Genomic DNA, 56,764 nt, shown 5'->3' on the forward strand with positions numbered 1-56,764 from the left:
ATATGGCGCCGTGCCGCGACGGCTTGGATTCACCCTGACGTACGGGAACGGACTGAAGAATGGCTGACAATACCTACGACGTGATCGTGGTGGGCGGTGGACCGGGCGGTTACGTGACCGCGATCCGCTCGGCGCAACTGGGCTTCAAGACCTGTGTCGTGGAGGCGAACCATCTCGGCGGCATCTGCCTCAATTGGGGATGCATCCCGACCAAGGCGCTGCTGCGCACCGCCGAGGTCTATAACAATATGAAGCACGCCGCCGATTTCGGCTTGAAGGTGGAGGGGGTGTCGTTCGACCTGGAGAAGGTCGTGAAGCGCTCCCGTTCCGTCGCGGGCCAGTTGTCGAAGGGCGTCGCGCATCTTCTGAAGAAGAATAAGGTCGATGTGGTGGACGGGTTCGGCAAGCTCGCCGGCGGCAAGGAGGGCGCGCGCAAGGTCGCGGTGGAAAAGGACGGCAAGAAGGTCGTCGACCTGACCGCCAAGCACGTGATTCTGGCGACCGGCGCACGGGCGCGCCAGTTGCCCGGGCTTGAAGTCGACGGCAAGCTGGTCTGGTCCTATCGCGAGGCGATGGTGCCGGAGGATATGCCGAAATCGCTGATCGTCGTCGGCTCCGGCGCGATCGGGATCGAGTTCGCGAGCTTCTATCACACCATGGGCGCCGAGGTGACGGTGGTCGAGGTCATGGACCGCATCCTGCCGGTCGAGGACCCTGAAATTTCCGCCTTCGCCAAGAAGAGCTTCGAGAAGCAGGGCCTCAAGATCCTGACCAAGGCGCAGGTGAAGGAGTTGAAGAAGGGCGCGAAGGACGTCACCGCCGTCGTCGAGATGGACGGCAAGACGCAAGAAATCAAGGCGGACAAGCTGATCTCCGCCGTCGGCATCGTCGGCAATGTCGAGGATATCGGGCTGGAGGGCGCCGGCGTGAAGGTCGAGAAGACCCATGTCGTTGTCGATGAATATTCCCGCACCGGCGTGCCGGGCATCTATGCCATCGGCGATCTGACGGGGCCGCCCTGGCTGGCCCACAAGGCGGAGCATGAAGGCGTGATCTGCATCGAGAAGATCGCCGGCGTGGCGGATGTTCATCCGTTGGACACCGGTCGAATTCCCGGCTGCACCTATTGCCATCCGCAGGTCGCCTCGGTCGGGCTGACCGAGCAGCAGGCGAAGGACAAGGGGCACAAGATCAAGGTCGGCCGCTTCAGCTTTATCGGTAACGGCAAGGCGATCGCGCTGGGCGAGCCGGAAGGGCTGGTGAAGACCATCTTCGACGAGAAGACCGGGGAATTGCTGGGCGCGCATATGATCGGCGCGGAGGTGACGGAGTTGATCCAAGGCTATTCAATTGCCAAGACCCTCGAGACGACGGAGCAAGAATTGATGCACACCGTTTTCCCGCACCCGACCTTGAGCGAGATGATGCACGAGGCTGTCTTGGATGCCTATGGGAAGGTGATCCATATGTAGAGGGCGCCTTCCGGATATTCACGAGGCTGCCGAGGGGTGGGAAGCATCAATATAAAATAAAAAGAATATTTATTTAAAATTTGATACGTTTTTTGTACGCAGCCCGGATATTTCGTGTATGGTCAGGTCAATAGAGACCGGCTAGGGTTTCTTACGTGGGGGGCATGGTATTTTCACCGATATCTCCTGAACGTGGGACTCCCGAAATGCCGAGCGGCCGTTCCAATGCCGGCCCTCTTGGTTGGGAGCATTCCTATGGGTGAAGCGGCGGTACGGATTGACGAGACGATGAACGATCAAACGTCCGGAAAGAAAAAGCAGCCGGCGGCCGAAAAGGCTTCCGCCAAATCCACCGCTAAGACTTCAGCCAAGAAGAAGAGCGTGAAGGCTGCGAAGAAGCCGGCGGGACGCGCGGTCACGGACGCGCTGGATCAAGGCGCCATGGTGGTCGATCATCCGAACGCTGTTGCCGTTCGGCACGAGCTCGATTTCGACGCGGGGAAATGGCGTTATTGCTTGATCGTGGTCACGGACCTCCCACTCAACCCCAAGCACCCGGATCATAAGACCAGCGAGATCGATGGGCTGGTTCGCGCGGTGGTCGCCTCGGCGCAATCGGCCGGCATTGGCTACGACGTTCTCAGCATCCGCAATTCCTGATTCATTCAACCCCTTGGTGGGCCGCCCCTTGGCGCGCCGGTCCTCGCCGAGTCGGTCCTTGACGAGTCGGAAGGCGCGGCCGCACGGCGCCTGCGCTTGACCTCGCGCCGCCGACCGACCAAGTTGCCATCATCTCCAGAGAACATCTCCGGAGGGACGGCCGCGCGACAAGCCTCCCCACCAACCGAGGTCAGGATGAGCGACGAGAAAACCGACGAGCGCCCCGCTTCGGAAGCCGCTTCCTCCGGCGTGGTGAAGCGCGTGCGCGCCTTCCGCCATCCGGAAAAGCGGAACCGACCCGACAATCCGATCCAACGCAAGCCGGACTGGATTCGCGTCAAGGCGCCGGTCAGCCGCGAATATCAGGCGACGCGCAAGATCGTCGAGGATCACGGACTCGTCACCGTCTGTCAGGAGGCCGGCTGCCCCAATATCGGCGAATGCTGGACCAAGCGGCATGCCACCTTCATGATCATGGGGGAGGTTTGCACCCGCGCTTGCGCCTTCTGCAATGTCTCGACCGGGCGGCCCGACGCGCTTGATCGGGAGGAACCCGCGCGCGTCGCCGATGCGACCGCGAAGCTCGGTCTGGAGCATGTCGTCATCACGTCGGTCGATCGCGACGACCTCGCCGATGGCGGGGCCGGGCATTTCGTCGAGGTGATCGAGGAAATCCGTCGACGCTCTCCCGGCACGACGATCGAGATCCTGACGCCCGATTTCAAGGGCAAGCAGGAGGCGATCGAGAAGGTGGTCGCCGTGAAGCCCGACGTCTTCAATCACAATCTGGAGACGGTGCCGCGTCTCTACCCCTCGATTCGGCCGGGCGCGCGCTACTTCACATCGCTTGAGCTGCTGCATCGGGTGAAGCGTCTCGATCCGACCCTGTTCACCAAGACGGGGCTGATGGTCGGCCTTGGCGAGAGCGCGGAGGAGGTCGGCCAGGTGATGGACGACGCCCGAGCCGCGGGGATCGATTTCCTGACCATCGGTCAGTATTTGCAGCCGACCGTGAAGCATGCGGCGATCGACCGATTCGTCACGCCGGAGGAATTCGATACCTATGCCCGTCAGGCCAGGGCCAAGGGATTCCTGATGGTTTCCTCCTCGCCCCTGACGCGCTCCAGCTATCATGCGGGAGAGGACTTCCAGAAGCTTCGTGCGGCGCGGGAGGCGGCGGTCGCCGCCGGCTTGGATCACGGCGCGCGACATCGCGCGGAGGCGGACGCGCTCGGCGCCGGCTGATGAGCGTTCCACGATCGCACCGATAAGAAGCGTCGCCGCGAGGGGAAAAGCGACCCGTGCCGAAACATGCCGAGAAAAAATACCTGCCGTACGGGCCGGATCAGATGTTCGAGCTTGTCGCCGATGTTGGGCGTTATCCGGAGTTCCTGCCCTGGTGTCGCGGCGCGCGGGTGCGCGAGCGCACGGACACTCTGGTGGTCGCGGATCTGATTGTCGGTTTCAAGGGCATCACCGAACGATTCACCAGCCGCGTGTCCCTTGACAGGGCGAATCGGTCCATTGATGTGGAGTATCAGGATGGACCTTTCAAGTATTTGGAAAATCACTGGGAATTCCATGAAAGGGAAGGGGGCTGTTTGGTCGACTTCTATGTCGATTTCGAATTTCGCTCCCGCTTCCTGCAAACCATGATCGGCGCCGTCTTCACCGAGGCGGTCCGCCGGATGGTGAACGCCTTCGAGGCGCGGGCACGCCAGCTCTACGGTTAGACTCGCTGAACTTCATTCGCAGTTTCCATGAATAAACGTTTTGACATCGAAATGATGGCTTGTGGCTCCGAGATGACCGGCCACAAGCGGTTGAAGGGAGGTCGCGTGTTTCGGACTCCCATTCTGGCTGAATCGGATTATCGTAGGCACGATCCCTAATTCAGGGGCGAGCCGACGGCCCGCCGGGATCCGTCTTCACGAGACCAAGGCCGCGATTCGCCGCATGATTACTCCCGCTCAGATTCGCGCCGGCCGCGCGATGATCAACGCCAAGCAGAGCGAACTGGCCAGGGCCGCGGGCGTGTCGCTGGCGACGCTCAATAATATCGAGCGCGGCATCGGCGATCCGCGTGTCAGCACGCTGGAAGCGATCGAGCGCGCGCTGGCCGGCGGCGGGGTGGAGATAGACCAGGATGCCACCAGCCAGTCCGTTCGCCTTCTCAGCCTATCGCGCCCCAGCGCGTACGAAACCTATTTCGCCAGCCAACGTATCCTGGAACTGATCGGGCCGGAGAGTCTGTTGAAGGTCGATCGCCTGCTGTTTTTCGCGCGTTGGGATCATGCGGCGTCCGAGACGGGAGAGCGGCACCGCGTCTGCCTTCTGATCGAGGGGAAGACGCGCGCCGTCCTGTTCGATCAGGTGAAATTCACCCTCAATGGCGGTGCCCGCGCGGCGGAGGTGGCGGGTATATTGCTGGCCGCATATGGTTTGCATGGAGACAGTCTTTATTACCTGCCGGACGTGATGGAGGACACAACCATCGCACCGCTGGACGAGGCCGTGCGCCGTCTGCGCGGCATGACTTGGCGGCCGATGGCGCATCCGAAGCCCTTCGTCGATGTCTTCGATGATTGGAACAAGCGCGCGGCTGCCTTCGCCGGGCGGGAGGGGCATCCGTTCCATGCGCTGGTCCGCCGTCTCGACCGCGATCCTTCTGGAGAGGGGGAAATCGCCTGGGTCGACTCATCCCCGGAGGGGGATGAAGGGGCGGGCGCATGACCCGTGGTGGCGTCAGTCATCCGCCAACCGGGTGAGCGCGAGCGCGAGCGCCGCTTCCACCGATTGCTCGCGCACGCTGTCCCGATCGCCCTCGAAGGTGAAGCGGCGCACGGTCGTCTCCATCCCGGCCAGCGCGCAGCCGATATAGACGAGGCCCGCCGGCTTGCGCTCCGACCCACCCGGTCCGGCGATCCCGGTGACGGAGAGGGCGATTCCGACCGGCGCGGCATTCAAGGCGCCTTCCGCCATGGCGCGGGCGACCGCCTCGCTGACCGCGCCGACGCTGTCGAACAGGGGCAGCGGTACACCCAGTAGCTCATGTTTCGCGGCGTTGGTGTAGGTGACGAACCCGCGTTCCACCACGCGCGATGAGCCGGGGACCGCCGTCAGGGCCCCCGCGATCAGCCCGCCGGTGCAGGATTCCGCCGTGGCGAGCATCAGGCCGCGCGTGGCGCAGATCTCCAGCAGATTCTCCGCCTTGTTCCGTATAGCCTTGGAGAACATTGCCCTTATCCTCCCGTCGCCAGATCGCCAAGACCCGTCCACGTGGCGAGCGCCCAGAGGATGGCGCCGGCCGCGATCCCCGCCAGCACATCATCCAGCATGACGCCGAGCCCGCCCGCAAGCCGGCGGTCGGCCCAGCCGATCGGCCCCGGTTTCGCGATATCGAACAGGCGGAACAGCACGAAGGCGGCGGCCGCCCCCTCCACCGAGAGGCCGAGCCCCGCCAAGGGCAGGGCGCAGAGCGCGATCCACTGACCCGCCACCTCGTCCACCACGACTTCCGAGGCGTCATGCCGTCCGGTCGTGGCCTGATACCGTGCGGCCGCCCAGATACCGACACCCGTCGCCAGCACGGCGCCTCCGGCCAGGAACCAGGGGCCGAGGGTGAGCAGTCCCATCCCCATCACCGTCGCCGCCAGCGAGCCCCATGTCCCCGGCGCGGGCCGCAACAGGCCGGTCCCGAACCACAGCGCGATCGCCGTGGCGAGCCTATTCGGCCCCCCCCTATTCGGAGCGCTGGGGGGAGGGTCGGTAGGTGGGGGCGCTCCGCGCCCGCTGCCGCCATCGTCCCGGGGCTTTATCATGGGGTCAGTCATCGTCCGGTACCATCAGGGTCGCGACGGCTTGCGCCGCGATTCCCTCCTTCCGTCCGGTAAAGCCAAGTTTCTCCGTCGTGGTCGCCTTGATGGAAACGCGGCGTTCCGACAATCCGGCGATCTCCGCGACCCGCGCGCGCATCGCCGCGCGGTGCGGACCGATCTTCGGCGCCTCGCAGATAAGCGTGACGTCGAGATGGCGCAGCCGCGCGCCCCGTCGGGTGGCCAGCGCGATGGCGTGCCGCAGGAAGGCCGCCGAGTCCGCACCGCGCCATCGCGGGTCGCTGGGCGGGAAATGCAGGCCGATATCGCCCGCGCCGATGGCGCCCAGTATGGCGTCGGTCAGGGCGTGCAGGCCCACATCCGCGTCCGAATGTCCGGCCAGTCCGAGGTGATGCGCGATCCGCACGCCGCAGAGCGTGACATGGTCGCCCACCGCGAAGCGATGCACGTCGAAGCCCGTGCCCACGCGCGGCTCCATCCGGTCCTCTGTCATCCGGGTGAGTCGGGCCTCGGCCCGCGCGAAATCCGCGGATTCCGTCACCTTCATACCCTCCGGATCGCCCGCGACCAGGGTGACAGGCCGGCCGATCCATTCCATCAGGGCTGCGTCGTCGGTCGCTTCGATCCCCGCCTCGGCCGCCGCCCGGTGTGCCGCCAGGATATCGCCGAAGCGAAAGGCCTGCGGCGTTTGTGCCTGGAAAAGACCGTCACGCGGCACCGTCCCCGCGATCCTATCCGTGCCCGGCGCCGCGCGTTTCAAGGTATCCGTTACCGCCGTCGCCGGAATCGCGCCGCCGTCGGTCCCGGCGACGGCGATCACGCGCGCGATAAGCTCGGCCCCGACGAAGGGGCGCGCGGCATCATGGATCAGCACGATATCGGGTGGATCGTTTGCCGCCAATGTCTCCAATCCCGTGAAGACCGATATCTGACGTGTCGATCCCCCCGTGACCGGTTCGGGAAGGGCGAGGTCGCCCAGGCTTTCCGCATAGAGCCCCCCATCCTCGGAAGCGATGACCACGCGAACCGTCGTGACTTCCGGATGGCCGAGAAAGGCGGTCACCGAATGCCGGATGAGCGGCCGCCCCGCCAAGGGGCGGTATTGCTTCGGCATGCCACCGCCCGCGCGCACCCCCCGCCCGGCGGCGACGACGAGGACGGCGACGGTCGGCGCCATGCCCCGGATCGCACTTGAAGCCGGGGAAGAAGAACCGATGGGGGCATTCGGCGACGATATCGGCATTACTTGCGAAGCATTCTCATTTAGACCGTGAAAGCGTGGGCGCGCGATGCTATATAACGCGGCATGAACGTCCTGTCCCTCCCTGTCCATCTCGCCGCCGTCGCGAGTCTTCTGCCGGTCGCGGGCGCGCTGTACTGGCGGCCGCCCGATCGCGCGGCGGCGCAGGACGCGCTCTATTGGGCGCTGCTCGCGCTCGCGGTGGCGGGGCCGATCGCGCTGTGCCTGGGGTTGGTGGCGGGGGGCTGGCGCCCGGGGTTCGGGGTCAGCCTTTGGGTCACCGCCGCCGGCAGCATGGCGATCTTCGCGGTGCTCGCGGTGCTCGTCCCGACGGCCCGGCGTCTGGCGCTGTTGGTCGCGCCCTATCTCGCGATCCTGGGGGGCATCGCGACGATCTGGAATGGGACGGAGACGATCCCGCTTGCCGCTGGAGAGCGGGCCATCGGCCCCTGGCTGACGATCCATATCGTGTTGGCCGTCGCCGCCTATGCGGTGGTGACCCTGGCGGCGATCGCCTCGCTCGCGCTCACGCTCCAGGAGCGTGCCCTGAAACGCCGGCGGCCGAGTGGGTTGAGCCGCCGCTTGCCGGCCGCCGCCGAGGCGGAGGCGTTGGAGCACCGCCTGCTGATCGCTGCCGAGATCCTGCTGGGGCTCGGCGTGGCCAGCGGCATGGGCGCGCAGATGGTTGAGAACGGCGTGCTTTTCGTGCTGGAGCATAAGACGTTGCTGACGCTGGCGGCCTTCGTCGCGATCGGCGGCTTGCTCTGGGCGCGGGCCCGTTACGGGCTGCGCGGGCGGCGGGCGGCGCGGCTGGTTCTTGTCGCCTATCTCCTGATTACCCTGGGGTTCCCCGGCGTGAAATTCGTGACCGACGTCCTGGTTGGGTGATGGCCGCCACGGATGCGGCGCGACGGCTTCAACGATTTCCTTTTACAGAAATGGGCATTCAGGCGTAGAAAACGTCAAACATTGCCTAATTCTTGGGCGTAGGGATGGGGGTGCCCCAATGGATGCCTATCGAAAGGGCACGGCGCGTGATCCGCAAGCGCGCGGCGGCCGTGCGCTCGGCATCGGCGGCGCGGTGATCGATCCGCCGATCCTGCTGGCCCCGATGTCGGGGGTCACCGATGCGCCGTTCCGGCGGCTGGCCCGACGATTGGGCGCTCCCGCCGTCGTCTCCGAGATGATCGCCAGTCATGAGGCCGTGCGGGGTTCCCGCGTGACTCTCGCCCGGTTGGAGGCGGAGGCGGGGGAACGTCCGCGCATCATTCAACTCGCCGGGCACGACCCGGCCGCGATCGCGGAGGCCGCGCGTTTCTGCGCCGATCTGGGCGCGGATGTGATCGATCTCAATTTCGGTTGTCCCGCCAAGAAGGTGACGGACAAATATTGCGGCTCCGCCCTGATGCGGGCCCCGGACGAGGCGGCGCGAATCATGGAGGCCGCGGTCGAGGCGGTCGCCCCCCTCGGCCTGCCGGTGACGGCGAAGATGCGCACGGGCTGGCAGGCCGATGCGCGGAACGCCCCGGAAATCGCCCGCCGGGCGGAGCAGGCGGGCATCCGTGCCGTTACCATCCATGGACGCACCCGCGATCAGAAATATTCGGGCAGCGCCGATTGGGATTTCGTCGCCGAGGTGAAGCGCGCGGTCACCGTTCCGGTGATCGTGAATGGTGATATCGTCGATGCCGAAAGCCTGACGCGGGCGCTGACTGCTTCCGGCGCGGACGCGGCGATGATCGGTCGCGGCGCCTATGGCCGGCCCTGGGTCATCGGTCAGGCCGCGCGGTACCTCCAGGAGGGCCGGTGGCCCGCCGCCCCCCCGGCGCGCGAGAAGGCCGAGATATTCGCCGAGCATTACGAAGCGATGCTGAGCCACTACGGCCGGGAGCGTGGCCTTCGGCATGCGCGCAAGCATGTGGGATGGTATCTGACCGGCCTGCATGGGGCGGCGGCGCTGCGCGCGGAGATGATGCGGGAGGAAAATCCCGTGGCCGTGTTGCGCGCCGTGCGTCGTGCCTTGCTGACGCGCGCGCCGGAGGCGGCCGCCGCCTTGCGGGGCGGGGAGGCGGCCTGATGCTGCGCGTCGTGGATGGGGAGCGCCATGACGACGGCGGCGATGGAAGAGGCGCGGACGTCCCGCCGGCTAGGCCGAGCGCTGATGCGGTCCTCGATGCCCTGCCGGAACCGGTCCTGGTCGTCGACGGACAGGATAATGCCGTCTATCTGAACGGCGCGGCGGAAAGCTTCTTCGCCGGCAGCCGCGCGACCCTGCTGGGCACCAACCTGCAGATTCTGATTCCGCATGACAGCCCGCTTCTGGCGCTGGTCGCCAAGGTTCGGCGTACCGGCAGCAGCATGACCGAATATGGCGTCCAGCTTCAGACGCCGCGCATCGGCAAGCATGTCCTGTCGATCGACGCGGCCCCTATCGCGGATGTCGATCAGGGCGTGGTCATCACCCTGAAGGAACACACGATCGCGGGAAAGATCGACGATGTGTTGACGCAACGCGGCGCCGCGCGGTCGGTCTCCGCCTTGTCCGCCATGCTGGCGCATGAGGTGAAGAATCCGCTTTCCGGCATTCGGGGGGCCGCGCAATTGCTGGAGAGCATGGTGGCGGGGGAAGACCGTGCGCTGACCCAGCTGATCAAGGACGAAACCGATCGGATCGTGAAGCTGGTCGGCCGAATGGAGGTCTTCTCCGATCGCCCGCCGCTTGAGCGCGAGCCGGTCAATATCCACGAGGTGCTGGACCGCGTGCTGCAACTCGGCCGAACCGGCTTCGGGCGCGATCTTCGACTGGCGGCGGAGTACGATCCTTCCCTGCCACCAGTCTATGGCGACAAGGATCAACTGGTTCAAGTCTTCCTGAACTTGGTGAAGAACGCGGCGGAAGCCCTTCAGAACGCGGGCACCGGCGATGGTGAGATCGTTGTGAAGACCGCTTTCCGCCATGGTGTGCGTCTGGCGGTACCGGGCCTCGGCAGCCGCATGCATCTGCCGCTCGTCGTCACCGTGCGGGATAATGGTCCCGGGATTCCGGAAGATATCCGCCGTCATCTTTTCGACCCCTTCATCACGACGAAGCAGGGGGGGACGGGCCTGGGTCTAGCGCTCGCGGCGAAGCTGATCGGCGATCATGGCGGGGTGATCGACGTGGAAAGCCGGCCGCGCCGTACGGTCTTCAGCGTCATGCTGCCGATGTTGCGGGCCGGCACGATTCCGCCGGAGGGGGCGGCCGACGGCGATTTGGAGGAACGGGCGCGGCATGGCTGATGAAACCATCCTGGTGGCGGATGACGACAAGGCCATCCGCACGGTGGTCAGCCAGGCGCTCGGCAGGCTTGGCTATGACGTGCGGGCAACCGGCAATGCCGCGACCTTGTGGCATTGGGTGAGCGAGGGGGACGGCGATCTCGTCATAACCGATGTCATCATGCCGGATGGCAACGGCCTCGACCTGATCCCGCAGATCCGCAAGCACCGGCCGGAACTGCGCGTGATCGCGATGAGCGCGCAGAACACGCTTCTGACCGCCGTCAAGGCGACGGAGCGCGGCGCCTTCGAATATCTGCCCAAGCCCTTCGATCTGTCCGATCTGGTCGAGGCGGTGCGCCGCGCGCTTGCCGCGGGTCAGACGGGAGAGGCCGCGCAAGGCCCCGATCGCGACCGGGAGGAATTGCCGCTGATCGGCCGCAGTCAGGCGATGCAGGACGTCTATCGCGTCATCGCCCGGCTGACGGGAACGGACCTGACGGCGTTGATCACGGGCGAATCCGGAACGGGAAAGGAGTTGGTCGCGCGCGCGCTGCATGATTTCTCGCGCCGGCGCGGCGGCCCCTTCGTCGCGATCAACATGGCCGCGATTCCGCGCGAATTGATCGAAAGCGAGCTTTTCGGCCACGAGAAGGGGGCCTTCACCGGCGCGACGCAGCGCTATGCCGGCCGGTTCGAGCAATCTCAGGGTGGCTCACTTTTTCTCGACGAGATCGGCGACATGCCGTTCGAGGCCCAAACCCGCCTGCTGCGCGTCCTGCAGGAAGGGGAATACACGACCGTCGGCGGGCGTCAGCCGATCAAGACCGATGTGCGCATCATCGCGGCGACCCACCGCGACCTGCGCCAGTTGGTGGGGCAGGGGCGTTTCCGGGAAGATCTCTACTACCGCCTGAACGTCGTGCCGATCCGATTGCCGCCGTTGCGGGAGCGGCGCGAGGATGTGCCCGATCTGGTCAGCCATTTCCTCGGCCAGGCCCTGGATGAGGGGCTACGCGCCAAGAAACTGACGGCGGCCGCGATGGAGCGGCTGTCGCATCATCGTTGGCCCGGCAATGTGCGCGAGTTGGAGAATCTGGTGCGTCGTCTCGCCGCCCTTTATGCCGAGGATACGATCGATATCGACGTGATCGAGGCGGAGTTGTCCGAGGGGCCGGGCCTCGCCCTGCCCGGCGCGGGGGAGAGCGGGGCGGCCGGACGAGAGGAGGAGAGCCTGGGAGAGGCCGTGGAACGGACGTTGAAACGCTTCTTCGAAGCGCATGATCAAGGCCTCCCGCCCAACGGCCTGCATGAACGCGTCCTGGCGGAGGTCGAGCGGCCGTTAATCGAACTTTGTCTGGAGGCGACTCGCGGCAATCAGATCAAGGCGGCGGAATTGCTGGGCTTGAACCGGAACACCTTGCGCAAGAAAATCCGCGAGCTTGATATTCAGGTGGTTCGCGGTGGCCGAAACGGCTAAACCGAACGGGGGCCGGTCGATGGCGGGCCGCGCCGCGACCCCCCCCATCCCCAGGCCGAGCCGCGTCGAGGAATGAGCGCAGTCACCGACAATCGGACGAAGGACGGCGGCGAGGGCGCGCGGAACGGCCCGCTCGTCCGCCGGCTCGTGCGCTGGTTCGCCCGTCCGCGAGTCGCGCGCTGGATGGCCTTCCTGCTGTTGGGCCTCTCGCTCGCGGCCGGGGCGGGGACCTATGCCGCCTTCACCGGCGTGGCGCCGCTGGGCGACGACCCGGACGTCATGGTGGCGCTGATCAATCTCGATCTCGTGTTGCTGCTGCTGTTGGGTGTCGTCGTGACACGCCGGGTCGTGGGGGTCTGGGCGGTACGCCGACGGGGATCGGCCGGTTCGAAGCTTTATGTGAAGCTGGTGATGATGTTCGGCCTGCTGTCGGTCGCGCCGGCGATCGTGGTCGCGATCTTCTCCTGGTTGTTCTTCGATCTGGGCTTGGAAAGCTGGTTTAGCGACCGCGTACGCACCGCCGTCTCGGAAAGCCGGGAAGTGGCGCAGGCCTATCTGGACGAGCATCAGAAGAACATCCGCACGGATGCGCTGCGCATCGCCCGCGACCTGAACAACGATGCCCGCTTCTTGCAACCGAACCCGACATTGCTCAATCGCATGCTGGAGATACAGCTGCGTCTGCGCGACTTGAGTGAAGCGATCGTCTTCGAGGGATCGACCCGGCGCATCCTGGCGCGCGCGGGCCTGACCGTCGTGCTGGAATTCGAACCGATCAAGGAAAGTGCCGTCAACGAAGCCGCCCAGGGCGAGGTGGTGATCCTGACCAGCGATGCCGAGGATCGGGTCCGCGCCATCATCAAGCTGGATAATTATGTCGATCTCTATCTCTATATCGGCCGTCTCGTGGATCCGAAGGTCCTGCAGCGAATAGAGCAGACGAAAGGGGCCGTTCAACAGTTCGAGCGGCTGGAGGGACAGCGCTCCGACATCAAGGTTTCCTTCGCGCTGGCCTTCGTCGTGGTCTCCCTCTTGCTGCTGCTGACGGCGGTGTGGATCGGGCTCAATCTGGCGGGCCAGCTCTCGCAGCCGATATCGACCCTGATCGGGGCGACGGAGAAGGTGCGCGCCGGCGATCTGGAGGCCCGCGTTCCGGAACCGGAGTCCGGCGCCCGGGACGACGAGCTTGGGCTATTGAGCCGTGCCTTCAACAGGATGACGGCGCAACTTCACTCTCAGCGTGGCGAGCTGCTGGAAGCCAACAAGCAGATCGATGAACGGCGGCGTTTCACTGAGGCTGTGCTGGCCGGCGTCTCGGCCGGGGTCATCGGCTTGGACGGGGAAGGGAGGATCGACCTGCCGAACCGGTCCGCCTCCGATCTGCTGGGCTTGGAACTTGATGAACATCGTGGCGAGCCGCTGGCCGACATGGTTCCGGAGATGGCCGACCTGCTGCATGCCGCGCGGGCTCGACGGGCGGGGCGGTTCGTCGAGGCGCAGATTCGAATCAATCGCGACGGCTATGCCCGTACGTTGTTGGTGAGGGTCGGCGCCGAGCGCGAGGACGAGGAGGCCGCGAAGCCCGGCAGCGGCGGCGCGATCCAGGGCTTCGTCGTGACCTTCGACGATGTCTCCCTGCTGCTCGCCGCGCAGCGCAAGGCCGCCTGGGCCGATGTCGCGCGGCGCATCGCGCATGAAATCAAGAATCCGCTGACCCCGATCCAGCTTTCCGCTGAACGCTTGAAACGTAAATATCTCAAGGAGATCGAGAGCGATCCGGAGACGTTCGCCAATTGCACCGACACGATTGTCCGTCATGTCGGCGATATCGGGCGGATGGTTGATGAGTTCTCCAGCTTCGCCCGCATGCCGGCACCCACGATGAACAGGCACGATGTCTGCGATATCCTGCGTCAGGCGGTCTTCCTGCAACGCAACGCGAATCAGGACATCGAATATGGTGCCGAGCTTCCGGGCGAACCCGTGGAAATTCGGTGCGATGCCCGGCAGTTGAGCCAAGTCGTGACCAACCTGCTGCAAAATGCCTATGATGCGATAGAGGGGCGCGAGGAGTCCGATGCGCCGCCGGGCCGTATCATGGTGCGGTTGTCCGTGAGTGGCGCGGAAAGCCTCGAAGGGCATGACGACGCGGACAAGATGAACGGCGGAACGCGGGACGGTTGGGTCCTCGTCGAGGTGGAGGATAACGGCCGCGGTCTGCCCGCGGAGGATCGCGAGCGCTTGACCGAACCCTATGTGACCACCCGGGCGAAGGGCACCGGCCTCGGCCTCGCGATCGTCAAGAAGATCATGGAGGATCACGGCGGTACGATCGATCTGAGCGACGCGCCCTCCGGCCGGGGGGCGTTGGTGCGGCTCGCTCTGCCGTTCGGGGGGCCGACGGTCGCGGCTACACCGGACATGCCCATGCCGGATGGGGAGACGCCGGATGGGGGTATGCGGGATGGGAGCGAGATGAGACAAGCGGGGTCGGCCGATGGCGCATGATATCCTGATCGTCGATGACGAAGCCGATATCCGGATGCAGATCGCCGGTATCCTGGAGGATGAGGGATTCCAGCCGCGCGAGGCCGGCACCAGCGGCGAGGCGCTGGAGGCGGTGGCGCGACGGCAGCCTTCGCTTGTCATTCTCGATGTATGGCTGTCGGGCAGCGAACTCGACGGCTTGCAGATCCTGGAGCAGATAAAGCGCAATCATCCGGCCCTGCCGGTTATCATGATCAGCGGCCACGGCACTTTCGACATGGCGGTCAATGCCACGAAGACCGGTGCCTACGACTTCATCTCCAAGCCCTTCAAGACGGACGTCCTGCTGCATACGGTCAATCGCGCGATCGAGGAATCGCGTTTGCGGCGGGAGAACGAGTCGCTGAAGCGCCTGACCGGCGGCGCGATGATCGAGGAATTGGTCGGCACCTCGCCCGCCATGCAGGAAGTCCGCCGTACCATCGACAAGGTCGCGCAATCGGACAGCCGCATATTGATCACTGGACCGGCCGGGGCGGGAAAGGGGGCGGTCGCGCGCGTCATCCATGCCAAATCCCACCGGCGCGACGGTCCCTTCATCCAGCTCAATTGCGCGGGTTTGCAGGCGACCACGCTCGAGGAGGCTCTGTTTGGCGTCGAGGCCACGGCGGAAACGCCCCGGCAGGTGGGGGTGCTGGAGCAGGCCCATGGCGGCACCTTGCTGCTGGACGAGGTCGCGGACATGTCCGTGGAGACCCAGGGCAAGATCGTCCGTGTCCTCCATAGCCAGCAGTTTCAACGTCTTGGCGGCGCGCGCAATGTCGAGGTCAATGTCCGAGTCCTGGCGACGACGGCACGCGACCTGCGCGCGATGATGGAGGAGGGGCGATTCCGGGAGGATCTGTTCTACCGCCTGGCCGTGGTGCCGATGACCGTGCCGCCACTGACCGAGCGACGTCAGGATATCCCCGATCTCGCCCAGCATTTCATGCGTCAGTCGGCGACCGCCAAGGGCCGGGCGCCACGGCCCCTGGATGGCGGCGCGATCGCGGCGTTGCAGGGCCATGACTGGCCGGGCAATGTCTGGGAGGTGGTCAATGTGATCGAGCGGCTGCTCCTCGACGGCAAGCCGCTGGGCGAGGCTGGCGCGCCCGAACCGATCCATGCCGAGGCGGTCGTGAAGGCGATCGGGGAGACCGGGCGCGCGGCGATGGGCTGGGACAAGGCCCCGGAGGTCATGAACATGCCGCTGCGCGAGGCGCGGGAAGCGTTCGAGCGGGAATATCTTCTCTTCCACCTGACGCGCTTCGGCGGCAACATTTCCCGGACGGCGGAATTCGTCGGCATGGATCGGGCGGCCCTTCACCGCAAGCTCAAGGGGCTTGGCGTCAACGCACCGGGGCGGGTGGGGGAACGCAACGGCGCGGGCGATGAGCGCCTCGCCGCCGAACCGACCGAAATTCATCCCGCCCCGCGCGCCGGGCACGGCGTGGGGTAGGACGCGGGGGGAGAACGCCGATTGGGCGTCGCGCCGCGCATACCCGATACGAGAAGATGGGACATTAGGCGATGAAAGTCGTGATCTGCGGGGCCGGCCAGGTCGGTTTCCACATCGCCCGCTATCTGGCGGGCGAGAACAACGACGTCACGGTGGTCGATCAATCGCCGGAACTGATCGGGAAGATCAACGATCAGTTGGACGTTCAGGCCTTTGTCGGGCACGCATCGCATCCGGACGTGCTGGAGCGCGCGGGCGCGGGCGACGCGGATATGCTGATCGCGGTCACCTTCACCGACGAGGTGAACATGATCGCCTGTCAGGTGGCGCATTCATTGTTCAACGTGCCGACCAAGATCGCGCGCATCCGCCAGCAGAACTATCTCGATCCCACCTGGGCCAATCTTTTCGCGCGCGATCAACTGCCGATCGACGTCATCATCTCGCCCGAGATCGAGGTCGCGCGCGCCATCGCGCGGCGTATCCGCGTGCCCGGCGCCTTCGATATGATCCCGATGGCCGAGGACCGGGTCCGGGTGATCGGCGTGCGCTGCACGGAGGATTGTCCGGTCATTCACACGCCGCTGCGCCAGCTCACATCGCTGTTCCCGGACTTGAACATCACGGTTACCGCGATCCTGCGCGACGAAACGATGCAAATCCCGAGCGCCGACGACCAGATGCTGCCGGGCGACGAGGTTTATTTCGTCGCCGAGACCGGCCACGTCGCCCGCGCGATGGCGGTTTTCGGACACGAGGAAAAGGAAACCCGCCGTCTTATCATCGTCGGCGGCGGCAATATCGGCACCACGCTTGCCGATGATATCGCCAATTCCGAGGACGGCTATACCGCCAAGATCATCGAGCTCGACAAGCGCCGCGCGCGCAAGGTGGCGGAGATCCTGCCCACCACCACGATCATCCAGGGGAACGCGCTCGATCACGAGATCCTGGAGGAGGCGGGCATCCGCAATGCCGATGCGATCGTCGCCGTCACCGATCATGACGAGAGCAACGTACTGTGCTCCCTGCTCTCCAAGCGCTATGGCGTGGAGCGCGCGGTAACGCTGATCAACAAGACGAATTACGGGCCGCTGATCACCGCGCTCGGCGTGGATGTGGTGGTCAGCCCGCGGGAGATCACGGCCTCCACCATTCTCCAGCATGTGCGGCGCGGGCGTATCCGTTCCGTCCATTCGCTGCGCGACGGCTATGCGGAGATCATCGAGGCGGAGGCGCTGGAGACATCGAGTCTCGTCGGTCAGCCGCTGAAGGACGCGCGCCTGCCGAACGGCGTTATCGTCGGTGCCGTGGTGCGTGGCGACAAGGTAATCATCCCGCGCCCCGATACCGCGGTGGAGGCCAAGGATCGTGTCATCCTGCTGGCCGACGCCAAGACGGTTAAGAAGGTGGAGAAGATGTTCGCGGTCAGGCTGGAGTATTTTTGACGCCACCCCACATCCCTCTATATCACTATATCCGGGATAATAGAGCCTGTCGGCGCGCGATTCCCGGTTCAGCAAGCAACAGGAGAGACCCATGCCGCGCTATGCCTATGTGAACGGACGCTATGTCGATCACCGGGAAGCGGCCGTGCATATCGAGGATCGCGGCTATCAATTCTCCGACGGTGTCTACGAGGTGGTGACCGTCAAGGACGGCCGCCTCGTCGATGCCAAGGCGCATATGGATCGTCTGGGTCGTTCATTGGATGAACTGCAGATTGGCTGGCCCGTTTCGCGCCCCGTTCTGGAAATGATCATGGCCGAGATGATTCGCCGCAACAGGCTGCATGACGGGCTTGTCTACATGCAGATCACCCGGGGCGTCGCGCCGCGCAATCATGCCTTCCCGACGGGGGATGTGCGTCCGGCGCTGGTCATCACGACCAAGAAGATGAATTTCGCCAAGATGACCAAGTTCACCGAGGGCGTGAGCGTCATCACCCTGCCGGATCAGCGCTGGGCGCGGCGCGACATCAAGACGATCAGCCTGCTGCCGAACTGCCTGAATAAGCAGAAGGCGACGGAGGCTGGCTGCTATGAGGCGTTCCAGGTCGACCCCAAGGACGGGATGGTGACGGAGGGCACGGCCTCCAACGCCTGGATCATCACGGAGGCGGGCGAACTCGTCACCCGACCCGCGACGCACCGTATCCTGAACGGCATCACGCGCCTGACGATCCTGCGCATCGCGGAGGAGGAGGGCGTCCCCTTCGTCGAGCGGCCCTTTAGTGTCGAGGAGGCGAAACGGGCGCGGGAGGCTTTCGTCTCCTCCGCCACCTCCTTCGTGACACCGGTGGTGCGGATTGATGGTGAGCCGGTGGGCGATGGAACGGTCGGCCCGATTTGCCGCAAGCTTCTGGCCGGCTACGAGGAATATGCCGCCGGTCTGCGCGCGCGGGGCGCTGAATGGCCGGACGACATCCCCGCGGATGAGGGCGATGGAACGTCTCGCGCCGCCTGAGGCACCAACGCGCATGCGCTAGTAACTGGTAAGATGCGAGGGCGATGATCATGGGGTTGCTCGACTGGCTTTTCGTCGCGCGCGGCCAGGCCGGCAGCCGCCGGACGCGGGGTGCGGACGAGAAGGGGCAACCTGGTAGCCGGCGCGCGACGGGGGTCGGCGACCGCCGGCGCGTCGCGCGCTTCGCCGGCCTGGGGGCCCGGGTGATCATCGACGGCGCCGAATATGATGTCGGCGATTGGGCGGAGAATAGCTTCCGCGTGACCGGTTTCCACGGCGACTTGATCGCAAATCAGATTATTCATTTCCGCTTCCTGCTGGTCTATCGGGAGGAAACCTGGGAATGGCCCGGGGTGGGGCGGATCATTCGCATCGATTCCGAAGCCGGAGAGATGGCGGTCGTGTTCAAGCCGCCGGAGGAGCCCTTCCGGTCGCGCCTGCGCAATGTCACCGATGCGTTGACGGAGGGAACGCGTCTTTCCGAACTGACCGCCGCCCGGCGGAACGGAGATGACAGGACATGACGGAAGCACTCGGCCAAGACGGGCACGGTCACTTCTCCCCGCGCGCGGGGACGCCGATGATGCCGCCCCGCGCGATCCTGTTCGATTGGGACAACACGCTGGTCGATACGTGGCCCGTCATCCATGCCAGCCTGAATGAGACCTTCGCGGCGATGGGCCGGCCGGGCTGGACGCTGGACCAAGTGCGCGCGAATGTCCGAAAATCCTTGCGGGACAGCTTTCCGGGCCTGTTCGGGCAGCGCTGGGAAGAGGCCCGCGACGTGTTCTATGCCGCCTTCTCCCGCCAGCATCTGACGGCACTGACGGTACTGCCCGGCGCCGATGCCCTGGTGATGGGGCTGGCGGCTCGGGGCATTCCGCTTGGCATCGTCAGTAACAAGTCCGGGGATTTCCTGCGCAAGGAGGTCGCGCATCTCGGCTGGAACGGTTATTTCGGCGCGGTGGTGGGGGCGGGTGACGCCGCCAGGGATAAGCCCTCGCCGGAGGCCGGCGCGATGGCGCTGGAAACCATGGGCATCGCCACCGGTGACCGGGAGGGTCGCGCGGTCTGGTTCGTCGGCGATTCCAATGTCGATATGGAGATCGCCCATGCGATGGCTCTTCTGCCCGTGCTGATCCGGCCCGATTCCGGTCCCGACGGAGAGTTCGACACCCATCCACCGGCCCATCACCTGGCCGATTGCGGGGCTCTTCTACATTTCGTGCAGGGCAATTGAGACGCGAATCCATCGCCGGTGGCGAGGCTTCCCACGCGCGAGCGCGGTTGCTTCGTGCCCGAACTTCTTTTAGAAGAGGGGAAAGGCCCCGATGGGGATCGGAACGATCCGGTCCCAGGGGCACAGAAGCCTTAAAGGCGGGTGAGGAAAAGCGAGCGATACATGGGCGATCGACGTTAACCCGTTGCAAGCCGGGGCATGAAGAACCCCACACAGCAACCCCGACAATCACTATAAAAGGGGGCCGAAAGCGATGTCTTCCGACAAGACCCAGAACCTGCAGGACACTTTCCTCAACCATCTGCGCAAGAACAAGATGCCAGTCACCGTTTTCCTGGTGAACGGCGTCAAGTTGCAGGGCATCATCACGTGGTTCGATAATTTCTGCGTGCTGCTGCGACGCGACGCGCATTCGCAACTCGTCTATAAGCATGCGATCTCGACCGTCATGCCCTCCGCCCCGATCCAGCTTTTCGATGGAAACGGCGGCAAGGACGACGACGAGAGCTGACGGCGAAGCCGACGACCGCGAGAACTGAGGACCGATTGAGCGCACCGACGAACGACGACCAGCCGGGGTTCACCAACCAGCGCCGCTACCGCGCGAGCGACCAGGGCTGGGACGAGGCGGATAAGCGCCGCGCGCTCGTCATTCATCCCGATATCCGTCAAAACCGCCAACGCGAGGCCGCCGAGGCGGGGGGCGTCCGTGACCCCGCCCATCGGCTTGAGGAGGCCGTGGGCCTCGCGGAGGCGATCGCGCTAGACGTCGTCTCGGCGGAGACGGTGCCGCTCAATCGTCCGGTCCCCGCGACATTGCTGGGCGGCGGCGTGGTGGAGCGCATGGCGCGGACCGTCGAGGATGAGGCGATCGATCTCGTTATCGTCGACAACGCGCTGACCCCGGTGCAGCAACGCAACCTGGAACGCGCGCTCGAAACCAAGGTCATCGACCGCACAGGACTGATCCTGGAAATCTTCGGCGCCCGCGCCCGCACCCATGAGGGGCGGCTGCAGGTGGAACTCGCCGCGCTCACCTTCCAGCGCTCCCGTCTCGTGCGCAGTTGGACGCATCTGGAGCGCCAGCGCGGCGGCCTCGGCTTCATCGGTGGTCCGGGTGAAAGCCAGCTCGAAATCGACCGACGCCTGATCGACGAACGCATCGCCAAGCTGAAGCGGGAGCTGGAGCAGGTTCGCCGCACCCGTGGCCTGCACCGCAAGGCGCGGGAGAAGGTGCCCTATCCTGTGGTGGCGCTGGTCGGCTATACCAATGCCGGCAAGTCGACGCTCTTCAACCGGCTGACCCGCAGCGACGTGTTCGCCAAGGACCTGCTCTTCGCGACGCTGGACCCGACCATGCGCCGGGTCGACCTTCCCTCGGGGCGGGAGGTGATCCTGTCCGACACGGTGGGGTTCATCACCGACTTGCCGACCGATCTCGTCGCCGCCTTCCGCGCGACGCTGGAGGAGGTGACCGGCGCCGACGTGATCGTCCATGTCCGCGACGTGGCCGCCGACGAAAGCGCGGCGGAGAAGATGGATGTCGAGGCGGTCCTGCGGTCCCTCGATATCGATCCCGAGGTGCCGGTGGTGGAGGCGCTCAACAAGATCGATCTGCTCGGCCCCGACGAACGGGGGGCGGTCTCGGCGGAAGCCGACCGGCTGGAGCGCGCCGCGTGTCTTTCCGCCGTGACCGGGGAAGGGGTCGATCGCTTGCTCGATGTCGTGGACGCCGCGCTCTCGCGCCGTCGGTCCATCCGGCATTACGATGTTTCGCTCGCCGACGGGCGCGCGCTTTCCTGGCTTTACGAGAACGCGCAAGTCGTCGCGCGGGAGGATGAGGGCACGGTCGCGCATCTCGACGTATCGATCGACCCGGAGGATGCCGCCCGCTTCGAAAGCCGTCATCGCCACGCGGCGGAGTGATTGGCCGGTCGATCGGACGTATCACGGCGTATTCGTGCCTTTCTTCGCTAAATCCCCCGAATATCCGCTTTTTCCGGTCCCTTCGGGTTGACAGCCAAATCACGCACCCTTAGCTAATCAGCACTCGCTGCGGGGGAGTGCTAACATGCGCCCGATCGGGCGCCGACCGGCACCGTCGCGAGCACGGTTCCGGACCCGTCATATCCTGGGAATATCTCCCGTGGCGGCCCGAGACAGGCAAGCTTCAACCAACGGGCGGCGTTGCCGATAGGGCGCGTCGCAACGGAAAACGACCGGTAAGGGGAAACAGGTATGAAATTTCGGCCTCTTCACGACCGGATTCTCGTCGAGCGCGTCGAATCCGATACCAAGACCAAGGGCGGCATCATCATTCCCGAGACCGCGCAGGAAAAGCCGATGCAGGGCAAGGTCCTCGCCGTCGGCAAGGGCGTGACGCTCGAGGATGGTTCGGTCCGCGCGCTGGATGTCAAGAAGGGCGACACGATCCTCTTCGGCAAGTGGTCCGGCACCGAAGTCAAGATGGACGGCAAGGAGCTGCTCATCATGAAGGAAAGCGACGTCATGGGCGTGGTCGAGGGCTGAACGGCCTTCCCGCGCCTTTTCATTTCGGAAAAGACGTCACACCGACTAGAGGATAAGGAGAAACACCATGGCTGCGAAGGACGTGCGCTTTTCGCAGAACGCCCGCGACAAGATGTTGAAGGGCGTCGACATCCTGGCCGACTCGGTCAAGGTCACGCTGGGTCCCAAGGGCCGCAACGTCGTGATCGACAAGAGCTTCGGCGCGCCCCGCATCACCAAGGACGGCGTCACCGTCGCCAAGGAGATCGAGCTTTCCGACAAGTTCGAGAACATGGGCGCGCAGATGCTGCGCGAGGTCGCCAGCAAGACCAACGACTTGGCCGGTGACGGCACGACGACCGCCACGGTCCTGGCCCAGGCGATCGTGCGCGAGGGCGCGAAGGCCGTCGCCGCCGGCATGAACCCGATGGACCTGAAGCGTGGCATCGACACGGCCTGCGAGGCGGTGGTCGCGGACCTCGCCAAGCGCGCGAAGAAGCTGAAGACCTCCGCCGAGGTCGCCCAGGTCGGCACCATCTCCGCCAATGGCGACAAGGAAGTCGGCGAGATGATCGCCCAGGCCATGGAGAAGGTCGGTAACGAAGGCGTCATCACGGTCGAGGAGGCCAAGGGCCTGGAGACCGAACTCGACGTCGTCGAGGGCATGCAGTTCGACCGCGGTTATCTCTCCCCGTACTTCGTGACGGACAGCGAGAAGATGACCTGCGAGATGGAGAATGCCGCCATCCTGTTGTTCGACAAGAAGCTGTCGAACCTCCAGGCGCTGCTGCCGGTACTGGAGCAGGTGGTGCAGTCGAACCGTCCGCTGCTGATCATCGCCGAGGATGTCGAGGGCGAGGCGCTGGCCACCCTCGTGGTCAACAAGCTGCGCGGCGGCCTGAAGGTCGCGGCCGTCAAGGCCCCGGGCTTCGGCGATCGCCGCAAGGCGATGCTGGAGGATATCGCGGTCCTGACCGGCGGCACGGTCGTCTCCGAGGAGACCGGCATCAAGCTCGAGAACGTCGACATGTCGATGCTCGGCAAGGCGAAGAACGTCACCATCACCAAGGATGAGACGACGATCGTCGACGGCGCCGGCAAGAAGAAGGAGATCGAGGGCCGCTGCAATCAGATCCGCCAGCAGGTGGAGCAGACGACCTCCGACTACGACCGCGAGAAGCTGCAGGAGCGGCTGGCGAAGCTCGCCGGCGGCGTCGCGGTGATCCGCGTCGGCGGTGCCACCGAGATCGAGGTGAAGGAGAAGAAGGATCGCGTGGACGACGCCATGCACGCGACCCGCGCGGCGGTCGAGGAAGGTGTTGTCGCCGGTGGCGGTGCCTCGCTGCTGTACTCCATCAAGGCGCTCGCCAAGGTCACCGGCGCGAACCATGACCAGGACGTCGGTGTCGACATCGTGCGCCGCGCGCTCTCGACCCCGACCCGTCAGATCGCCAACAATGCGGGCGAGGACGGTGCCGTGATCGTCGGTAAGATGCTGGAATCGAACGATACCGCCTGGGGCTTCGACGCCCAGACCGGGCAGTATGTCGATCTGGTCAAGGCCGGCATCATCGATCCGGCGAAGGTCGTGCGCTGTGCCCTGCAGGATGCCGCTTCCGTCGCGGGCCTGCTGATCACCACCGAGGCCATGATCGCCGACAAGCCGGAGGAGAAGTCCGGCGGCGGCGCGCCCGACATGGGCGGCATGGGCGGTATGGGTGGCATGGGCATGGGGATGTAATCTCTCCCCACAGCCTGCTATACCGGCGGGGTCGCGTTCCCAAGGGGACGCGGCCCCGTTTCTTTTGGCCTCCTCTCTCCCGGGGGCAGCCACCACCGGACGAGGGACCATGCGCGCCGCCATTTATCACGGCTTCAAGCAGCCGATCGCCGTCGAGACCGTCGCGGATCCCGCGTGCCCGCCCGACGGCGTCGTTCTGCGCGTGTTGGCGAACGGTGTCTGCCGCAGCGATTGGCATGGCTGGATGGGGCATGATTCCGATGTCCGCCTGCCGCATGTACCGGGGCATGAACTGGCGGGCGAGGTCGTGGCGGTCGGTCCCGATTGCGCCAAATGGCGGCAGGGCGCGCGCGTGGTCGTGCCCTTCGTCCTGGGGTGCGGGCGGTGTCCGCGTTGCGCCGACGGTCACCCCCAGGTCTGCGACGACCAGCAGCAGCCGGGTTTCACCTATTGGGGTGGGTTCGCGGAATATGTCGCGGTGCCGCGCGCGGACCTCAACCTCGTAACCCTGCCGGAGACGCTGGGCCCGGTGGAGGCGGCGAGCCTCGGTTGCCGCTTCACGACGGCCTATCGCGCGGTGGCGGAGCAGGGCGCGATCCGGCCGGAACAGTGGCTGGCCGTCCATGGCTGCGGCGGGGTCGGCCTTTCCGCCGTGATGATCGGCGCGGCGCTTGGCGCGCGCGTCATCGCGGTCGATATCGATGCGTCCGCGCGCAAGCGGGCCGGAGAGGTCGGCGCGGAGAGTACCCTCGATGCCAGCGCGATCGACGACATTCCCGCCGCGATCCGGGAAGCGACGGGCGGCGGTGCGCATGTCTCGTTGGATGCGCTCGGCCACTGGGCGACCTGCCGCAATTCCATCCTGTGTCTGCGCACCCATGGCAGCCATGTTCAGGTCGGTCTTCTGGCGGGGGAGCATGCGGACCCCAGGCTTCCCATGTCCCGGGTCATCGGCCGTGAATTGCGAATTCTCGGCAGTCACGGCATGGCCGGACATCGTTTTCCCTCGCTGTTCGAATTGATCGAGGACGGGCGGATCGATCCGGGTCGCCTAATCGCCCGGCGGCTCGATCTTGAGGCGGGGGCTTCCGCCCTGATGGCGATGGATCAGGGCGCGGCGGGGCTGGATGGCGGCATCGCCGTCATCGACCGGTTCTGACTGACCCGCGGGATTGGAAACGGCGGACCGATACGAGCGCAGCATCATGCACGATCCCGACATGGACAAGGTGGCCGCCCTGATGCGCCACGTCGCCGAGGTGGCTATCCTGCCGCGCTTCCGCGCCCTGGCCGATCATGAGGTCATGGAGAAGGGGGCGGGCGATATCGTCACCGCCGCCGACATGGAATCGGAACGCCTGCTGACCCGGGAATTGCCCGCGCTGCTGTCTGGTTCCACCACCGTGGGGGAGGAGGCGCATCATGCCGATCCTTCCATACTCGACCGTTTCGCGGGCGACGCGCCGGTTTGGGTGGTCGATCCGCTCGACGGCACGCGGAATTTCAGCCGGGGGTCGTCGACCTTTTGCATGCTGGTCGCGCTGGTCCGGAACGACGAAACGCGCATGGCCTGGATTCTGGACCCGGTGGGGGAGCGTCTGGCCATGGCGGAGAAGGGGGCGGGCGCGACCCTGAACGGCGCCCCCCTTCGCATGAATAACGGTACGGAGCCCCCCGCCGGTCCCGGCGCGATGATCGGGCAAGTGAATTTCAACTGGTTCGCCGAGCCGGCCCGCCGCGCGGCCCGGGACACCTTGTCGGCGCAGGTCGGCTCGCTGCGGCCTCTCGCATGTGCCGGGCATGATTTTCTAGATCAAAGCCAGGGCCTTAGACATTTTTCCTTCTATCGCAGGTTATGGCCTTGGGACCATGCGGCGGGCGTTTTGGTCCGGCGCGAGGCGGGGGGCGTGGCGGACCGCATCGACAATCGCCCCTACCGCGCGGGCGAGCGGGTTCAGGGCCTGTTGTCCGCGCCGGACATGGCCGGTTGGATCAAGCTCAAGCGCCTTATCAAGGCTGCCGGCCCCGCTATCGAGGAAAGCTGACGGCATGCGGGACGCGATCGTGCCGCATGACCGTCCCGTAGCCGTGCCAGGAATTTGGCAGGCCCATAATTTGGTAAGACCACTTGCATTAACCGGGCGGGACCGTTTGACTTGGGGTCGGACGAATAATCGACAATCCATGAGACGTGACCACCGGTTAACCGGACGGCCCCGGCGTCTCGCCCAAGAAATGTGAGGGAGTAGCGAATATGGCGAAGGTAGCATTCATCGGTCTCGGCGTTATGGGATACCCGATGGCCGCGCACCTGAAGAACAAGGGCGGGCACGATGTCACCGTCTATAACCGCACCGCCGCGAAGGCCGAGAAGTGGGCGGCCGAGCATGGTGGTCAGTCCGCGCCCACGCCGAAGGAAGCCGCGAAGGGCTGTGATTTCGTCTTCATGTGCGTCGGCAACGATAAGGATCTGCACGACGTCGCGCTCGGCGATGACGGCGCGATTCACGGCATGGAGAAGGGCGCGACCCTGATCGACAACACGACCGCTTCCGCCGATGCGGCGCGCGCGATCTATGCGGCCTGCAAGGAAAAGGGCGTCGGCTTCATCGATGCGCCGGTATCCGGCGGCCAGGCCGGCGCGGAGAACGGCGCGCTGACCGTCATGTGTGGCGGCGACCAGGATGTGTATGGTCCGGCGGAGCCGGTCATCATGTGCTATGCCAAGTCGTGCAAGCTGATGGGTGAAAGCGGCGCCGGCCAGATCACCAAGATGGTGAACCAGATTTGCATCGCGGGCCTCGTGCAGGGGTTGTCGGAAGGGCTGAACTTCGGCCAGAAGGCCGGGCTCGACATGGAAAAGGTGCTGGACGTCATCTCCAAGGGCGCGGCCGGTTCCTGGCAGATGGAGAACCGCGGTTCCACCATGTGCAAGGGCGAGTTCGATTTCGGCTTCGCGGTCGATTGGATGCGCAAGGATTTGGGCATTTGCCTCAGTGAGGCGAAGAATAACGGCGCGCGTCTGCCGGTGACCGCGCTGGTCGATCAGTTCTATGCCCAGGTTCAGGACCGTGGCGGCAATCGCTGGGATACGTCGAGCCTGATCCACTTGCTTCAGAACGACTGAGGCACCGGGACGAGCGCGGGCTGCGGGAGGGGCGCCGATGTCGGATACCGACCGTGCCCGCGTCCCTCCCATGTCCCAACGGCCCCCGGATCGTCCGGTCGGCGATCGGCTGGCCGATTGGGTGGTGGAAAGCACGCTCCATGGCACGCGTCTGGATGCTCTGCTCGAAGGTCTGTGCGAAGGTCTAATCGCGGCCGGCATACCCCTGATGCGGGGTCATATGGCCTTCGGGTGGTTGCATCCGATGGTGGGATCGATCGCGATCACCTGGACCCGTGCCGCCGGCCTCACGCGGGAGCGGCACCTGCGTGGCGAGAGCACGGCCGAATGGATGGAAAGCGTCCCGAAGGCCTTGATAGACGAGGGCGGACACGAACGACGCTATCGCCTGGAACGGGGGGAAGGGCAGGATCGCTTCCCGCAACTTCGCGCCCTACGGGACCAAGGGGCGACGGACTATCATCTGACGCTGACGGCTTTCCGCGGCATGCGCGCCGCGATCGATAATCGTGACGGCCTGATCGTAAGCTGGACGAGCGACGCGCCCGGCGGTTTCACCGATAGGGACATAGCTGTCCTGCATCGCCTCGTGCCCCCGCTCGCGCTCGCCGTGAAGGCATCGGTGCGGGAGGAAGCCGCGCGTAATGTGCTTTCCGCTTATCTGGGCGCGGGGCCGGGCGCCAAGGTTCTGGATGGTCAGATTCGACTTGGTGACGGGGAGGAGATATCGGCCGTCCTCTGGTACTGCGATCTGCGGGGGTCGACGCCGACCGCCGAGGCACTCGGCCGGCACGCGTTCCTTGAACATCTCAACCACTATTTCTCCTGCACCGCCGGGGCCGTTCTGGATCACGGCGGGGAGGTTCTGCGCTTTATCGGCGACGCGGTCTTGGCGATATTTCCGACCGACGGTCCGGGCGGCGAAGAGCGGGCGGCACGGCTCGCGATCAGCGCCGCGCGGGATGCCCGATCGCGCGCCGACAAGGCCAATGCCGAAGCCGGGGCGGACGCGCCTCGGATCGAATTCGGCCTGGCGCTCCATGTCGGCACGGTCCTCTATGGCAATATCGGCGTACCGGAACGGGTGGAGTTCTCCGTCATCGGCGCGGCCGCCAACGAGGTCGCGCGGCTGGAGGATCTGACGAAGGATCTCGACCGGCCGATCCTAGCCTCCGACGCGTTTCATGTTCTGGCCCCGCCGTCCCTGGGGGCTTGGACAAATCTGGGACCCCGGCACTTTCGTGGGGTGAGGCGTCCACAGACGGTTTGGGCGCTTGAAAGCTAGAAAGGACATTTGAAGGGGAGGGGGAATATGTCGAATGGAACCCTGCAAGATGGGCTGGGGACGAGTGCGGATGACTGGCTTGCTCGGGAATATCTGGAATGCACGCGGATCGGCCGCTCTTCCTTCCAGAATGTCCTGACCCTCGCCAAATACTCGCTGGTCTTCAACGGCACCCTCGGCGCGGCTCTCGGCTTCCTGCACGAAAAAGCCGAAATCCTGGCGCCACCCGCTATTCAGGATGCACCGAATGGGATGGTCGCATTCTATGCCGGGCTGTCGATTTGCGTGGTCGCTGTCCTGTTCAATGTCGGGGCGTTGTTCGTGCACCGGCATTGTTGGCATTTTCTCGAAATCGTCTCGAAGCGTGCCAAGGAAATCGAGGATTCCATAAGACGATCCAATGTGGGCGCGACCCCGAAGATCGCCACGGGTATTTACGAAGGCGTGTTCAATAAGCGGAAATTCAAGGCGCGTTGGCTCAACATCGCCTTCTATTCCTTGTTGAGCGGGTTGTGGACCGCCGCCCTCATTTTCATTTGCAACACTATCTTCCGGGGATGAATTGGGGATGAATGAAGGGTTCAGCCCTTCCCGCGCGCCTTCACCGCGTCCCAGCGCGCATCCATCTCGTCGAGGGAACAATCGGTTAGCGCGCGCCCCTCATCCTTGAAACTGCGCTCCATCATCTGGAATCGATCGGTGAACTTGTCGTTCGTCCGGCGCAGCGCCGCCTCCGGATCGACGCCGAGGAGGCGGGCCAGATTGGCGATGGTGAAGAGGACGTCGCCAAGTTCGTCCTCCAGCCGGTCATGCGGCGTGCCGGCCTCGATCTCGGCCTTCAGCTCGTCCAGCTCCTCCTCGATATCGCCGAAGACGGTGGCGGCGTCCGGCCAGGTGAAACCGACCCGGGCCGCGCGCTTGGAAAGCTTCTCCGCCCGTTGCAGCGCGGGTAGGGCGAGAGCCACGCCGGAAAGCGCGCTGTCGTCCTGGCCCTTGGCATTTCGTTCGGAGGCCTTGGTCTCCTCCCAACTGCGCTTGACGGCATCCGGTGTCTCGGCCGTATCGTTCGCGAAGACATGGGGATGGCGTCGGATCATCTTCTCCGCGATGGCTTGCGCGACGGCCTCGAAATCGAAGCTTTGCTCTTCCTCCGCCATGCGGGAATGGAAGACGACCTGGAGGAGGAGGTCGCCGAGTTCGTCGCGCAATTCCGCCCGGTCGCCGTGCCGGATGGCGTCCGCGACCTCATAGGCCTCCTCGATCGTATAGGGCGCGATGCTCGCGAAATCCTGCTTAAGGTCCCAAGGGCACCCGCCGTCCGGATCGCGCAGGGCCGCCATGACGGCGATCAGCCGATCGATCCCGCGATCGGCCGGGGAGGGGGGTGTCTTCGCCATTGTCAGAGGTACCAGTCATATTCCCGGGGGCTCGGCTCACTCATGAAGTCCTCGAACTCCGCCGCCTTCACCGCATGATAGGCCTTGAGGAAATCACCGCCCATATAGCGCGGCAGGATGTCCGCCCCCTCCAGCGCGTCCAGTGCCCGCCATAGGCGGAAGGGCAAGCCCTCGTCCATCTCGGCGCCCGCGTTTCCGGTCGCGGCCTCGCTGGACGGGGTAAGGCCGTTCTCGATCCCGTGCCGCACGCCGGCCAGTACCGCCGCCATCACCAGATAGGGGTTGGCGTCGGCGCCGGCGACGCGATGCTCGATCCGACGCGCCGCGCCCCGGCCGGAGGGAACCCGGAAGGCGACGGAGCGGTTGTCATATCCCCAATCGGTCGTCACCGGCACGAACTGGTCCGGCGCGAACCGGCGATAGGCGTTCACATTGGGGGCGAAGAGGGCCATGGCCTCGCCCATGGTCGCCTGTAGCCCGGCGACCGCTTGACGCAGGGCCGTTTCCTCGGGATCGACGGTTTCGTCGAAGCGGTTGATGCCGCCCCCATCGGCAAGGCTTAGATGGATATGCAAGCCGCTGCCGCTTTGTTTCGGATAGGGCTTGGACATGAAGGTCGCATCGTAACCCATTTTTCGTGCAACGCTTTTAACGATCCGGCGCAGCAGGCAGGCATGGTCCGCCGCCAGGACCGGGTCGGCGACATGGCGCAGGTTCAACTCGAACTGGCCGGGTGCGTATTCCGCCGAGGCTGCCGTCGCCGGCACGCCCTGGGCGGCGCACGCATCCTCGATGGCGGCGAGGATGGGGTCGAACTCCTCCAGCTTCAGCATGCCATAGACCTGGTTCGCCCGGTGCGGACGGCCGGTCACGGTGCTGGTCGGCGGGATCGGACCACCGCCTTCCTCCTCGCGCGCGAGGTCGGTCAGGAAGAATTCAAGCTCCACCGCGACGACGGGGGTGAGGCCAAGCGCCTCCTGGAAATCCGCCGTCACCCGGCGCAATGTCTCGCGCGGTTCGAACCAGACGGGGGTGCGCGCCTCGTCCGCGCGGACGAGCCGCAGCATCACCTGCGCCGTCGGCCGGCGCGCCCAGGGAACCGGCGCGAGTGTTCCGGGAATGGCCACCGCATCCGCGTCCGGATCGCCGTCCGAGAAACCGTGGCCGAGGGGGTCGGCGCTGTTGCCCGTGACATCCAGCAAACAAGCGGCCGCGCACATCTGCAGGCCGTCCTCATAGAGCTTCGCCAAATCCTCGACCGGATAGCGCTTGCCCATGGCGAGGCCGCAAAGGTCGAAGATGAAGGCCTCGACCGTCTTGGTCCCGGGATGTTCAGTTAGGAAATGCCGTATTTCCTCCGTCGGTGTGCCCAAGAACGGAGCGGCGGGCGAGGGCGCGGCGTCGGACATCTCAGGCATGATCGGCAATCCCGTCGAGGCGATGTGGGCGGGAAGGGTGACCCGGTCCGCGCGGGCCGTCAATCCTGGCTCAACACAATGCCGACGGGAGCCTGGTTTTCATACGTCGAACGGCCCGAGATGTCGTCGCAATAGTGTAAGGTTCCGTCGATTGGCCTTGAATCCAAAGTCGAAGAGATCGCCAAGCAGTGGGATGCTGCCGACAAGCCAGTCGAGCCCCAGATTAACGACCATGCGCGCCTGAACCGAAGCCGGTAAGCGATGCCGTCGCGCGACGAGGATCATATAGCCGGTCAACGCCGCCGTCGCGCTATCGCCGATACCGGGGATCAGCCCCAGGATCGGGTCGAGACCGAAGCGGAAATTCGTACCCGGCAGGGTAAAGCGATCGTCCAGCAGGCTCGCCAACTGTTCGAGCCGCGCCAGCGTGCGTGCCCGCTCATCCATATCCTCCGCCCGGTACGGCCCGGCATAGCCCGTGCGCGGACGCCCGTCGTCATTCTTTGAAAAGGAAGCGTTCGTCATGACCGCCTAAATGGCGACGACGCACGCGAACCGCAAGGATCATGGGTCGCAAGGGACCGTTACCCTTGCCGTCGGCCGACTGCACAAAAGTCCGATAATGTATATTATGGAAAATATATGTTTTGGTGAAGTTTCTTATACATCAAATGATTGTCAGGCGATGCTGTGCCGGAAGCGTTAGACGGTCAGTCGCATCGTATCGAAGGCCGGTTCGATATCCGGCGGCAGTTCCGCCTTCAGCGTCGCGTAGTCGAGGTCGATATGCATGTTGGTCAGGACGGCCCGGCCCGGTCCCAACCGGTCTATCCAGCGAAGCGCGTCGGACAGGCTGAAATGACTGGGATGCGGTGTCGGACGAAGTGCGTCGATGATCAGGAGGTCGAGCCCCTCGAAACGCGGAATGCTCGCCGTCGGAATATCGTTCGCGTCCGGGATATAACCCGCGCTGCGGCCGCGGTGATCGAACCGGAATCCGGCGGTGCCCGGCATGGCCCCATGAACGACCGGTACCGCCTCGACCGCGAGGTCCTTCAGTATCAAGGGTGCTGACAGTCTATTGAGCGTCATGATCGGCGGATAGCCGGCCGCGCCCGAGAAACAATAGGCGAAGCGATCCTCCAGCACGTCCGCCGTCTCCGGCAGCGCGTGGACGGCCGCGCGTTCATGATGCTTGATCACATAGGCCCGCAGGTCGTCGATCCCATGGGCCTGATCCGCATGGGCATGGGTGAAGCAGACGGCGTCGATCCGCTCCGGCGGGCCGATCGCCAGCATCTGTTCTCGGAAATCCGGGGCAACGTCGATCAGCACCGTCACCTCCGCGGCCTCGGCCAGAAGCGCGCAGCGCCGGCGGCGGTTTTTCGGATTGGACGGATCGCATAGGCCCCAATCGCCCGTGGCGCGCGGCACGCCGCCGGAGGAGCCGCACCCCAGTATCGTCAGGACGAGATCGCCCTCCCCCGCCGTCTCCGCGTTAATTTCCGCGCCCGGGCCCGCCATCCGCTCACGCGGCCTTCGCGAAGAGGGTTCGGAAGTTCCGGGTCGTCACCTCGGCCAATTCCTCGGCCGATACGTCCTTCAACGCGGCGAGCGCCTCGGCCGTGTGAACGACGAAGGCGGGTTCGTTCTGTTTGCCGCGCTTGGGCACGGGCGCGAGATAGGGCGAGTCCGTCTCGACCAAAAGCCGATCCAATGGCACGTCGCGCACGGCGTCCCGCAATTCCTCCGCCTTCTTGAAGGTCAGAATGCCTGATATGGAGATATAGAGGCCGAGCTTAACCGCCTCTTCCCCCAGCCATTTCGAGGAACTGAAGCAGTGGATGACGCCGGGGAACGGGCCGCCTTCCCGATGCTCTTCCCTTAGGATGGCGATCGTGTCCTCGTCCGCGTCGCGGGTATGGACGATGAGCGGCAGGCCGGTCTCCCGCGCCGCGCGAATATGGGCGCGGAAGCTTTTCTGTTGGGTCCCGCGCGGGCTGTGCTCATAGAAATAATCGAGGCCGGTCTCTCCGATCCCGACCACCTTCGGGTGCCGTGCCCACGCGACCAGCTGTTCGGTCGTCGTCTCCGGTTCGCTGCCGGCTTCGTGCGGGTGGATGCCGACGCTGCAGGTTACATCCTCGAACCGTTCGGCTATGGCGCGCACGGTCTCGAACTGGGTGACCTTGGTGCAGATCGTGACCAGCCGTTCGATCCCGGCGCGGCGGGCGGCGCCGACGACCTCTTCCAAATCGCGGCCGTCGCGTTCGAGATAGTCGAGGTGACAATGGCTATCGACGAGCATCGGTTCGGATCCTGCCGGATTTGCGGAAGAGTGAGCGGTCGGAACGGAACAACCCGTGACTTAAGGGCTGGGGCGCGGCTTGTCCAGCCGGGCCCGTCATTATGGACCTATGCGCCTCCCCGGCTCAAACGCTGCATTTCCGTAAAGAGCGCGAAGGTTATCTGACGCCGGTCCAGATTGGCCGGCGGGTGCGCCTGTCCCAGCAACTCGACCGCCCTGTCGCGGATCGTCAATACCGGCCCGGGTCCGCCGCCGAGGTCGCGGAACGCCGCGATCGCCTGCGCGTCGGCGGTATCGATCGGGGCCGGCCCCTCGCCTGTCGCGATGCCGCGAACCAGCCGCTTGAACCACCAATCCATCAGATCGCCGAGCGCATCATAGGCCGCTTCCCGTCCCTTCCCGGCGACCCGGTCGGCAAGGCGCGAGACGTGGCCTATATCCGGTTCGCGCGGTCGGGAAAGGAGCGCCGTCAGATCACCGAAAAGACCGAGCCCCCCGGCGGCTTGATAGGCGAGCGCCCGGCCGACGCTGCCTTCCGCGATGCGGGCGAGGGTGCGGGCCTCCTCCTCCGGCGTCTCGGGGCGATAGCGCCTCACGAGGCTTGCCACCCTGTCATCGTCCAGCGCCTTGAATTGCAGCTTGCGGCAGCGCGAGCGGATCGTCGGAAGAAGTCCGCCTGGCGAATGGCTGATCAACAGGAAGGCCGCGCGGGGCGGCGGTTCCTCCAATGCCTTCAGGATGGCGTTGGCGGAACTGGTGTTGAAGTCGTCCGCCGGGTCGACGATCACGACGCGCCAAGGGCTTATCGCCGATGTCTGATAGGTGAAATCAACCACGCGCCGGGTCTGGAAGACATTGATGATGGTCGCGGTCGGCTTGCCGGCGGCATCCATCATGCCGCGCGTGAGAACGCGCATATCCGGATGGCCAGCGGAGGCGACGAGGCGCGCAGTCTGACTTTCCCCGGAGATGGCGAGCCCGTCGGCGGCCAGGGCGTCGCCGAAGAGGTTGCTGCCCCCTTCCCCGCCGCCATCCTCCGCGCCGCCATTGGCCAGGATGAAGCGTGCGAGCCGATAGGCGAAGGTCGCCTTGCCGATCCCTTCCGCCCCGCAGAGCAACCAGGCATGCGGGAAGCGCCCGCTGTTCCAGGCATCGAGGACCGTCGCCTCGGCCTCATCGTGTCCTTCGAGGTGCGGGTTCCGGCGTGGCTCGAACGGATCGATCGTTTGCGTTTCCTCGCTCGTCGCGCGCGCGGCCTTAGCCATCCACACCCCCCGCCGCGGACAGCCCGCTATCCGGCAAACGATCGGCCACCAGCTTACGGACCGCGTCGGCGACCACGTATTCCTCCGCAGTCGCGTCGATAACCGCGCAGCGCACCGGTTCCTCCGCCGCGATGTCCAGGAAGGCCCGGCGTAATCGGTCGTGGAAGCCGGTCCCCATCCGCTCGAAACGATCATCGCCGCCGCGCTTACCCGCGCGAGCGAGGCCGTCGCCCACCGGAATATCGAGGATCAAGGTCAGGTCCGGCGTGAAATCTCCGAGCGTGAGGCGCCCGATTTCGCGAACCCAGTCGCGACCTAACCCATGACCCGCGCCTTGATAGGCGGCGGTGCTGTCGGCGAACCGATCGCAAAGAACCCACTCCCCAGCCGCGAGAGCGGGCTTTATCACCCGTTCGACATGGTCACGTCGCGCGGCCAGGATCAGCAATGTCTCCGAAACCGGGTCCCAGCGATCCGTCTCGCCGGAGACGAGCAGTGCGCGGATCGCCTCCGCGCCGGGAGAGCCACCGGGTTCCCGGGTTGTCCTGACATCTCTCCCCGCCAGTTCAAGGGAGGTTGCCAGGTGTTTGATTTGAGTGGATTTTCCGGCGCCTTCCCCTCCCTCCACGGTGATTAGGCGGCCGCTCATGCCTGCTCTCTCGCCTTCACTCGTTCCCGCCGAAGACGAGATATTGCAGCGCGGCCTGGATTCGGCCGAAGGCGCCCAATTTCTCGACCGCGCGCGCGGCCTTGACGGGCACGGTGATGGTGTCCAGCCCCGGCGCGGTAATCCGCACCTCGCCCACGGTTTGGCCGGCCTCTATGGGCGCTTCCAGCGGTTGCGTGCCGACGAGCGTCACCTTCATCTCGTCCCGCTTCTTTCGGCGCAACGTGACGGCCACATCTTGATCGATGATCGCGGGGATCGTCCCCTGACGGCCGAGCCAGACCGGGATATCGTTCACCACCTCGCCCGCCTTGAAGAGCCCGTAGGTTCCGAATTCCCGGAATCCCCAGTCGATCAACCGCTCGGCCTCCTTGGCCCGGTCCCCGGTGGAGTCCAGACCATTGACCACCAACAGCAATCGCCGGCCGTTCCGCACGGCCGAGGCGGTCAGCCCATATCCCGAATCGTCGGTAAAGCCTGTCTTCAGGCCGTCCGCGCCAATATTGCGATAAAGCAGTGGATTTCGGTTCTGCTGGGTGATGTTGGCGTAGGTGAATTCGGTTTGGGAATAGAGGTGGTAATATTCCGGGAACCGCTCGATCAGCGCTTCCGCCAGCGTCACGAGGTCGCGAGCGGTAGTATAGTGCTGCGGGTCGGGCCAGCCGCTGGCATTCTTGAACTGGGTGTTCTCCATGCCCAGTTCGCGCGCTTTGGCCGTCATCTCGCGCGCGAAGGCCTCCTCGGTGCCCGCGACCCCCTCGGCCACGACGATTGTCGCGTCGTTACCGGACTGGATGATGATGCCGCGCAGCAGATCCTCGATCTTCACGCGCTCGCCGACTTCGACGAACATCTTCGACCCCCCCTTGCGCCAAGCCTTTTCGCTGACGGGAAAGGTGTCGTCGAGCGACAACGTGCCGTTCTGCAGGCGCTCGAACACGAGGAAGGCGGTCATCAGCTTGGTCATCGAGGCGGGATACATCCGCTGATCGGCATTGACGCTGAGCAACTCGGTATCGGTCTCGAGATCGACCATCAGCGCTTGGCGCGCGCTCGTTTCCGGCGATTGGGCGAGCGCCAGGCCGGCACTGAAGATCAAGGCCATGGCGGCCGACAGGCCCGCACGGAACAGTTGGAGAAAAAACGGCATGGGTCGATCCTGAACAGTCAAAAACGGAGAGGCGTCGAGGGGTCGGCACCGTGGACGGCATCAAACTCGCATGAGCATCCGGCTCCGTCCAGGGGCCATTGGACGCACCGGAAGCGATGCCGAAAGGCTATTAGGCGTCCAATTCGGCATGAGTGTGGCAACCATCGCCCCTACCTTCACGGGGCTAGTCATTGACCACGATATGCGCGTCGTTGAAGCCCGCGTCCTGTACCGAGGCAAGCAGCATGTCGGCCCGGTCGACCTCCTTGATCGGACCAATTCGGACGCGGAAGAGCGGGGTCTCGCTCTTGTTGATCTGCTGGATCACGACGGGGCCGAGCGGGCGCAATCTAGCCTGAGCCTGGATCGCGTTCACATGCTGGGCGAAGGCGCCAGCCTGGATGAAGATGTCGGGGTTCGGTGAAACGGGCACCACGCTCAAGGATTCCTCGCCCACCGGCTGCTCGTCCAGCGGCGCGCGCTCGATCTGATCGGGCGACGAGGGACGGCCTCGCAGATCGACATTGTAGGCAGTGCCTTCGGCGGCCGCGACCTCGACCCCGGGGGGCGCGGCCAGATCCTCGCTATCCACATCCGGCGCGGGGGCCGCTTCCGGGGCCGGCACCTCCTCGCGTCCCGCATTGGTGCTGGGCGCCGTCGAGGCGGCGGCCGCGCCCGGCTGGCCCAGCGCGGCGATCGTGGGACGCGGTCCCCGCCCCTGCATGAAGGCGGCGAGCTTCCGGCTTTCCTCCGCCAGCAGCTCGACACGGACCAGCGCGGTCCCCTTCTGCTCGAAACCCAGAAGCTGGGCGGCTTTGCGCGACAGATCGATGATCCGGTTCTGCGAGAACGGTCCCCGGTCGTTAACCTTGACCTTGAGCGAGCGCCCGTTCTCCAGATTGGTCACGCGCACGATCGAGGGCATCGGCAGCGTCCGATGCGCGGCGGAAACCTTCCATTGGTCGAAGATGGCGCCGTTCGCGGTCGGCTTGCCGTGGAAGTTCGGGCCGTACCAGGAGGCGATGCCCTCCTCGACATATTCCTCGTCCTCGCGGGGATAATACCAGATGTTCTTGATCTGATAGGCCTTACCAATCTTGTAGCTCGTGCCGTTGCCGGCGGCATCGGGGTCGGCCGGGGCGGTCGGTGTCCCGCCACCGATCTGCTTCGCCGCCTGGGAGACGAACTGAACCTCCGCGCAACCACCGATGACAAGGGCGGCCGCGACAATCAACCCCACGGCCGACGACAGCCGCAGGTTCTGGGTGGCCCGTGCGATACCTCGTTGTTTCACCCCCGTAATCCCCTTTGACAAGGATGCGCCCTTCCCGTCGCCGATTGCTCGAAGAAAACGATCGCGGAACGCCCAGCCGAACCGGCGCGCCCCGAAATCCGGAACCCCATGACCATCATTTCACGCGTTAATTCCGACCGGCGTCGGACTCCCCCGTGGCCCCGGCCCCATAGAGCGTTTCCAATAGCGCCGGCGTCGGATAGCCGTCGGGCGGCAGGCCGGAAGCCTTCTGATAGGCCTTGACCGCCCCCCGTGTGGCGGGCCCGACCATGCCGTCCGGCTCGCCCGCGTCGAAGCCGAGCGCATTCAGCCGCCGTTGCATCTCCAGCACCTCGTCCCGGCTCAAGGCCCGCTCGTTCTCCGGCGGCTTGGCCGTCAGCGGCGGCAGGCCGACCAATCGATCGGCCAGATATCCCACCGCGATCGCGTAATAGGTCGACCGATTCCAGGTCAGGATATTGTCGAAATTGTCATAGACCAGGAAGGCCGGTCCCTTCCAACCCGAGGGCAGGATGACGGAGCCCTCCATGCCCGCGACGATTGGCAAATCGGCGCCATTCGCCCGGCGCACGCCGAGATCCTGCCAGTCGCTGAGAGTCTGGCGCACATCCCGGGTCGCCAGTTCGAGGTCGAAGCCTTCGGGCAAGCGAACCTCCCTGCCCCATGTCCGGTCGCCCTTCCAACCGACATCGCTCAGATACTTGGCGGCGGAGGAAAAAACGTCCGGCAGGCTGCCCCAGATATCCTTGCGCCCATCGCCGTCGGCATCGACGGCGTGCGCGGCGAAAGTGGAGGGCATGAATTGCAACTGTCCCATCGCGCCGGCCCAGGAGCCCAGCATGCGGGGTTTGGCGATATGACCTTCATCCAGGATTCGAAGGGCGTTCATCAATTCCGCGCGGAAGAATTCCGACCGCCGCCGGTCATGCGCCAGGGTCGTGACCGCGTCGATCACCGGGAACCCGCCGGTATAGTCGCCGAAATTTGTCTCCAATCCCCAGAAGGCCACCAGGAACCGCGCTTGCACGCCGTATTCCGACTCGACCCGGGTCAACAGCCCCCGATGCTCGCGCATCAATGCCCGCCCCCGCTCGATCCGGCCGTCGGTTACCGCGCGTTCAAGATATTGCCAGAAGGTCCGGGTGAACTCCGGTTGGCTGCGGTCGTATTCCAGCACCTTGGGCAGGGGCGCCACATCCTGGAAGGCGCCGGTCAGCGTCTCCTCGGAGATACCGCGTCGCATCGCCTCCGCCTTGAGGTCGCGCAGCCATTCCTCGAACGGTGGTGGAGGGGGCACGTCGTCGGCCAGGGCCGCGCCGTGCCCGCTCAGGAGCGCCGCGCCCGTGAGCAGGAAAAACCCGGCGGCGATACGCCGGAAGGGGCCGCCGTCGATGGAAATGCGCATGGCCGTCGTCACCCTTTCGGATCGCGAATGTTGGAATGGGGCATACATCGGTAGCCCGCCCGCGACTCGCGTGCAACAATCGTGAAAAAGGTCCGCATATGCAGGCGTTTAATGGGGGCGCCACATAATCGCGCATGATCCCGTGGCTCAAGATGATTCGCGAGCCGCCGGCCGGTCCGGCGTCAGCCATTGCATCTCGTGGTCGCTGCGGTATGAAGGCGCATCGGGGCGAATGCGAAGCAACGGGAACGAACGGATGTCGTCGAGTGACGCGACGAACGACGAGGACGAGGCCGACCGGACCTTCCAGCTCTATATCGACGAGGGAGGCGAGATCGGCAGGGCACGGGGCGCCTGCGCCGAATGGCTGGGGCTCGGTGCCGACTCGACCACGGGCCGGAACCTCGCGGGCTTCCTGGCGGAGGAATCGCATTTCGCGCTGAGCGACATCCTCTGCTCCGCCATCATGCGGGAGACCCTGAAACGAACCGTTCTCTGGGTGCGGAACAAGGAGACGGGCACGATCCGGGGGTTCGACGTCACCGGCGGGCCGCAGAGCTTCAACGACTTCTATCGGTTGGTACTGCAACCGAACCCGAAACTGGCGCACGGGCCCGGGGCGAGAAACTCCCGCGCGGGTTTCGTGAAGGCGGTTTCGAACACATTGCGCGCGGCGGAGGCGTCCCGGCGCGATCTCGGCATGACCTTCGTCGACCTTGGCGATGTCTCTCGTCTGAATGCCGCCAAGGCGGTTGATGAGGACGCCATGCGCGCCTTCACGGACCGGGTGGAGGACCATCTGCGCCGTCACAGCGTGGATGACACGGTCGGACGCGTCCGTCCCGGCCGATACGGCTTGGTGCATGAGCAAGGAGCCGATCTGGACGGCCTGCATGGCGCGATCGAAGGCGAAGCGCGCGATCTCGACCCACGCGGCGATGCCTTGTCAGTGCGCTCCTCGACCGTCGCGCTCAGCCATGACGGGTTGGACGAGGCGGAAATCGACAGCGCCCTGGACCATGCGGTCGGGGAATTCGAGGAAGCGGGCCTCGACGCGATCATCTTCGATACGCTGGATGCGAGTCAGGCCGCCTATATCGAGCGCAGCCGCTCGCGCTTGGAAACCCTGCGGCAGGCCCTGGAGGGCGACACGATCGTCTGCGCCTATCGCCGGGTGGTGCATGCGGAGGATTTGGAGCAAGCCCATCTACACGCGGAGCCACGCGTCGTCCTGGCGGAGGACGAGCTGGGCGCCGCCGAGATCCTACGGCTCACCGCCGAGGACCAGGATCTACGCCGCGCGGTCGACCATGCCGCTTGCCGAAAGCTACTGACCGACCCGGCGCTGGAAGGACTGACCATCGCGTTGGACGTCGCGATCCGGTCCATGCTGGACAGGGATCTGATCGGGATGCTGCTGGATTATTCCCGCAAGATGGGGCGCCGCAAGCTGATCCTGCGACTCTCCGGCTTGGCGGAGGTGGAGATCGAGCGCGTGGGGGCGCTGGAGACGCTGCGCCGGGCGGGCTTCCAGGTGGCCCTTCATGGCAATGAGATCGGCGCCGTCACCGAAAGCCGCCTCGACCAATTGCCGGTCGACTATATCCTGCTCGATCCCAGCTATGGCGCGGACGTGGAGACATTGAGGCACAGCGTCCCGTCGCTCAACGCCATGGCGAACCGATGTCTCAAGCACCGCGTCGGCGTGATCGTCGAGGGGATCGTGGAGGGCGAGGCTGCGCGCCTTCTCACCCGCATGCGCGGGGCGCTGCTCTCCGGGCCCTATTTCGGCGCGGCCCGAGACCATGCCGACACCGACGCCACGCCCCCTTGAACCGCGCGACCGGAGCGGAGACAGCCCCATGGAGATCGACCGGAAGAACCCGCCCCGCCGCTTCACGGTCGGCCGCGAAGGCGGGATCACCATCGCCGACTGCGCGGCGATCGCGCTCTCCCCGGATGAACAGGTGACCTTCACCACGCCGGCCGGTGGCGAATATGACGTGGCGCGCAAGGCGTGGGGGTTCTATGCCACGCCCTCGCTCAACGGCCGTTTACCGGCGCACGGGTTACGTCCCGCGCTCTGCGTCAACGCCGTGGGCCGGCTTTACCTCCTGCTTCGGGAGGATGGCCGCGAGGGAGCCTTCGAGGCCTATTTGGAGGCGGAAGGGATGCGTGTCCTCGTCTGGCTCGACGATCCGGAGGCAGCGACCCGACTTGCCGCTTCCCTGGGATAGCCTCGATCGGCCGCCCTATTCCTCGAGCGTGAAGCCAACCTTCAGCGTCACTTGATAATGGCCGACGCGGCCGTCCTCGATATGGCCTCGGGTCTCCTGAACCTCGAACCAGCGGAGGTTCTTGAGCGATTTGGAGGCCCGCGCGATCGCGTTGTCGATCGCGCCCTCGATCGATTCCGGGGAGGAACCGACGAGTTCGACGACCTTGTAGGCGTGCTCGGACATGACGCTCTCCTTCGTTTCGGGATGGTCATGCGTTAGGTCGTGTCCGCGGCGCGGATCGTCAACCGGCCGCCTCGGCGCTCAACCGTTGCAGGATCGCGAGCGCGGCCTCGGCGTCCTCGGCCGGCACGAAAACATGATCGTGATGGAAAGCGGCCACCACGTTCGCGCTGATGCCGGCGCGGGTCAGCGCCGTTGAGATCGCGGCCGTCAGCCCCACGGCCTCCAGGCTGGAATGGATGGTGAGGGTTATTCGCCGGAAGCGGGGTAATTCCGCGGCGCCCGGCATATCCCCCATCTCGCTCGGGAGGATAAGGGTGATTCCCTCCGACTCCCGGAACAGCATCAAGGCATGTTCCCAGAGCGTGGACGCCTTACACACGTCCTGCAACAGGACGAAGCGATAGTCGGCCGGATCCAGGACCGGCCGCATGTTCGCGATCAGCCGGTCGAGGTTCCGCTCACCATCAGCCAATGGTGCCATTCTCCATGACCTCCCATGACCTTCCCCATGCGCTTCCAAGCGAACCGGGGCGGTTTTGTCCCCTCATCTCGCCCCGCGCCGCGGCACGCCGGATCGGGCGGCGATTCTAGGCCACGATCCCCGTCCGTTAAAGAGAAGGCGCTTACGCGGCGACCACCGGAATTTCGGGCGGGGCACGGCGGGTCAGGTATCGTGGGCCATCCGCGCGGATCACGATGTTCTCCTCATGAACCATGACGCGGCCCGGTGCGATGGTCAGCCCCGGTTCCAATGTCAGGATCATGCCTGGAGCGATTTCCGTTTCGTCCCAGGCGGCGTTCGATGGCCATTCCGTGAGCTGCATGCCAAGACCGTGTCCCATCCGCCCGACGCCGCCCCCTGCCCCATCCTCGTCGCCGAGCGCCTTGGAAATCAAGCTGTTCATGGCGTGAAACACATCCCGGGCCTGGGCGCCGGGGCGGGCGGCATCGAACCCGGCGGCCGTCGCGTCATGGGCGATGCGGTAGGCGTTCCGGACCGCATCGTCGGGGGAGCCGAATGAATAGTTTCGATCGAAGTCGCAATAATAGCCATCGAATACCGCGCCCGTGTCGAGCATCAGCACATCGCCCGCGCCGACCCGGCGTTCCCCCGGCGGAGAGATGATGTCCCCCACCCCACCGATCCCCGATCCGCCGACCAGATAGGGCACGTCGTCCGCACCGGCCCGCAGGCAGGCGATCTTGAAGCGGCGGAATATCTCCCGCTCGCTCATCCCCGGCCGGATCAGGGTTGGCAGGCGCTCGAAAACGTCGGAGACGAGGTCGCAGATATGAGCTGTCTTGGCGATCTCCGCTTCCGACTTCACCATGCGAAGCTGGCGGATGATGTCGGCATCGCCGGTCCATGAGACGCCCGGTAGCGCGCGCTTCAACCGGTCGAGATCATCGAGCGGCAGGCGCAGATGCGTCTCCGGTCCGCTGGGCAGGCCGATGCGGGCCACCGGTCCCATACGGTCCCGAATCGCATCGGCGAGGAGGGATAGTCCCTCGTCAGCCGGATTGGGGGAAGACCAGCATCGGATATCCTCGATCCAACCGCGCCGCATCGCGTCCTCGCCGATCGAGGGGATGATGGCGACGGGCGCGCCTTCGTCGGCGGGCAGCAGCAGGAACCAGGGGCGTGTCGGGCTTTGCCAGAACTGGGTTAGGAAACCGCTGAAATAGCGAAACTCCGGCTCCGTCGTCAGCAGCAAACCGTCGAGGCCGGCGGCGGCCATCAGAACCCGCGCCCGCGCGAGGCGGCCGGCGAACTCCTCCGTCGGGAAGCCGCGCGGGGGCTCAGTCATCATGCCGAACACCGCTGGCCGCCGGCAGCGCGGGCGGGTCATCCGGCCCCGGCACCATCATGGCGCGATAGATGGCCGGATCGGTCGCGCCCTCGCAGCCCAGCACCAGCACACGCGACTCCGCGGCGAGCCCGAGCGCGCGAGCTAGGGTCTCGTCGGCTGCCGCCCCGATCAACCCGATCAACCCCGGCACGGCGGACTCCCCCGCCGTGATCGGCCCGCCCCCCGCCTCCCCGGCGGCGAGGAGACGCATGACGGGCCCGACACGCTCGTCTCCTATGGTCAGGAAATCCGAGACGCCGCGTGCCAGCACCTCCCAGGCGAGCAGCGAGACCTCCCCGCAGGACAGGCCGGCCATCACGGTCTCCGTTTCAATCGTCACCGTGGCGGGCCGGTCACCCAGCGCGCTTTCGAAGCAGCAGGCTGCCTGCTCCGGCTCGATCACGACGAAGCGCGGGCGCTTCGGCCCGAGACGTTGCCAGAAGCGCGCGCAAACCGCGGCGGCCAAGCCCCCTACCCCGGCCTGAACGAAGACATGGCTCGGCGGGGCTTTCCCGGTCCGGTCGAGTTGGTCGAGAATTTCGGACGCCATGACCGTATAGCCCGCCATCACGGTGCGCGGGATTTCCATATAGCCATCGAAACTGGTGTCGGAGATGATGGTCCAGCCGTTCGCGATCGCCTCCCGGGCGCAAAGATGCACCGAGTCGTCATAATCCCCGTCGATTCGCACGACCTCCGCGTCAAGGGCGGCCATCGCCTCCCGCCGCCCCTCGCTGACCCCGGCGTGGATGTAGATACGGCACCGGCACCCGGCCATCCGCGCGCCCCAGGCGACGGATCGTCCGTGGTTGCCGTCGGTCGCGGTCACGACGGTCAGGCCCGCCAAGGCCTCCGCGTGCGCGCCCTCGCGGATCGATGCCAGGGACGGTGACTCCCCCGGGCGCCATTCCGCCAGCCAGTCGGCGGCGTGACGAAGCACGGCATAGGACCCACCCAGCGCCTTGAAACTGCCGAGGCCGAAACGCTCCCCCTCGTCCTTGTAATGCAACGCCGCGATGCCAAGCCGGTCGGCGAGCGCATCCAAGGCACGCAGCGGCGTCGGCGCATAGCCGGGCCAGGTGGTGATCTCGGCCCATGCCGCTTCGGCTTGCTCTTCCGAGAGGACGTCGAAAACCGCTTCCGGACAGGAATCGGGGCCCGATGCGGCGGGCCGGTTGAGATGGGCCCGAATGATCGGCCGTCTGGATGGGGGCACGGTTTTCCTCCATGTCGCATGCGCGCCTAGAGCGGCTTGGAGGGCGGAGACTAACGCATCGTGTCGTCTGAAAATCATCTATCATGGATCGGAATGTTCCGATTTTCGGAGCAGCCTAACGAAGCGGATCGAAAGGACCGAGGATATGGATGACTTCGACCGCGCGATCCTGTCCCGGATGCAACTGAACAGCCGCGTGACGGCCGAGACGTTGTCGCGGGAGGTGGGGCTTTCCCCCGCCGCTTGTCAGAAACGCCTGAAGCGCCTGCGCGAGCGCGGCGTGATCGAACGCGAAGTCGCCGTTCTGTCGCCGCGCGCGGTGGATCGTGGCTTGACGCTAATCGTCGCCGTGACGTTGGAGACGGAACGGCCGGAGGCGCTCGACGCCTTCAAGCAGCGCATGCGCGCGGCGCCGGAAGTGATGCAATGTTATTATGTCACCGGCGACGCGGATTTCGTGCTGATCCTGACCACGCGCGACATGGCGGATTACGAAGCCTTCACCCGCCGCCACTTCTTCGCCGAAAGCAATGTCAGCCGCTTCAACACCCAGGTCGTCATGGACCGGACGAAGGTATCCCTCGCGGTTCCACTATAGGCGGGGGGCGAGGATGGTGGCGGAAAAATGGTGAGCCCGACAGGGTTCGAACCTGTGACCTACTGATTAAAAGTCAGTTGCTCTTCCAGCTGAGCTACGGGCCCCCGGTGGCCGGGATGGGGTCGTGCCGCCCCGTCCCGACCAAGGACGGGCGGAACATAGAAGGGTGGTTCCGGGGCGTCAATTCCCGGGTGGCACATAGCGTCCCCTTGGCGCTACGTGGAAAGACGGGGCAGTCATGGACCTATCACGCGACCTGCCGGAGAGCTTCGGGGCAAGCACTGATTCGGTAAAATTCGCGACTCGGGGACGCTTTACTTAAGTGATTGAAAGGGCTATCCATGTTTTCGTTAGGGATCGCTTGGCGACTCGCGAGTCGCGATTGATTCGATGGGGAGTTTCGCAGTGGATCGGGGGTCTTCGGGAATCGCGCATATGCGCGCCGGCAGGCGTTTCCGCATGGCCGCCCTCGGTATCGCCGTATTCGGTGCCGCTCTCCTTCCCTCCCCGCTTCCTCCCGGCCTTGCGGGAGATACGGGTGCGGCATGGGCGCAGCAGAGCGATCCGGTCAGCCTCTCCCAGTCCGAGGAAACGCTGTTCCGCGCGGACGAAATCATCAACCACGGCGATATCGGCGTCACCGTCCTACGCGGCAATGTGGAGATCGCGCAAGGTGACTATGTCCTGACGGCCGACACGGTCAGCTATAACCGGGAAGCCGATACGCTTACCGCCTCCGGCGACGTGGTCATGCTGCAGCCCGACGGCACCGTCGTCTTCTCCACCTATCTGGAGGTCACCTCCGACGGCTTCAAGAACGGTGTGATCGAGAATATCCGCATCCTGTTGGCGCAGGATGCGCGCATCGCCGCAAATGCCGCGCGTCGGTCGGACGGCAACAGGACGGAGATGGCGAAGGCCGTCTATTCTCCCTGCGACATATGCCGCGAGGATCCGTCGAGCGATCCGCTCTGGCAGTTGAAGGCCCGCCGCATCACCCATAACGAGGAAGAGTATCTGCTCCAATACGAGGATGCCTGGCTCGAATTCGCGGGCTTGCCGGTTCTCTATGCCCCTTACTTTCAGCACTACGATTCGAGGGTCGAGCGGAAGTCGGGTTTCCTGATTCCCTCCTTCGGTTCGACGACGGGTCTCGATCGTTTCGTCCAGCCCCGCTATTTCTGGGCCATGTCCGAGGACAAGGACCTGACGGTAGAACCGATTATCGGTTCCAACGGGGATGTCATCGCGGCCGCGAAATATCGCCAGCGTTTCAATCGGGGTTATCTGAACACTGACTTCTCGATTGGCGAGCTTGGTCCCGTTCTCGACGTCAACGGCGACGAGGGCATAGCCGGCGAGGAAAAGCTGGATGGCAGGACGATCCGCGGCCATATCCGGGCGGAGGGCGAATATCACATCAACGAGACATGGCGCGCCGGCCTCAACGTCAATCGTTTGACGGACGAATCCTATGGCCGCGCCTACCCCCTGTTCGACCTGCCGGGAACACAGGCGGTCAGCACCGCGCGTCTCGAAGGCTTTCGCCGGCGCAATTACGCGAATGTCGAGATGCTCTCGATTCAGTCGCTGCGCACCGATCCCGGACCGAACTTCCGGGAGCAGGATGTCGTGCCCCGCGCCTCCTATAGCGGCCGTGGTGAAGCGGACAGCTTCGGCGGCCGGTGGCAGTTCGACGCGGATGCCCGGTTCCTCGCGGTCGAGAACGATGACGACCTGCATCGGCTGTCGTTGAACCCGGGCTATGGCTTCAGCAAGACATCGCCGCTCGGCTTCAAATGGGACGGTCAAGCGACGGTCCATGCCAATGGCTATGTGATCGAGCGGGACGTGAACCGCGCGCCCGGCGAGGACAAGGCCTATGAGTTCGAGGGAACGGTCGTTCCCAAGGCCTCCAGCCAGCTTTCCTATCCCTTCGTTCGGTATAGCGAGTCGACGACCCAGACGGTTACCCCCATTCTCTTCGGCACGCTGGCGCCGAATGTCGATCCGCCGGACTCCATTACCTTCGAGGATACGACGCGCTTCGAACTCGACGAGATCAATGTGCTTAGCCATGACCGGCTCAAGGGGAACGACGCGATCGACAGCGGTAGTCGCCTCGCCGCCGCCCTTCGGTACGATTTGAACTGGGGAGATTACCTGTTCAACGCGACGCTCGCGCGGACGCTCGCCTCCAACGACAACGAGGATTTGGACCGGCGCACGAATATTGGTTGGTATAAGAACGATTGGGTCGGGTCGATTGGCATGGAACATGCCGATTACGGAAGCATCAGCTATAGTTTCCGAACCGATGATCTCGGCTTCCAGGAAGCAAGGCGCCAAACCGTCAATTGGTCGGTCGGCCCTTCCTATCTGCGGACGAACGGCAACTACACTTTCGTCGACAATGCGGCCTTCGGAACCACGACGCCGGATTCCGAGTTCTACAGCCTCGGATTTTCAGGCTCTGCCGGGAACTGGCTCTATTCCGCCAGTATCAACCACGATATCACCGCGGACACGACACGTTCTTATGCCGCGTCTTTCGGTTGGGTGAATGAGTGCCTTTATGTCAGGGGTACGTTCAGCCGTGCCTACACGGTGGTCAATGGCCGCAACCAGACGCTTGACGGTGTCCTGGTCACGCTGTCGCTCAAGACGCTCGGGGAATACGATATCGTATTCTAGTGTCTGTCTGTTTTATTCGGAATCGTTAGGGTTTCCCTTTGGCGGCGAATTGTGATTCATGCTGAGTGCTGGAGCAAGGAGGCTGGCCTGCATGACGCGCCCCCTTTCCCGTGGCCTTCGAGAGCGCATCGTGGCCGGCTTGGCCGACGGGCGGGACGTGCCGCGAGGGTGCCCGGCGTTACGATGTGTCGGTGGCGGGCCGGCCGGAGTTTGTGACGCCCGGCAGGCGGTCCGAGACGCCGGCGCTCATCTCCTCTTCCTGCCGCCCTATAGTCCCGACCTCAATCCGGTCGAGATGATGTCCGCCAAGCTCAAGACCCTCGTCCGCAAGGCTGAAACCCGAACCGTCGAGGAAACATGGCGGCGCGGCGGAACTCTCCTCCACGCCTTCCCCCAGACGAATGTGCTCGCTACATCAGACACGCAGGGTAAGATTCAGTCTAAATCAGACGAATACTAATACCAAACCTTGTTGATCACGCCCCATGCGGATCGCGTTCGGCTTTGGTCGGGCAGGAAGGGTGGCGCGGGCGATGCAGGGCATCGTCAAGCCGCGCTGACGCCCTCCGACGGAAGCCGAACGCGACCCGAAGGGCGCCCTCCCGGGCCCTCGGACGGCGTTGCCCGCGCCTCGCGATGCCCCGCATCGCCACGGCATACCCTCCTGGCCGAGAGCCCGGGAGGGACGTCCCCATGGGTCGTGATCAACAAGATTTGGTATAAGGCGTGGGCGCTTGGGGCCGTGGCGGAATCAGTTCGATCCAGGAGATCATGCGATCTCGGCGAAACAGGGATGTGTCGGGCACGCCACCCTTCGGGGCGCGGCGAGGTTAAACCGTCAGCCCCGCTGATCGCGCAGCCTCGATCTGCCGATTGAGCAGGTCGCGCCACTCGGCGCGCTCCCGAATGCAATCCTGGAGATTGGCGAACAGGGTTTCGGCGAAGGGGCGAACCGCCTTGAAATTTGGCGCGGCCGACGCATCGAGTGCGGGAAGCTTACGAACGGCCGGATCATCGGGTGCATGCGCGACAACCTCGTTCGGAACGTCGATCTTCAACGCTTTCACGAGATCCTCGAATTGCTCGCCGATATTACGATATTCCAGCACATAGCCGTCCGGCCGATTGAGAACGATTGCATAGCCGATCACGTCGTTCATCGCCAACTGGAAGAGATTCCGCATCAACTCATCCCTGGGGATCGTCGGATAGCTCGGCCCCGCCTCAGCAGTCTCGCGCAGTCGACGAAGCATCACGCTCTCCTTGCCGCGCGGCGTGCGCCCATCCTTCGCTAGTCGATGCGTTGGTCCCCGGAACCGAAAGGACAGCAGGACCTCGCTATAGGGCCGGGTCAGCAGCACGGGTGTCACTTTCCGGTCCAATTTCGCGCGGATACCTTCGATGGCGGCTTCCAGGTCGTTCTCCTCGAGCGAGAAGATTAACTTCGAACCCGCATATCGCGCCGTGCCGGACCAAGTTGCGAAATCCGCTAGGAAGGTGCCGGACATATCTGGCACCATGCGATGCACTTCGTCGGGGGTCGCGTTCTTGGGTAGGCTCCAGCGATACTCAAAATCACTCGCGACGCCCGGCAGTTGATTGAGTAGGGTCGTCACCCAGGTCGATCCTGTGCGCCCATTCCCGATAAAGAGAAAACCACCCTTCAGGGCCCGCCGAGACGTGGCGGCATTCTTCTTTTCGGCCTTTGTCCCGGCCGCGCCGTCGCTGGCCCGATAATAAGGCGATTCCTTCCAATTCACGATGGTGCCTAGAACCTGTCGCGTCGGAAGGTCCATATTGACACGCCCTGCGACCAGGTGCTCTGGAACACTATCGCATTCACGCAGCGCCGAACTACGCGGCGACATGCTCACTTGATAACGCAAGGCCACGATCAGGCGACGCTTGCTTTGCGGCTGGTGAATTTTATGAAGCTGGAAGCCGTTGGAGGCAAGAATCGTCCCGGGCGGGCCCGTGAAGAACTTCTGATCCTGCTCGAACAACGCCAGCTTCACCGATTGCGGAATGTGATACCCATACCCGTCGAAAAAGTCGAAGACGGTGAGGTTGCGGTCGAGATGCGGGAAATCCTGCCCCTTTCGAAGAGCCTCCTCGAGCCGCTTGGCGACGACATCGAAGCGATGCGATCCTGGGATAAGGGCGTGCGGTCCCGATTCCATATCCACATCGCTTAGATACATATAGACCCAGAACATGCCGAAATCGTTCAGGTCGCGGTGATAGTCGCCGATAGTCACGCCGTCCGGAACGAGATGGTCGGTATGCGGGAAATCCCAATGGACATAGATTTTCGACAATAGAGGCGTCCCACCGAGATGCCGCCGCCCCACCTCCAACAGCGTTGGATCAACCGAGAGCTCGAGCAAATGCGGCGCGGCCATCGAATCGGCCAGGGAATAGCTGCCGTAGGAAAAGGCTTCGGCCCCATAGCCGACGAAACGTTGGATATTGTCCAGGCGATTTTCCGCCGTATGACCATTATAGACAGGGCGGCCAAGGAAATAATCGTAGACTTCCTGCAATTGCCGTTCGGTCAGTAAGGGATCGAAAGTCGTGGTGCCATGCTCAGCCATGTCCGACGCGTGACGGTCGATTTTCTGTGACGTTTCACTAAATATCGCGGTCCCGAAGCGGCGCCGGTTGATCATCGCGACCAGCGCGCCGACATCATGCCAATGGACCAGCCGTCGGAAGCATTGCTGCTTCATGGAATGGTAGATACCACCATTTTCAGGCATCTGTAGCCATCGCAACACCTGCGCGGTCAGGTCGAACGGTATGCGGCGCCGATAAGCCTCCGCGACGAGCGCCCTCGCGAATAGAACGTCATTATCCAGCGCGTCCGCGTCACCGGCACTGATCGCCTCGGCTGCCTCTTCTGCCAACCGAAGGCTGGCGGGCTGGAAATAGGCTCCAAGGGCATTGGCATGAATCTGCCAGAGACTGCCGGCCTCCGATGAGTAGACAAGTGGCCGGCTGAGTTTCGGCATGGTCCGCAACGCCTTGATGTAATAGGGTGCCACGCGGCTTTGTTCCGCATAGGCGACTTCAAGGTGCGCCATATCATGTGAATGATCTGCTTGACTTGGCGGTACGGTCGGCGCCGATGGCTCGGAAAACGCCGTTTCCGCAGCAGAATCAGGTGCCGCATTGCTCGCCTCAGAAACGGCGAAGGCCGGATCATTGAGCTTAAGGTACTCTGCCAGATCGCTCGGCACGGGCTCCTGTATCTGGCCGAGAAGGCTCGCTAGCCGTTTGGCGTGATCCATGCACGCAACGAGGGATCGTCGAATATCTGTCGGAGCGCATGCGCCTCCAGATCCGGCGGCACGCCCGCGCCGTCCTCCATCATCCGCGTATGCAATGCGATAATGTCGGAGAATGGGACCGAACGGCCGGCGGAAATCTCAGCCCGATAAGTCGCGACGAGATCCGATGGCTGCATGGACTCCTGGGCTTGGGCACTCTCCAGCGTATCGCTCGGGCTATTGGATTGCCCCCACCCGGCCGATACATCGGATTCGGCAAGCATACGCTTAAACTTGCCGAGAGAACGGCCCAGATAACCTTTAAGCACGGTACACCCCCAGTTCGTCTTTTATGGACGGCGCGCGCGGCATGCCTCATCCGGCGAGGTCGTATTGCAACACCGTATCCCTCTTACGATGCTATGCTCTCCTTGGACAGGATGTTGTCCACCTTCTTCGCAAGCTCCTCGTCGAGCGTTTCCCCATCACGAGATTCAATCCCGCGTTGCAGCGCCTCGCGGTTCGCCTCCATATCCGTCCCTTCCTCATATTCCGCGATGAGGGATCGGATTTTCACCTCGAAGGATATCGGCTTGTTCTGCTCCTGCAACAGGGCGACGTAGCGACGCCACATCTTAATGCTGTTCGGAGCAATGGTGAGGGCGTATCGAAGCCCTTGTTCCTCCAGTGCCGGGGGGGGAAGTTCCCCTCGGCTGGCCATGTCCACCGCCATGATATAGGCCTTGCGAAGGGCGTCCGGTGCCCCACGCTTTGCCCCTTCGATGATCTGGCTGCGGTAGTTTTGGACAAGCTGATCCGGCGCTCCATCGGCAAGGATGCGGCCGTGTTCCAGAACGATGCAGCGATTGCAGACCTTCTGCACGAAACTTTCGGAATGCGAGGCGACGACGAGAATGGATGAACGGTCGATCATCTCATTCATTCGCGATTGCGCCTTCTGCGTGAACCCCGCATCGCCCGTCGCAAGCCCCTCGTCCAATAGAAGGATTTCGGGTTCCACCGCCGTCGCGATGGAAAAGCCGAGCCGCATCAACATGCCGCTGGAATAGGTTCGAACAGGCAGGTCGATATAGGGACCGAGTTCGGCGAACGCGATGATCTCATCCGATTTCGCCGCGATCTCGCGCCGGTTCAATCCCAGATGAAGGCCGCAAATAACGATGTTTTCGCGACCTGACCCATCCATGTTGAGGCCCGGCGTGGAATTAAAAAGAGTGGATATCCGCCCGACCGCGCTGACCCTGCCCTGTGTCGGGCTATAAACGCCCGCGAGCAGCCGCAGCATCGTGGATTTACCGGCACCGTTGTGCCCAATGATGCCCAGCCGGTCTCCTTCCTTCAGGTCCAGCGTGATATCCTGTAGCGCGCTGACTATGCCGCGATTCGGATCGATCGTTCCGCCGATATCCGCGATCGTCCCGTCCTTCGAAGCGACAGGCTTTATCGGGAATTCTATCCAGGCGCCTTCACAAGTGATTCGTGTCATTCCTTGGACCCGCCTCAATACCAAAACGCGATTCGGTCACGAACGCGTCCGTAAATCCAGAATGTGACCGCCGTTCCTACGATCAATGTTCCGACGGCCCATATCCAGCTTACCGGGTCTGGCATTTGGCCGATCAACGGGTCTCGGACGATCCGGACGAGGTGATAGAGCGGGTTGTAATCCACCGCGTAAGCCAATTCCGGGCCGAGCATATCCTTCGGCCAGAGAATAGGGGTTACGAACATCGCGATCTGCATCGCGGAAGCCGCCGCCGGAACCACGTCGCGAGATCGCATGCAGATGATACCGACGAGTAAGCTGATCCAAACGCCATTCGCCACCAGCAGCAAGAGAGCCGGAAGCGCGAGAAGCGCGATCCAACCCGGCAGGAACTGGGTGACAACCATGATGATCAGATAAAGAAGGCAATGATGCCCAAACAGCAAAAGGGCGCGCCATACGTGCCCCATCGCGAAGGCGATGAAGGGAAAGCGTATCGACAATGCCGTGGCGCCGCTGGAGAGAATGCAATGGGTTCCCTCCACGACGAAATAAGACAGCAGCGACCAGACGATAAGGGACGTTCCGACATATCGGAAATGGTGTGTCGGATCCTGCTTAAGAACCACGGCCCAGATCGTTCCCATGACGAAGACGAAGGCACCCAGGGCGAGTGTGTGCCAGAAGGCACCGAGCTTCGTGCGCCGATATTTCCAGAGAACATCGATCCAGCCGCTATAGAGCCAGACAGGCGCGAGCCGTATCGATTCCCGGATATCCGATATTACCACGCTAAAGGAGCCGCCGCGCTCGGGTGTCGTGAATCCGGGTTTCGCCGGAGTACGCTTCGGACGACCTGCGGCCATGGAATGCTGCTCGTTCATGATGGTCTTCGTTCGCTTTCAAGCAGAGGCGGAATGCAACCGGTGAGGTCGCGATATCGTATTGGTGCCTGTCCGGCCGATATGCGGTCCGCCTCGGACGCGGCAGATAGCATGCGCGCCCAAGCAGGTCGAGTGGAATCCTCGCTGGTATCCTTCAGGCGAAGTCCCATGTGGATAGCGCCGTCTTCCAACGATCCGGAGGTGAGCGCACCGCGGGAGAGGGCTTTCCCCGACCCGCGGCGGCTCGTCATCGGAAAGTTATTCGAAGTAAATGAATTCGTGGTCTCCGCTATAGCCGGTCTTCTCGAACAGGAACCGCCACTCCTCCGGCGTATGGAAGGCGCGGCAGGTGAGCTGCCAATACATCAGATTGACCTTCTCGCGCTCGTTCCTATAGCCCTCGACGCAGATATATTTGGCGACTCGCCCCACACGCTCGATTTCCTGGAACGCGGACCATAGATCGGGCAGGTAGAGATTGTGCAGCGTGTTGATGGAGATCACGAGGTCGAAGTAATCATCGGGCCAGGGTAGTTCGGCGGCGGATCCAACCTGGCAGTTCGGCTTCACCGAATCCATGGTATGCTCAATGGCGTAGCTGGAGATATCAATGCCGGCCACCTCGACGCCCGGAACCGACTCCGTGAAGTCGTGCAGCAGGAACCCCTTCCCCGACCCGACATCCAGTATCCGCATGCCCGGCTTGATGCCATAAGATTCGACCATCGCATCCGCGACCTTACGCCAGCGCCCGTCATATTTATAGCCGCCATAGCCGGTCAGCCGGTCACCGTCCCAATAGTCGTAGCCGAACTGGATCGCGACCTCCGCCACCTCGGCCTTATCGATTTCGTTCACCCGCGCGATATAGTCCCGCTTCGTCGATTTATGGACGAGGCTGACGAATTCCTGCATGGCCATAGGTTCCCCCTTCGCGACCGGTTCAGTTTGGACGGTTTCAACAGGCAGCCGGTTTCAGTGCATCGCGCGCTAGCCCGGAACAGCCCTGTCGATCAAGAGTTTCGCTTTCTCGAGTTGCGCCGCGCAGCGTGCCGATCGTTCCCCCTGACCGGCGAAGCGGCGGCGTGCATCGTGATGCAGCAGGAAATCGTTTAGAACGATACAAGCCCATTTGATGCTATAGGCGGCACGAAACGCCATCATTCGTTCTCTGGCGGCATTACCCAGGGCAAGCCGATCGACAAGGATTTCGACGAACAAGTCGAAATACACGGAAGGCGTGGGGATCTCGGGGCAATTGAAGAAATCGCCCGCGAGCTTGGCCGGATCGTCCCAGCCCGCATATTCGAAATCGAGGAAAACGAGTCCCCTGTCCGCGGACCACAATGCATTGTGAAAGCCGAAATCGGAGGGAGAGGCAACGATCTCCCCTTCCGGCAACGGCGCGGCTGGATCTGCTCCCGCACGCGCGCAGGCTTCCATGAGAGCCTCCTTTATCCGCCCCCAAGCCGGGCCGAGCCGGTTACCGATGAGGGAACGGGCCGCCTCGATATGCGGTGCGTCGGGGTCGAGCATATCCAAGCGATCCACTCGCGCATCGATCCGCCGTATATGATCCGACATGGAAAAACATGCCTCAGACCCGTCATCGAGCGCCCCGCGCTCATGCGGTGCGTCGTTGAGCGTGCAGATGAAGTCGGACGCCTGCCGGATGTGGTCTTCCGTGATCGCCCCGGGCGCCAGTTTCTCGCCCCCGACGAACTCGTAAAGACCGATCCCGGCCTCCCTGTCGCAAGAAAGCGGCTGCGGCACGCAGCGCACGCCCCTTCCCCAGGCATAGGTCAGGAAGCGCCATTCCGCTCCCAAACGGTCGCGGGGATCGTCGGCATGCCGAAAATAGCTTTTCAGGACAAGGGGTTTATCGGCCGTTTCGACGCGATAGACGCGATTATTCTTCCCTCCGGCAAGAGCGGCCAGCCCCGTCGGAGCCCCCTGACCGGCCCGCGCACAAAGCGATGCCAGGGCGTCCGTCAGGGCCGGATCGTCCACCGGAAAATCAGCCGCCGCCGTCATAGGGATCACTCCAGCAGGGCGCGACGCATCGCCCCCCAATCCGAGAACCGCTCCTGCCCCCCTTCGCCCATCTTGGCGCCGACCGGATCGAACAGGATGCGCCGGCATTCGTCGGGGAAGCCGTCCATCGCCAGGATTTCCGGCAGGTCATCGATGAAGACGTCGACCGAAAGCGCCGCCGCGCGGGCCACCTTCTCCTCCTTCGTCAGTTCGAAGAAGGCGCGCTCGGAGGACAGCATGCCCGGGGCGAAGAACCCCCGAGCCTCCAGGAACCCCCGCGCGGCCGCATGCATGTCATAGTCGGGCCCCTTCATGGGATGCCGGGTCTTGTGACTGACGACATAGACGTCGTGCCCGCCCTTCACCGCCGCCGCGATGAAGTCCGCCACCCCGTCATAGGGCGAGACCAGATCCATCCGCGCCCCATAGACATAGCCCTGAAGCTCGGTGAAGGCATCCTTCTGCCCCGCGCCGTTCAGGTAATCCCGAACCGCGTTCTTGGATCGATCGATATCGGCCGGGATCAGCCCACGCTCCAGCGCGGCCGCGTGGAAGACGCCGTCATAATTCGCGATCGTGTTGTCGAAATCGACGCCGATGCGCATGGGATGCGGATCAGCGCTTCGACATGTCGATCAACGGCCGCGCGACGCGTCCGGCGGCAAGATCCTCGAGCGCCTGGGTCGCCTGGTCGAGGCTATAGGGATCGCTCAACAACCCGCGGATCGGGAAGCGGCCGCTGGCGAGCAGCTTGCCGAAGCGCGCATAGTCCCTGTCCGGCGCGCTGTCGCCGCCCCAGGTGCCCATCAGGCTCTTGCCCTGATTGAAGACGGAGGGGCTGATCGTCAGATCGTCGCCCAGCTTCGCATTGCCGATCACCACGACGCGACCGCCCTGCCCGCGCACGGCCTCGACCGCGCCGGCCATGACCTTGGAGGAGCCGGAGGCTTCCACCGCGAGATCGACGCCGCCGGGGGCGATCGCCTTGATCGCGTCCACGACATCCTCGCTCGTCGGGTCGATCACATGGGTCGCGCCATAGGCCTTG

General features: G+C 64.4%; 54 protein-coding genes, 1 tRNA gene and 1 pseudogene (2 of these 56 cut by a window edge). 30 read left to right on the forward strand and 26 right to left on the reverse strand.

The window, feature by feature from the left end; translation table 11 throughout:
- The 6 genes from KAJ83_RS00965 to KAJ83_RS00990 all read left to right on the forward strand — a co-directional run.
- A protein-coding gene (locus KAJ83_RS00965) for a pyruvate dehydrogenase complex dihydrolipoamide acetyltransferase (protein ID WP_210680145.1) crosses the window boundary here: on the forward strand, position 1 shows a 1-nt sliver of it. It extends 1,373 nt beyond the left edge of the window; only 1 of the gene's 1,374 nt is visible here; its start codon lies beyond the left edge, outside the window; only part of the stop codon is in view: it crosses the left edge, with 1 base visible at position 1.
- A gap of 58 nt (positions 2–59) precedes the next feature.
- Positions 60–1,472: a dihydrolipoyl dehydrogenase gene (gene lpdA / locus KAJ83_RS00970; protein WP_210680146.1), complete on the forward strand. Its 1,413-nt coding sequence runs from the start codon at positions 60–62 to the stop codon at positions 1,470–1,472.
- 288 nt (positions 1,473–1,760) lie between these two features.
- Positions 1,761–2,132, forward strand: a complete 372-nt coding sequence (locus KAJ83_RS00975) for a hypothetical protein (protein ID WP_210680147.1) — start codon at positions 1,761–1,763, stop codon at positions 2,130–2,132.
- A gap of 195 nt (positions 2,133–2,327) precedes the next feature.
- The gene (gene lipA / locus KAJ83_RS00980; protein ID WP_210680148.1) at positions 2,328–3,377 is read left to right on the forward strand and encodes a lipoyl synthase; all 1,050 of its coding nucleotides are present in this window, start codon (positions 2,328–2,330) and stop codon (positions 3,375–3,377) included.
- Positions 3,378–3,433: 56 nt separating this feature from the next.
- Positions 3,434–3,865 (forward strand): type II toxin-antitoxin system RatA family toxin, encoded by a 432-nt coding sequence (locus KAJ83_RS00985; protein ID WP_210680149.1) that lies wholly within the window; start codon positions 3,434–3,436, stop codon positions 3,863–3,865.
- 223 nt (positions 3,866–4,088) lie between these two features.
- A complete protein-coding gene (locus KAJ83_RS00990) occupies positions 4,089–4,865 on the forward strand; it encodes a helix-turn-helix transcriptional regulator (protein WP_210680150.1) in 777 nt (258 codons plus the stop codon).
- Positions 4,866–4,877: 12 nt separating this feature from the next.
- On the opposite strand, the gene KAJ83_RS00995 is transcribed toward KAJ83_RS00990, so the two are convergent.
- The 3 genes from KAJ83_RS00995 to KAJ83_RS01005 are packed head-to-tail and all read right to left on the reverse strand — an operon-like array spanning position 4,878 to position 7,145.
- On the reverse strand, positions 4,878–5,369 hold the full coding sequence (locus tag KAJ83_RS00995) for a CinA family protein (protein ID WP_210680151.1): 492 nt from the start codon (positions 5,367–5,369) through the stop codon (positions 4,878–4,880).
- 5 nt (positions 5,370–5,374) lie between these two features.
- A complete protein-coding gene (locus tag KAJ83_RS01000) occupies positions 5,375–5,965 on the reverse strand; it encodes a phosphatidylglycerophosphatase A family protein (protein ID WP_417568560.1) in 591 nt (196 codons plus the stop codon).
- A complete protein-coding gene (locus KAJ83_RS01005) occupies positions 5,958–7,145 on the reverse strand; it encodes a bifunctional 2-C-methyl-D-erythritol 4-phosphate cytidylyltransferase/2-C-methyl-D-erythritol 2,4-cyclodiphosphate synthase (RefSeq protein ID WP_210680153.1) in 1,188 nt (395 codons plus the stop codon). The genes KAJ83_RS01000 and KAJ83_RS01005 overlap by 8 nt, the downstream gene beginning before the upstream one ends.
- A 129-nt stretch (positions 7,146–7,274) precedes the next feature.
- On the opposite strand from KAJ83_RS01005, the gene ccsA reads away from it, so the two are divergent.
- The 19 genes from ccsA to KAJ83_RS01100 all read left to right on the forward strand — a co-directional run bounded on the left by ccsA (position 7,275) and on the right by KAJ83_RS01100 (position 28,859).
- Complete coding sequence (gene ccsA / locus KAJ83_RS01010; protein WP_210680154.1) at positions 7,275–8,096, forward strand: cytochrome c biogenesis protein CcsA; 822 nt, start codon at positions 7,275–7,277, stop codon at positions 8,094–8,096.
- A gap of 118 nt (positions 8,097–8,214) precedes the next feature.
- Positions 8,215–9,285: a tRNA dihydrouridine synthase DusB gene (dusB, locus tag KAJ83_RS01015; RefSeq protein ID WP_210680155.1), complete on the forward strand. Its 1,071-nt coding sequence runs from the start codon at positions 8,215–8,217 to the stop codon at positions 9,283–9,285.
- The gene (locus KAJ83_RS01020; protein ID WP_210680156.1) at positions 9,285–10,487 is read left to right on the forward strand and encodes a two-component system sensor histidine kinase NtrB; all 1,203 of its coding nucleotides are present in this window, start codon (positions 9,285–9,287) and stop codon (positions 10,485–10,487) included. Before dusB ends, KAJ83_RS01020 begins: the two co-directional genes overlap by 1 nt.
- Entirely contained in the window at positions 10,480–11,946 is a 1,467-nt protein-coding gene (gene ntrC / locus KAJ83_RS01025) for a nitrogen regulation protein NR(I) (RefSeq protein WP_210680157.1), read from the forward strand. The genes KAJ83_RS01020 and ntrC overlap by 8 nt, the downstream gene beginning before the upstream one ends.
- 72 nt (positions 11,947–12,018) lie before the next feature.
- Entirely contained in the window at positions 12,019–14,454 is a 2,436-nt protein-coding gene (locus tag KAJ83_RS01030) for a sensor histidine kinase NtrY-like (RefSeq protein WP_210680158.1), read from the forward strand.
- Positions 14,444–15,931: a nitrogen assimilation response regulator NtrX gene (ntrX, locus tag KAJ83_RS01035; protein ID WP_210680159.1), complete on the forward strand. Its 1,488-nt coding sequence runs from the start codon at positions 14,444–14,446 to the stop codon at positions 15,929–15,931. Before KAJ83_RS01030 ends, ntrX begins: the two co-directional genes overlap by 11 nt.
- 71 nt (positions 15,932–16,002) lie before the next feature.
- Positions 16,003–17,379 carry a Trk system potassium transporter TrkA gene (gene trkA / locus KAJ83_RS01040; RefSeq protein ID WP_210680160.1) on the forward strand — a complete coding sequence of 459 codons (1,377 nt, stop codon included), beginning with the start codon at positions 16,003–16,005 and terminating at the stop codon, positions 17,377–17,379.
- A 91-nt stretch (positions 17,380–17,470) separates the two neighbouring features.
- Positions 17,471–18,397 carry a D-amino-acid transaminase gene (gene dat, locus KAJ83_RS01045; protein ID WP_210680161.1) on the forward strand — a complete coding sequence of 309 codons (927 nt, stop codon included), beginning with the start codon at positions 17,471–17,473 and terminating at the stop codon, positions 18,395–18,397.
- A 44-nt stretch (positions 18,398–18,441) separates the two neighbouring features.
- Positions 18,442–18,921 carry a hypothetical protein gene (locus tag KAJ83_RS01050; protein WP_210680162.1) on the forward strand — a complete coding sequence of 160 codons (480 nt, stop codon included), beginning with the start codon at positions 18,442–18,444 and terminating at the stop codon, positions 18,919–18,921.
- The gene (locus KAJ83_RS01055; RefSeq protein WP_246484131.1) at positions 18,918–19,637 is read left to right on the forward strand and encodes an HAD family hydrolase; all 720 of its coding nucleotides are present in this window, start codon (positions 18,918–18,920) and stop codon (positions 19,635–19,637) included. The genes KAJ83_RS01050 and KAJ83_RS01055 overlap by 4 nt, the downstream gene beginning before the upstream one ends.
- Positions 19,638–19,890: 253 nt before the next feature.
- A complete protein-coding gene (hfq, locus tag KAJ83_RS01060) occupies positions 19,891–20,148 on the forward strand; it encodes an RNA chaperone Hfq (protein WP_210680163.1) in 258 nt (85 codons plus the stop codon).
- A 140-nt stretch (positions 20,149–20,288) separates the two neighbouring features.
- Positions 20,289–21,563, forward strand: coding sequence for a GTPase HflX (gene hflX, locus KAJ83_RS01065; RefSeq protein WP_210680793.1), 1,275 nt, complete (start codon positions 20,289–20,291; stop codon positions 21,561–21,563).
- Between the two features lie 312 nt (positions 21,564–21,875).
- Complete coding sequence (locus KAJ83_RS01070) at positions 21,876–22,166, forward strand: co-chaperone GroES (protein WP_210680164.1); 291 nt, start codon at positions 21,876–21,878, stop codon at positions 22,164–22,166.
- A 67-nt stretch (positions 22,167–22,233) separates the two neighbouring features.
- On the forward strand, positions 22,234–23,886 hold the full coding sequence (groL, locus tag KAJ83_RS01075) for a chaperonin GroEL (RefSeq protein ID WP_210680165.1): 1,653 nt from the start codon (positions 22,234–22,236) through the stop codon (positions 23,884–23,886).
- 109 nt (positions 23,887–23,995) lie between these two features.
- Positions 23,996–25,045: a zinc-dependent alcohol dehydrogenase family protein gene (locus KAJ83_RS01080; RefSeq protein ID WP_210680166.1), complete on the forward strand. Its 1,050-nt coding sequence runs from the start codon at positions 23,996–23,998 to the stop codon at positions 25,043–25,045.
- Positions 25,046–25,091: 46 nt separating this feature from the next.
- Complete coding sequence (locus KAJ83_RS01085) at positions 25,092–25,931, forward strand: inositol monophosphatase family protein (protein ID WP_210680167.1); 840 nt, start codon at positions 25,092–25,094, stop codon at positions 25,929–25,931.
- A 209-nt stretch (positions 25,932–26,140) separates the two neighbouring features.
- Entirely contained in the window at positions 26,141–27,013 is an 873-nt protein-coding gene (locus tag KAJ83_RS01090; RefSeq protein ID WP_210680168.1) for an NAD(P)-dependent oxidoreductase, read from the forward strand.
- 37 nt (positions 27,014–27,050) lie between these two features.
- Positions 27,051–28,298: an adenylate/guanylate cyclase domain-containing protein gene (locus KAJ83_RS01095; protein ID WP_210680169.1), complete on the forward strand. Its 1,248-nt coding sequence runs from the start codon at positions 27,051–27,053 to the stop codon at positions 28,296–28,298.
- A gap of 27 nt (positions 28,299–28,325) precedes the next feature.
- A complete protein-coding gene (locus tag KAJ83_RS01100; RefSeq protein WP_210680170.1) occupies positions 28,326–28,859 on the forward strand; it encodes a hypothetical protein in 534 nt (177 codons plus the stop codon).
- Positions 28,860–28,879: 20 nt separating this feature from the next.
- On the opposite strand, the gene mazG is transcribed toward KAJ83_RS01100, so the two are convergent.
- The 10 genes from mazG to KAJ83_RS01150 all read right to left on the reverse strand — a co-directional run bounded on the left by mazG (position 28,880) and on the right by KAJ83_RS01150 (position 39,202).
- A complete protein-coding gene (gene mazG, locus KAJ83_RS01105; RefSeq protein ID WP_210680171.1) occupies positions 28,880–29,695 on the reverse strand; it encodes a nucleoside triphosphate pyrophosphohydrolase in 816 nt (271 codons plus the stop codon).
- Between the two features lie 2 nt (positions 29,696–29,697).
- The gene (locus KAJ83_RS01110; RefSeq protein WP_246484138.1) at positions 29,698–31,113 is read right to left on the reverse strand and encodes a glutamine synthetase family protein; all 1,416 of its coding nucleotides are present in this window, start codon (positions 31,111–31,113) and stop codon (positions 29,698–29,700) included.
- A gap of 99 nt (positions 31,114–31,212) precedes the next feature.
- On the reverse strand, positions 31,213–31,638 hold the full coding sequence (locus tag KAJ83_RS01115) for a DUF4112 domain-containing protein (protein WP_246484140.1): 426 nt from the start codon (positions 31,636–31,638) through the stop codon (positions 31,213–31,215).
- A gap of 177 nt (positions 31,639–31,815) precedes the next feature.
- Positions 31,816–32,637 carry an MBL fold metallo-hydrolase gene (locus tag KAJ83_RS01120; protein ID WP_210680172.1) on the reverse strand — a complete coding sequence of 274 codons (822 nt, stop codon included), beginning with the start codon at positions 32,635–32,637 and terminating at the stop codon, positions 31,816–31,818.
- Between the two features lie 4 nt (positions 32,638–32,641).
- Entirely contained in the window at positions 32,642–33,421 is a 780-nt protein-coding gene (locus tag KAJ83_RS01125; RefSeq protein WP_210680173.1) for a TatD family hydrolase, read from the reverse strand.
- A 107-nt stretch (positions 33,422–33,528) separates the two neighbouring features.
- Entirely contained in the window at positions 33,529–34,686 is a 1,158-nt protein-coding gene (locus tag KAJ83_RS01130) for a DNA polymerase III subunit delta' (protein WP_210680174.1), read from the reverse strand.
- On the reverse strand, positions 34,679–35,335 hold the full coding sequence (gene tmk / locus KAJ83_RS01135) for a dTMP kinase (protein WP_210680175.1): 657 nt from the start codon (positions 35,333–35,335) through the stop codon (positions 34,679–34,681). The genes KAJ83_RS01130 and tmk overlap by 8 nt, the downstream gene beginning before the upstream one ends.
- A gap of 16 nt (positions 35,336–35,351) precedes the next feature.
- Entirely contained in the window at positions 35,352–36,503 is a 1,152-nt protein-coding gene (locus KAJ83_RS01140; protein WP_246484141.1) for a D-alanyl-D-alanine carboxypeptidase family protein, read from the reverse strand.
- Between the two features lie 184 nt (positions 36,504–36,687).
- The gene (locus KAJ83_RS01145; protein ID WP_210680177.1) at positions 36,688–37,797 is read right to left on the reverse strand and encodes a septal ring lytic transglycosylase RlpA family protein; all 1,110 of its coding nucleotides are present in this window, start codon (positions 37,795–37,797) and stop codon (positions 36,688–36,690) included.
- A 127-nt stretch (positions 37,798–37,924) separates the two neighbouring features.
- Positions 37,925–39,202 (reverse strand): lytic murein transglycosylase, encoded by a 1,278-nt coding sequence (locus KAJ83_RS01150; protein ID WP_210680178.1) that lies wholly within the window; start codon positions 39,200–39,202, stop codon positions 37,925–37,927.
- Positions 39,203–39,458: 256 nt separating this feature from the next.
- On the opposite strand from KAJ83_RS01150, the gene KAJ83_RS01155 reads away from it, so the two are divergent.
- Both KAJ83_RS01155 and KAJ83_RS01160 read left to right on the forward strand, forming a co-directional pair.
- Positions 39,459–41,036: an EAL domain-containing protein gene (locus KAJ83_RS01155; RefSeq protein ID WP_210680179.1), complete on the forward strand. Its 1,578-nt coding sequence runs from the start codon at positions 39,459–39,461 to the stop codon at positions 41,034–41,036.
- A 28-nt stretch (positions 41,037–41,064) separates the two neighbouring features.
- Positions 41,065–41,439 (forward strand): hypothetical protein, encoded by a 375-nt coding sequence (locus KAJ83_RS01160; RefSeq protein WP_210680180.1) that lies wholly within the window; start codon positions 41,065–41,067, stop codon positions 41,437–41,439.
- 15 nt (positions 41,440–41,454) lie between these two features.
- Here KAJ83_RS01160 and KAJ83_RS01165 read toward each other — a convergent pair whose 3' ends face one another.
- From KAJ83_RS01165 to KAJ83_RS01180, 4 genes are all read right to left on the reverse strand, one after another.
- On the reverse strand, positions 41,455–41,664 hold the full coding sequence (locus KAJ83_RS01165) for a dodecin (protein WP_210680181.1): 210 nt from the start codon (positions 41,662–41,664) through the stop codon (positions 41,455–41,457).
- A gap of 58 nt (positions 41,665–41,722) precedes the next feature.
- Positions 41,723–42,145 (reverse strand): ACT domain-containing protein, encoded by a 423-nt coding sequence (locus KAJ83_RS01170; protein ID WP_210680182.1) that lies wholly within the window; start codon positions 42,143–42,145, stop codon positions 41,723–41,725.
- A gap of 142 nt (positions 42,146–42,287) precedes the next feature.
- Complete coding sequence (locus KAJ83_RS01175) at positions 42,288–43,475, reverse strand: M24 family metallopeptidase (RefSeq protein ID WP_210680183.1); 1,188 nt, start codon at positions 43,473–43,475, stop codon at positions 42,288–42,290.
- Complete coding sequence (locus tag KAJ83_RS01180) at positions 43,465–44,730, reverse strand: diaminopropionate ammonia-lyase (protein WP_210680184.1); 1,266 nt, start codon at positions 44,728–44,730, stop codon at positions 43,465–43,467. The genes KAJ83_RS01175 and KAJ83_RS01180 overlap by 11 nt, the downstream gene beginning before the upstream one ends.
- Positions 44,731–44,875: 145 nt before the next feature.
- On the opposite strand from KAJ83_RS01180, the gene KAJ83_RS01185 reads away from it, so the two are divergent.
- Positions 44,876–45,328: an Lrp/AsnC family transcriptional regulator gene (locus KAJ83_RS01185; protein WP_210680185.1), complete on the forward strand. Its 453-nt coding sequence runs from the start codon at positions 44,876–44,878 to the stop codon at positions 45,326–45,328.
- 28 nt (positions 45,329–45,356) lie between these two features.
- On the opposite strand, the gene KAJ83_RS01190 is transcribed toward KAJ83_RS01185, so the two are convergent.
- Positions 45,357–45,432, reverse strand: a tRNA-Lys gene (locus tag KAJ83_RS01190).
- 355 nt (positions 45,433–45,787) lie between these two features.
- Here KAJ83_RS01190 and KAJ83_RS01195 point away from each other — a divergent pair.
- Both KAJ83_RS01195 and KAJ83_RS19720 read left to right on the forward strand, forming a co-directional pair.
- Entirely contained in the window at positions 45,788–48,022 is a 2,235-nt protein-coding gene (locus tag KAJ83_RS01195) for an LPS-assembly protein LptD (RefSeq protein WP_210680186.1), read from the forward strand.
- 220 nt (positions 48,023–48,242) lie between these two features.
- A pseudogene (locus tag KAJ83_RS19720) lies at positions 48,243–48,482 on the forward strand (transposase); the annotation flags it as partial.
- A gap of 370 nt (positions 48,483–48,852) precedes the next feature.
- On the opposite strand, the gene KAJ83_RS01205 reads toward KAJ83_RS19720, so the two are convergent.
- From KAJ83_RS01205 to KAJ83_RS01240, 8 genes are all read right to left on the reverse strand, one after another.
- A complete protein-coding gene (locus KAJ83_RS01205) occupies positions 48,853–51,261 on the reverse strand; it encodes a phytanoyl-CoA dioxygenase family protein (RefSeq protein ID WP_210680188.1) in 2,409 nt (802 codons plus the stop codon).
- Positions 51,262–51,290: 29 nt separating this feature from the next.
- A complete protein-coding gene (locus tag KAJ83_RS01210) occupies positions 51,291–51,620 on the reverse strand; it encodes a hypothetical protein (protein ID WP_210680189.1) in 330 nt (109 codons plus the stop codon).
- Between the two features lie 83 nt (positions 51,621–51,703).
- The gene (locus KAJ83_RS01215; protein ID WP_210680190.1) at positions 51,704–52,798 is read right to left on the reverse strand and encodes an ABC transporter ATP-binding protein; all 1,095 of its coding nucleotides are present in this window, start codon (positions 52,796–52,798) and stop codon (positions 51,704–51,706) included.
- Between the two features lie 14 nt (positions 52,799–52,812).
- Positions 52,813–53,682, reverse strand: a complete 870-nt coding sequence (locus KAJ83_RS01220) for an ABC transporter permease (RefSeq protein ID WP_210680191.1) — start codon at positions 53,680–53,682, stop codon at positions 52,813–52,815.
- 258 nt (positions 53,683–53,940) lie between these two features.
- On the reverse strand, positions 53,941–54,603 hold the full coding sequence (locus KAJ83_RS01225; protein ID WP_210680192.1) for a class I SAM-dependent methyltransferase: 663 nt from the start codon (positions 54,601–54,603) through the stop codon (positions 53,941–53,943).
- A gap of 69 nt (positions 54,604–54,672) precedes the next feature.
- A complete protein-coding gene (locus tag KAJ83_RS01230) occupies positions 54,673–55,755 on the reverse strand; it encodes an aminoglycoside phosphotransferase family protein (protein ID WP_210680193.1) in 1,083 nt (360 codons plus the stop codon).
- Positions 55,722–56,321, reverse strand: a complete 600-nt coding sequence (locus KAJ83_RS01235; RefSeq protein WP_210680194.1) for a hypothetical protein — start codon at positions 56,319–56,321, stop codon at positions 55,722–55,724. Before KAJ83_RS01235 ends, KAJ83_RS01230 begins: the two co-directional genes overlap by 34 nt.
- A gap of 10 nt (positions 56,322–56,331) precedes the next feature.
- Positions 56,332–56,764 carry the end of a zinc-binding dehydrogenase gene (locus KAJ83_RS01240; RefSeq protein WP_210680195.1) on the reverse strand. It continues 608 nt past the right edge of the window, so the window shows 433 of its 1,041 coding nt (coding positions 609–1,041); its start codon lies beyond the right edge, outside the window — the gene reads right to left on this strand; the stop codon is at positions 56,332–56,334.

Origin of the sequence: Marivibrio halodurans, assembly GCF_017963645.1 — a bacterium.
In the GTDB taxonomy this organism is placed as follows: domain Bacteria; phylum Pseudomonadota; class Alphaproteobacteria; order UBA8366; family Aestuariispiraceae; genus Marivibrio; species Marivibrio halodurans.

What these genes read in the sequence shown, in the direction of transcription:
- lpdA (WP_210680146.1), top strand. Translation starts at nt 60, where the DNA reads ATGGCTGACAATACCTACGACGTGATCGTGGTGGGCGGTGGACCGGGC.
- KAJ83_RS00975 (WP_210680147.1), top strand. Translation starts at nt 1,761, where the DNA reads ATGAACGATCAAACGTCCGGAAAGAAAAAGCAGCCGGCGGCCGAAAAG.
- lipA (WP_210680148.1), top strand. Translation starts at nt 2,328, where the DNA reads ATGAGCGACGAGAAAACCGACGAGCGCCCCGCTTCGGAAGCCGCTTCC.
- KAJ83_RS00990 (WP_210680150.1), top strand. Translation starts at nt 4,089, where the DNA reads ATGATTACTCCCGCTCAGATTCGCGCCGGCCGCGCGATGATCAACGCC.
- KAJ83_RS00995 (WP_210680151.1), bottom strand. Translation starts at nt 5,369, where the DNA reads ATGTTCTCCAAGGCTATACGGAACAAGGCGGAGAATCTGCTGGAGATC.
- KAJ83_RS01000 (WP_417568560.1), bottom strand. Translation starts at nt 5,965, where the DNA reads ATGACTGACCCCATGATAAAGCCCCGGGACGATGGCGGCAGCGGGCGC.
- KAJ83_RS01005 (WP_210680153.1), bottom strand. Translation starts at nt 7,145, where the DNA reads ATGGCGCCGACCGTCGCCGTCCTCGTCGTCGCCGCCGGGCGGGGGGTG.
- ccsA (WP_210680154.1), top strand. Translation starts at nt 7,275, where the DNA reads ATGAACGTCCTGTCCCTCCCTGTCCATCTCGCCGCCGTCGCGAGTCTT.
- dusB (WP_210680155.1), top strand. Translation starts at nt 8,215, where the DNA reads ATGGATGCCTATCGAAAGGGCACGGCGCGTGATCCGCAAGCGCGCGGC.
- KAJ83_RS01020 (WP_210680156.1), top strand. Translation starts at nt 9,285, where the DNA reads ATGCTGCGCGTCGTGGATGGGGAGCGCCATGACGACGGCGGCGATGGA.
- ntrC (WP_210680157.1), top strand. Translation starts at nt 10,480, where the DNA reads ATGGCTGATGAAACCATCCTGGTGGCGGATGACGACAAGGCCATCCGC.
- KAJ83_RS01030 (WP_210680158.1), top strand. Translation starts at nt 12,019, where the DNA reads ATGAGCGCAGTCACCGACAATCGGACGAAGGACGGCGGCGAGGGCGCG.
- ntrX (WP_210680159.1), top strand. Translation starts at nt 14,444, where the DNA reads ATGGCGCATGATATCCTGATCGTCGATGACGAAGCCGATATCCGGATG.
- trkA (WP_210680160.1), top strand. Translation starts at nt 16,003, where the DNA reads ATGAAAGTCGTGATCTGCGGGGCCGGCCAGGTCGGTTTCCACATCGCC.
- dat (WP_210680161.1), top strand. Translation starts at nt 17,471, where the DNA reads ATGCCGCGCTATGCCTATGTGAACGGACGCTATGTCGATCACCGGGAA.
- KAJ83_RS01050 (WP_210680162.1), top strand. Translation starts at nt 18,442, where the DNA reads ATGATCATGGGGTTGCTCGACTGGCTTTTCGTCGCGCGCGGCCAGGCC.
- KAJ83_RS01055 (WP_246484131.1), top strand. Translation starts at nt 18,918, where the DNA reads ATGACGGAAGCACTCGGCCAAGACGGGCACGGTCACTTCTCCCCGCGC.
- hfq (WP_210680163.1), top strand. Translation starts at nt 19,891, where the DNA reads ATGTCTTCCGACAAGACCCAGAACCTGCAGGACACTTTCCTCAACCAT.
- KAJ83_RS01070 (WP_210680164.1), top strand. Translation starts at nt 21,876, where the DNA reads ATGAAATTTCGGCCTCTTCACGACCGGATTCTCGTCGAGCGCGTCGAA.
- groL (WP_210680165.1), top strand. Translation starts at nt 22,234, where the DNA reads ATGGCTGCGAAGGACGTGCGCTTTTCGCAGAACGCCCGCGACAAGATG.
- KAJ83_RS01080 (WP_210680166.1), top strand. Translation starts at nt 23,996, where the DNA reads ATGCGCGCCGCCATTTATCACGGCTTCAAGCAGCCGATCGCCGTCGAG.
- KAJ83_RS01085 (WP_210680167.1), top strand. Translation starts at nt 25,092, where the DNA reads ATGCACGATCCCGACATGGACAAGGTGGCCGCCCTGATGCGCCACGTC.
- KAJ83_RS01090 (WP_210680168.1), top strand. Translation starts at nt 26,141, where the DNA reads ATGGCGAAGGTAGCATTCATCGGTCTCGGCGTTATGGGATACCCGATG.
- KAJ83_RS01095 (WP_210680169.1), top strand. Translation starts at nt 27,051, where the DNA reads ATGTCGGATACCGACCGTGCCCGCGTCCCTCCCATGTCCCAACGGCCC.
- KAJ83_RS01100 (WP_210680170.1), top strand. Translation starts at nt 28,326, where the DNA reads ATGTCGAATGGAACCCTGCAAGATGGGCTGGGGACGAGTGCGGATGAC.
- mazG (WP_210680171.1), bottom strand. Translation starts at nt 29,695, where the DNA reads ATGGCGAAGACACCCCCCTCCCCGGCCGATCGCGGGATCGATCGGCTG.
- KAJ83_RS01110 (WP_246484138.1), bottom strand. Translation starts at nt 31,113, where the DNA reads ATGCCTGAGATGTCCGACGCCGCGCCCTCGCCCGCCGCTCCGTTCTTG.
- KAJ83_RS01115 (WP_246484140.1), bottom strand. Translation starts at nt 31,638, where the DNA reads ATGACGAACGCTTCCTTTTCAAAGAATGACGACGGGCGTCCGCGCACG.
- KAJ83_RS01120 (WP_210680172.1), bottom strand. Translation starts at nt 32,637, where the DNA reads ATGGCGGGCCCGGGCGCGGAAATTAACGCGGAGACGGCGGGGGAGGGC.
- KAJ83_RS01125 (WP_210680173.1), bottom strand. Translation starts at nt 33,421, where the DNA reads ATGCTCGTCGATAGCCATTGTCACCTCGACTATCTCGAACGCGACGGC.
- KAJ83_RS01130 (WP_210680174.1), bottom strand. Translation starts at nt 34,686, where the DNA reads ATGGCTAAGGCCGCGCGCGCGACGAGCGAGGAAACGCAAACGATCGAT.
- tmk (WP_210680175.1), bottom strand. Translation starts at nt 35,335, where the DNA reads ATGAGCGGCCGCCTAATCACCGTGGAGGGAGGGGAAGGCGCCGGAAAA.
- KAJ83_RS01140 (WP_246484141.1), bottom strand. Translation starts at nt 36,503, where the DNA reads ATGCCGTTTTTTCTCCAACTGTTCCGTGCGGGCCTGTCGGCCGCCATG.
- KAJ83_RS01150 (WP_210680178.1), bottom strand. Translation starts at nt 39,202, where the DNA reads ATGCGCATTTCCATCGACGGCGGCCCCTTCCGGCGTATCGCCGCCGGG.
- KAJ83_RS01155 (WP_210680179.1), top strand. Translation starts at nt 39,459, where the DNA reads ATGTCGTCGAGTGACGCGACGAACGACGAGGACGAGGCCGACCGGACC.
- KAJ83_RS01160 (WP_210680180.1), top strand. Translation starts at nt 41,065, where the DNA reads ATGGAGATCGACCGGAAGAACCCGCCCCGCCGCTTCACGGTCGGCCGC.
- KAJ83_RS01165 (WP_210680181.1), bottom strand. Translation starts at nt 41,664, where the DNA reads ATGTCCGAGCACGCCTACAAGGTCGTCGAACTCGTCGGTTCCTCCCCG.
- KAJ83_RS01170 (WP_210680182.1), bottom strand. Translation starts at nt 42,145, where the DNA reads ATGGCACCATTGGCTGATGGTGAGCGGAACCTCGACCGGCTGATCGCG.
- KAJ83_RS01175 (WP_210680183.1), bottom strand. Translation starts at nt 43,475, where the DNA reads ATGATGACTGAGCCCCCGCGCGGCTTCCCGACGGAGGAGTTCGCCGGC.
- KAJ83_RS01185 (WP_210680185.1), top strand. Translation starts at nt 44,876, where the DNA reads ATGGATGACTTCGACCGCGCGATCCTGTCCCGGATGCAACTGAACAGC.
- KAJ83_RS01195 (WP_210680186.1), top strand. Translation starts at nt 45,788, where the DNA reads ATGGCCGCCCTCGGTATCGCCGTATTCGGTGCCGCTCTCCTTCCCTCC.
- KAJ83_RS01215 (WP_210680190.1), bottom strand. Translation starts at nt 52,798, where the DNA reads ATGACACGAATCACTTGTGAAGGCGCCTGGATAGAATTCCCGATAAAG.
- KAJ83_RS01220 (WP_210680191.1), bottom strand. Translation starts at nt 53,682, where the DNA reads ATGAACGAGCAGCATTCCATGGCCGCAGGTCGTCCGAAGCGTACTCCG.
- KAJ83_RS01225 (WP_210680192.1), bottom strand. Translation starts at nt 54,603, where the DNA reads ATGGCCATGCAGGAATTCGTCAGCCTCGTCCATAAATCGACGAAGCGG.
- KAJ83_RS01235 (WP_210680194.1), bottom strand. Translation starts at nt 56,321, where the DNA reads ATGCGCATCGGCGTCGATTTCGACAACACGATCGCGAATTATGACGGC.